Raw genomic sequence first — 57,671 nt, 5'->3', positions numbered from 1 at the left:
GCCGGCCTGGCCGGCAGCCTCGCCACCCGGGAACTCACCCTGTTCACCCTCGGCGGTGCGGTCGGGGTCGGCCTGGTGGCCGCGCTGTACGGCATCACTTCCCGGGCTCGGATTCTCGGCTGGCTGTTCGCCTCGCTGATGGCGCAACTGTTCGTGCTCACCGCCGGGTTGGTGGCCGGGTTCGCCGCGGTCTGGTCGGCGTTCGGGGTGCTGGCGGTCGGCGCGGCGTTGCAGGCCTTCGCCGCCACCCTGCCCCGGCTGCGTCGCCCGGAGGCGCAACGCGAGGCGGCCACCGTGGAATGGAGCGGGTACGCCGCCGCGCTGATCGCGTTGGCGCTGGCCTTCGACTCGCCCCGACACATCGCCGCGCTGCTCGCCGCCTGGGGCGCGGTCCTCGGTCTCGCGGCGGCCCGACCTGGGCGCCGACCGATGGAGCGGCGGATCCTGTTCTGGGCGGTGGTGGTCTGCGAGATCACCGCCTGGTGGATCCTGATGCGGGTCGCCGACGTGGCACTGCCCGAGGCGTACACGCTGCCGTTCGCCGCGCTGGCGTTGCTGGTCGGTGTGCTGGAGCTACGCCAGCGACCCGACCTGAGCAGCTGGGTGGCGTACGGGCCGGCACTGGTCGCCGCCTTCGTGCCGACCCTGGCGATCGTGCTGGCGACCGATTCGAGCACGATGCGTCAGGTGCTCCTGCTGCTCGGTGCGGTCGCCGTGCTGGTCTTCGGGTCGATGAGTCAGCAGCAGGCCCCGGTCATCGTCGGCGCGGTGGTCACCGCCATCGCGGCGGTCCACGCGCTGTTCAGTCTCGGACCGTGGCTGGCGTTGATCCCGGTCGGCTTCCTGCTGCTGATCCTCGGCGCCAGCAACGAGCGCCGGCGCCGGGCACAGGAGCGCCTCCAGACCGCGCTGCGCGGCATGCGGTAAGGCGACCGCCGACGGCGGCGGTTGCGGCGGCGGTTGCGGCGGCGCGGTTAATAGGGGGCCCCTGCTATGCACCAGGCGTTAAAAGGGGGCCCCTCCTTACAGCAGGGAGGCGCGCAGTGCGGCGTCCTTCTCGGCGACCAGTTGCTCCAGATCGGCCTGGTAGGCCGACATCCGGTCGAGCAGCGTGCGGTTACCGGCGGCCAGGATGCGGACGGCGAGCAGCCCGGCGTTGCGGGCGTTGCCGATCGACACGGTGGCCACCGGCACGCCGGCCGGCATCTGCACGATGGACAGCAGCGAGTCCATGCCGTCGAGATGCTTCAACGGCACCGGCACGCCGATCACCGGCAGCGGGGTCACCGAGGCGACCATGCCGGGTAGCGCCGCCGCGCCGCCGGCCCCCGCGATGATGACCTTGAGGCCACGGTCGGCGGCGGCCCGACCGTAGTCGATCATCTTGATCGGGGTGCGGTGCGCCGAGACCACCTCGACCTCGTACGCCACCTCGAACTCGGCGAGCACCTCGGCGGCGGCCTTCATCGTCGGCCAGTCCGAGTCGCTGCCCATGATCACACCGACCGTGCTCACGCTGCTCGCTCCTCCGCTGTTCCATCCCGCAGCCAGCGGACCGCACGAGCGGCCCGGGTGCGTACCTCGTCCAGGTCGTCACCGAGCACGGTGACGTGGCCGATCTTTCGGCCGGGGCGTACCTGCTTGCCGTAGAGGTGCACCCGGGCCGCCGGCTCGGCGGCGAAGAGGTGGTGCAGCCGCTCGTCGACCGGCATGCCGCCGGACTCCCCACCGAGCACGTTCGCCATCACCACCACCGGCGCGGTCAACGAGGTGTCACCCATCGGGTAGTCCAGCACCGCCCGCAGGTGCTGCTCGAACTGCGACGTGCGGGCACCCTCGATGGTCCAGTGCCCAGAGTTGTGCGGGCGCATCGCCAACTCGTTGACCACCAGCCGGCTGCCGTCCGGCGCGGCCGGGTCGGCCACCTCGAACAGCTCCACGGCCAGCAGGCCCACCACGCCCAGCGCGGTGGCCAGGTCGATGGCGAGCTGCTGAGCGGCGACCGCCAACTCCTCGGCCAGACCGGGGGCCGGGGCCAGCACTTCGACGCAGATCCCGTCGCGCTGCACCGTCTCCACCACCGGGTACACGGCCACCTGACCGAACGGCGAGCGGGCCACCTGCACGGCCAGCTCCCGGCGCAGCGGCACCCGCTCCTCGACGAGGAGCTTCGTGCCGCCGGCGAGCAGGGTCCGGATCAGCTCGTCGGCCTGTGCGGCGCCGGCGACCGGCCAGACTCCCCGCCCGTCGTACCCGCCACGGGCCGCCTTGAGCACGACCGGCCAACCCACCTCGTCGCCGAAGCCGACCAGGTCGGCTGGGGACGCGACCGGTCGCCACCGGGGGTTCGGCCCGCCCAGCGCACCGAGCCGCTTGCGCATCACCTGCTTGTCCTGGGCGTGTACCAGGGCGTCGGCGGGTGGGAAGAGCTTCGCCCCCTCGCCGGTCAGGGCCCGGATGTGCTCGGTCGGGACGTGCTCGTGGTCGAAGGTGATCACGTCGCAGCCCTTGGCGAAGGTGCGCAGCGCGGCAAGGTCGGTGTGGTCGCCGTACTGGACGTCGGCGGCGACCAGGGCCGCGCCGTCCTCCGGCGTGAGCGCCAGCACACGCAGCGACTGGCCGAGGGAGATGGCGGCCTGGTGGGTCATCCGGGCCAGTTGGCCGCCGCCCACCATGCCGACAACGGGCAGACCGGTACGGGAATCCATAGCGGCGCCAGCCTATCCGGGCCGGTGGCGGCGCCGGCCAGCGGATCCCGCTCAGCGCAGCTGCGCCACCAGGTCGTCGACGCCGGTCACCGGCCGTTGGCAGACAAAGCCCCGGCAGACGTACGCGGCGGCCCGCCCGTCGAGCAGCGGGCGGCCGGCCAGCAGGGGCACCCCCGGCTGGTCCGGCTGGCCGGACACGATCACCGCGCCGGGCGGGGCGTGCCGGTAGGCCGCCGCGACCAGCGGGTCACCGACCGGATCACCGGTGGCGACCGCGATCTCGTACGGTCCGGAGAGCAGCGCCTCGCCCACGGTCGCCGCGTACCCGGTGAACCGGGCGTGCCGCCCGACGATCGGCGCGATGGTGGACAGGGCCGCCTCGGCGGCCTCCCGGTAGCGGTTCTCACCGGTCAACGCCGCGTACGTGACCAGCGCGGCGGCGATGGCGGAGCGGCCGGAGGGGGTGGCGTTGTCCGTCGGGTCGGCCGGCCGGGTCACCAGCTGCTCCGCGTCGTCGGCGGTGTCGTAGAACGCCCCATCGGGTGCGGCGAAGTGCGCCAGGGCGGCGTCGAGCAGTTGGCCGGCCAGCTCCAGCCACCGCCCCTCGCCGCTGACCTGGTGCATGGCGCAGAACGCCTCGGCCACGCAGCCGTAGTCCTCCAGCACGCCGACCGGCTCACCGACCCGACCGTCACGGGACGCGCGGCGCAGCCGCCCGTCCACCACGTGCACCCGGGCGAGGTGCTCGGCGGTGTCCCGCATCGCCCCGTCGGCGACGATGGTGACCCCTTCCAGCAGGTTCGCCTCCCCCTCGGTGCCGATCCGGCCGGCGGTCTCGACGAGCCGGACGAACTCGGCGAGCGCGGTGACCGCCAGGCCGTTCCAGGCGGCCACCACCTTGTCGTCGCGCGCCGGCTGGGGCCGGGTGTCCCGGGCGGCCAGCAGCCGCCGTGCCACGTCCTGCCAGCGGCCGCGTACCTCCGGGTCGGCGTCGTCGACGTCGCGGGCCAGCCGCAGCACGCTCATGCCCTTCTCGAAGGTCCCGGCCTCGGTCACCGCGAACAGGTCGGCAGCCCACCGGCCGTCGGATTCGCCGAGCGCCTCGACGAGCTGGGCCGGGGTCCAGGCGTAGGTGAGCCCCTCGACGCCCTCGGTGTCGGCGTCAAGTGCGGAGGCGAAGCCCTGCCCGGGCCGGTGCAGCTCGTCGGCGAGGAACCGGGCGATGTCCCGGGCCACCCGCAGCGCCAGCGCGTCCCCGGTGAGCCGCCACAGCTGGGCGTAGACCCGCAGCAGCAGGGCGTTGTCGTAGAGCATCTTCTCGAAGTGCGGCACGGTCCAGTGCGCGTCCACCGAGTAGCGGGCGAACCCGCCGGCGAGCTGGTCGTAGATCCCACCGCGGGCCATTGCCTCGCAGGTGTGCCGGACGATCTCCAGGCTCCGCGTCGAGCCGGTGCGCTGGTGGTGCCGCAGCAGGAAGAGCAGGTTCATGTGCGGCGGGAACTTCGGTGCCCCACCGAACCCGCCGTTGGTCTCGTCGTACTCGCTGGCCAGTTGGTCGGCGGCGGCGTCGAGCAGCTCGGCGGTGAGCGGGGCGGTGGGGCCGCCGACGGCCTGGGCGCCGCCGATCGCCTCCACCACCGCGGCGCCCTGCCGCAGCACGGCGTCGCGCTGGTCCCGCCAGGCCGTGCCGACCGACTGGAGCAGTCGGACGAAGTTCGGTCGGGGGAAGTACGTCCCACAGAAGAACGGGGTGCCGTCCGGCGTGGCGAAGACCGTCATCGGCCAGCCACCCTGGCCGGTCATCGCCTGGGTGGCGGTCATGTAGACCGCGTCGACGTCGGGCCGCTCCTCACGGTCGACCTTGATCGAGACGAAGCCCTCGTTGAGCAGCTTGCCGACCGCCGCATCCTCGAACGATTCGTGCGCCATCACATGACACCAGTGACAAGCCGAGTAACCGACCGAGATGAGCACCGGGACGTCCCGCCGCTTCGCCTCGGCGAACGCCTCGTCACACCACGGCCACCAGTCCACCGGATTGTCCGCGTGCTGGAGCAGGTACGGGCTGGTGGCGTCCGCAAGTCGATTCACCCAACGACCCTATCCAGCCGGCCGCCCAACCGCCGGTCCCCCGCCGTCCCCACCCCACCGCCCCCCAGGCCCGCGTTGATCAAGAAGTTTGCGCGGGCTGAAAGCGCTCTCCCAGACCCAAACCTCTTGATCAACGCGGGCCTGGGCTGGGGGTGGGGGTGGGGTGGGGGCCTGGGGTGGGGGTGGTTAGGAGGCGCCGTCGGCGCGGAGGGGGCGGACGTTGGTGGGGGCCTGGCGGGCCAGGGAGCCGAGCACGGCGCCGATCTTGTCGGCGGGCATCGGCTTGAAGAAGTGGTAGCCCTGGGCGGAGGTGCAGCCCAGCTCGGCCAGGGCGGAGCGCTGCGCTGCCGTCTCCACCCCCTCGGCCACCACCCGCAGGCCCAGCTCCTGAGCCAGCCCCACGGTGCTGCGCACGACGGCCGCCGCCTCCGGCGAATCCGCCATCCGGAGCACGAAGGACCGGTCCACCTTCAGCTCGTCCACCGGAATCCGGGTGAGGAACGTCAGCGAGGAGAAGCCGGTGCCGAAGTCGTCCACCGCCAACTGCACGCCCATCGACCGTAGCGTGGTGAGCACCTGGTCGATGACCTCCAGCTCGCTCATCACCACCGTCTCGGTGATCTCCAGGACCAGCCGGTCCGCCGGCACCTGGTGCCGACGCAGCGCTTCACCGATCTCCGTCGGCAACCTCGGGTCCAGCAGGCTGCGGGCCGAGAGGTTGACCGAGATGGGGATGTCCAGACCCTCCCGGGCCCACCCGGCGGCGACCGCGAGCGCCTTGTCCAGCACGTACCTCGTGAAGGGGCCGAGCTGTTCGCTGTTCTCCACCGGCCGGACGAAGTCGCCCGGTCCGAGCCAGCCGCGCCGCGGGTGCCGCCAACGGATCAACGCCTCCACCCCGGTGGGTGCGCCGGTGGCCAGGTCCACGGCCGGCTGCAACACCAGCACCAGCTGGTCGTCGGCCTGCAACGCCTCCCGCAGCTCGGCGAGCAACGCCAGCTGGTCGGTGCTGGCCGCGTCCCGCGAGCTGTCGTACGCGGCCACGTTTCCGCCACCCGACTTGGCCTGGTACATCGCGATGTCGGCCCGGCGGAGCAGCTCGGTCAGGTCGGCGGTACCGGCCGGGGCAACCACCACCCCGACGGAGACCTCGACGGAGATCCGTACCCCGGCGACCTCGGTCGGGGCGGCCAGCCGCTCGGCGATGTCCCGGGCCTGCCGCAGCGCGTACGCCATCGGGGCGGCGAGGTCGCCGACCACCGGGACCGACGTCAACAGCAGCGCGAACTCGTCGCCGCCGAGCCGCGCCAACAGGTCACCGGGACGGGCCAGGGTGCCCAGCCGGTTCGCGGTCAACCGCAGCAGCTGATCCCCGGCGGCGTGCCCGAGCGTGTCGTTGACCTCCTTGAACTGGTCGATGTCGAGCAGCAGCAGGGCGACCGGATGGTCATGGGCCAGTTGCCGCAGCGCCTGGTCACCCTTGCCGAGCATGGCCGCCCGGTTGGCCAGGCCGGTCACCGGGTCGTGCACCGCCTCGTACGACGAGCGCGCGGTGACCAGGCGCAGCTCCCGGTGCGTCGCCGCGTCGTGCAGGGCGGCGGCCAGCGCGTCCGCGAAGGCGGCGTGGGCGTCCCGCTCCCGGCCGGTGGGCGGCGCCGTACGCGGGAACCGCACCCGCAGCCGACCAACCCGGGCATCGCCCACCGAAAGGTCGCGGACCAACTCCTCCGGCTCGGGTTCGTCGTCGCCCGGTGGCGCGATCTCCCGGTCGACCAGCTGACCGCCGGGATCGCCCCGGTAACGGCGCCATCTGCCGTCACCCCGGACGACCTCCACCTCGACGATCTCCGCCTCGAAGAGCGTGAGAGCGCCGCTGACGCCCGCCGTGGCCACCCCACGCTCGTCGAGTTGGTTGAGCGCCGCCGTCGCCTCGGCGAACGACCGCCAGGTGCGTCGCTCACGGTCGGCGTTGAGCCGCTGCCGGTAGGTCTGCTGGAACAGCCACAGTGGGGCGGGTAACAGCAGCAGCCAGCGCGGATCGATCTCGATCAGCACCACCACCAGCAGGCCGACCACCACGTTGCCGACGAACATCAGCAGCTTGCCGCGCAGCGCGGCGAGCAGTGGACGCCCGATCGGCATCCCGTGCCGCAGCGCCAGCACGACCCCACCGAGCCCGGCACCGGCCAGCAGGTACGTGACGGCACCGGCGACCACCGCGAGGGTGAGCGACGGGGTGGGAGCGGCCAGCATCGGCTGACCCAGCGCGGTGGTGACGGCCACCGCGAGCGCGGTGGCGGCGGTCTGCACGCCGGCGATCCGGATGACGTCCGAGGTGGACCGGCCCTCGTCCACCACGGAGAGCGCCGTCCAGGCCACCGTGACACCGATCAGCGCGGCGGCGGGCAGCCAACCAGGCGGCACCAGGTAGAGACAGATGATCAACGCCGCCTCGGCCCAGGTGACGCTGACCACGCTGGCCGCGGCGCGGAACCTCAGCCGGGCCAGCTGCGCGAGGGCGAACAGGGCGACGGCGATGCCGAACCGGGCCAGCCCGCCGAGCGGGCCGAGGGGATCGTCGGCCGGCAACCGCGCCGGCAGGCTCAACCCCACCACTGCGGCGACCAGCGCGGTGGCCACCACGGCGGCGGTGAGCAGGTGTACCCCGAACGACGCACCACGGCCCGCGGGCCGGTCGAGCGATTGACCGGCCCTGCCGGAGGTCACCGACCCCCTCCCGCCGACCGGGAATCGGACACGCGGCGGGCGGACACGTTTGCGGTGGTCATCGGCGCCCCCTCCCGCGCACAGCTCGAGGACTTCTGGTCCCCCGGCGGAAGGCTAAGCCAAACGGGATGGTCGCAACAGGGGGCGACCATCCGGTTCCACGTGAATCATGCCCCGATCAGCCGTCGCGGCGCTGCTGATGCCCGTTGGGGGAGTCAGCGGATGAATCCGCCGTCACGATCTCATCTGTCGGATCACCGACCGTCCGGCCCGCCGAATCCGCTTCCGACTCGGCGGCGTCCTCGGTGGGGAACCGGTCAGGCAGCCGCCGCAGCCGCGAGTTCATGTTGCGGATCAGCAGCACGGTGGCGGCGCCGAGCACCAGGATGAGGAAGAGGCCCATCGGCCCGGCCAGGCCACCGGTGCGGGTGTCACCGAAGTTGTTCTGGGCGAGCACCTGGGCGACGGTCAACATGGCATTCCTCCGGATCGCGGTATGCGGCCAGGGTAGCCCGCCGCTGGTTCAGCGGGCATCCGCCGTCTCCCGTACGCCGGCGAACAGGTCGGACTCGGGCAGTGGGCTGTCGACCAGCGAACGGACCAGCTCGAAATCCTCCGTCGGCCAGGCGCGCTGCTGCAACTCCATCGGCACCTGGAACCAGAAGCCGTCCGGGTCAACCTGGGTGGCGTGGGCACGCAGCGCGTCGTCGCGGACCGGGAAGTACTCCGCGCAGTCCACCCGGGTGGTGATCCGGGGGCCCTTGTCCGGCCGGTCGTCCCAGCGGGTCAGCCACTCCGCGTAGGGCGACTCGATGCCGGTGGCCAGGATCGCCTCGTGCAGCGCCAGGATCTTGCCCTTGGAGAAGCCGATGTCGTAGTAGAGCTTGAGCGGCTGCCAGGGCTCGCCCAACTCCGGGTACCGCTCGGCGTCGCCGGCGGCCTCGAAGGCCGCCACGCTGACCTTGTGGCACATGATGTGGTCGGGGTGGGGGTAGCCACCCTCCTCGTCGTAGGTGGTGACCACGTGCGGGCGGAACTGCCGCATCAGCCGCACCAGCGGACCGGCGGCCACCGCGACGTCCTGCAGGGCGAAGCAGCCCTCGGGCAGCGGCGGAAGCGGGTCGCCCTCGGGCAGGCCGGAGTCGACGAAACCCAGCCACGCCTGCTCGATGCCGAGGATGGCGCGTGCCGCGTCCATCTCGGCCCGACGGATCTCGGCGATGTTGGCCCACACGTCCGGCCGGTCGAGCTTGGGGTTGAGCACGCTGCCACGCTCGCCGCCGGTACAGGTCACCACCAGTACGTCGACCCCCTCGGCGACGTACTTGGCCGTCGTCGCCGCGCCCTTGCTCGACTCGTCGTCGGGGTGCGCGTGTACCGCCATGAGTCGAAGTTGCTCTGCCAAGGTTGGCGCTCCTCGTCTCTGCCCACCGGCGGCGCCCGCCGCGGGCCCAGGTGACCTGCCGGCATCCTCCCGTAGCGGTACTGGACCGCGCCGGCCTGTCATATTTGACACCAGTCATGTTCGACACCGAACCGAATTCGACCACCGGGTCGAATTCGACCGCCGGGCCGAACCAGACCGCCGAGCCGAACCAGTCGGACAGGAATGCCGGACTCTGCCATTCTTGCCGATGCCGCTGACAACAACGCCAGGGAGATACCCGCCGGTGACCGAGACGCACGCCACACTTCAACCGAACGCACCGGTCTTTCCGCCCGGCCGGTACGGCCGACGCCGGACGCCGGGCCGCCGCCGGCCGGTGTCGACGGCGCTCCTGGTGCTCGCCGTGGTCGCGATGCTCAGCGTCGTCTCGGTCCGGCTCTACCAGCAGTACGGCGATCCGGCGTACGACGCCCAGGTGATCAGCTATGGCGACATCACCGACAGCCAGGTGGTGGTCGACTTCCGGGTGAACCTGCCCGACGGTGGCTCGGCGGTCTGCGTGCTGCGTGCCCGGGACCACGCCGGTGCCGAGGTGGCCCGCGAGGAGGTGCCGGTGACCGGCACGGCGGGACAGCGCCACGTCACCGTCCAGCACCGCCTCGCCACCAGCGCGCGCCCCTTCATCGGTGAGGTCGTCCGCTGCCGGCCGACCCCCTGAGGTCACCGCACCCGGTCGGCCAGGGCGCGCAGCCACCGCCGGCGCCTGAGGTCGTCGCTCCGGCCGGGCCCGCCAGGTGCACGCGACGTGATCGCCGACACTCCTTGTCGTAGGGCACTGGTAACTTGGAGGTTCACCTGCCGGCCAGCACGCACAACCGAGGAGGACCGCCTGTGTCCAATGGCAACGAGGCGCCCGCCACCTGGCTGTCCCAGGACGCGCACGACCGCCTGAAGGCCGAGCTCGACGAGTTGATCGCCAATCGGCCGGCGATGGCCGCCGAGATCAACGCTCGGCGTGAGGAGGGCGACCTGCGCGAGAATGGCGGCTACCACGCCGCCCGCGAGGAGCAGGGCAAGGCCGAGGGGCGCATCCTCTACCTGAGGGAGCTGCTCCGCACGGCCCAGGTCGGCGAGGCACCGACCGTCGACGCCGTGGCGCCCGGGATGGTCGTGACGATCTACTTCGACGACGACGCCGACGACACAGAAACCTTCCTGCTCGGCTCCCGCGAGATCGCCGCCACCACAGACCTGACCGTCTACAGCCCCGAGTCTGCGCTCGGGCAGGCGATCCTCGGCGGCAAGGCCGGCCAGGCCTGCACCTACACCGCGCCCAGCGGCGCGGACATCAAGGTGACCGTGGTCAGCTTCGAGCCGTTCTCCGGCTGAGTCCCCCGCCGGGCGAACCGGCAACCATGCTCGACCAGAGGCGTGACACCGTGTCGTGTCACGCCTCTGGTGCGATCGTCACCTGGTAACCGCTGCCCCGCAACGCGCTGATCAGGGTGTCCGAGTGCTCCGCTCCCCGGGTCTCCACCGACAGCGCCACCTCGACCTCGCCGAGACGCAGGTGCGGGTTGGCCCGCTGGTGCACCACGTCCACCACGTTGGCCCGATGCTCGGCGATCTCGCGTAGCAGCGAGGCGAGCTGCCCAGGTCGGTCCGAGCAGCGCACGGTCACCCGCAGGTAACGGCCCGCCGCCGCCAGACCGTGCTCGATCACCCGCAGCATCAGCAGCGGGTCGATGTTGCCTCCGGAGAGCACTGCCACCACCGGTGTCTCCACCTCGACGGCACCGGCCAGCAGCGCGGCCACCCCGACCGCGCCGGCCGGCTCCACCACCTGCTTGCCCCGCTCCAGCAGCATGAGCAGCGCCCGGGAGATGTCCTCCTCGGAGACGGTGACGACCTCGTCGACGAGCTTGCGGACATGGCTGAACGTGACGTCACCCGGCCGGCCGACGGCGATGCCGTCGGCGATGGTGGCGAACGCGGGCAGCCGGACGGGCTCCCCGGCGACAAGTGACGGCGGAAAGGCAGCCGCGCCGGACGCCTGCACCCCGATCACCCGGACGTCCGGCCGCAACGCCTTGGCGACCACCGACATCCCGGAGATCAGCCCGCCCCCACCGACGCCGGTGACGATCGTCCTGACCTCCGGGCACTGCTCCAGGATCTCCAGCGCGACCGTGCCCTGCCCGGCGATCACGTCCCGATGGTCGAACGGGTGGATCAGCACCGCGCCGGTCCGTTCGGCGAAGGTCTGCGCCACCACCAGGGACTCGTCCACGGTGGCACCGGCCAACTCGACCTGGGCGCCGTACCCCTTGGTGGCCGCCACTTTCGGCAGCGGCGCGTTCACCGGCATGAAGACGGTGGCGTGCGTGCCGACCAGCCCGGCGGCCAGCGCCACCCCCTGAGCATGGTTGCCGGCACTGGCGGCGACCACCCCCCGGGCGCGTTCCGCCGCCGACAGCCGCGAGATCCGCACGTAAGCGCCGCGCACCTTGTACGACCCCGCCCGCTGGAGATTCTCGCACTTCAGCCAGGCCGGCCCGCCGAGCGCGGCGTGCAGCGGGCGGGAGGGCTCCAGCGGGGTGGTGCGGATGACCCCGGCGAGCAGTTCCCGCGCCGCGTACACATCGTCCAGGCTGACCAGTTCAGTCATGCCCCGATCGTGCCACCCGCCCCGGACGGCCCGAACGGCGCGGCCACGGTCATGCCCGGCAGGATCGGGCCGGCCGGCATTGCCCGTGCGATCCGGGTGGTCTGCGCGGTCGAGACGCGGTGGATCAACACGATCAGCGAGACCCCGGCGACCAGGCAGGCCAGCGAGGGAAGCAGGTACGCCCCGGTGGTGGAGGCGTAGTGGTCGGCGTACGCCTGGAAGTCGGCCGAGGTTTCCGGGTACGGGAGCGCCTCGAACTCCGCCGCGGCGGCACGGGCGGTGACCCGTTCCCCGAACAGGAACACCAGCCACGCCCCCCACCAGAGGTGGACCAGCCACGGGGTGCCGAGCCGCCACAGACTGTCCCGGGCGATGTTCGCCATCACCCGGTGGGGCAGCACGAAGTTGACGAACGGCACCAGCCATCCCGCGATGGCCCAACCGGCGGACAGGGTCGGCCCGGCGCCCGGGAACGCATCGAGGTTCATCCGGGCCCGCCAGGTCCAGATGATGACGAGCACGACGGCGGTCAGGATCGCCACCTGGTAGAGCAGTGCCGCCCCCAGTTCCAGCAGCCCCGCGCTCAGTAGGAAGGTCTCGCCGTCGGCGGAGTCCACGGCCCGTTCGGCGAGCAGCGCGTTGACCGGCTGGACCGCCACGGTCAACAGCAGGAACAGGACCGTCGCGGCCACGGCGACCGCAGCGGCCCGGCCGATCCCCCGGACCGGGCGGACCCGGACGCCGGGGCGCAGCGCGGGTGAACCGACCGGCGTGTGGCAGGTGTCGCAGGCCAGGGCGCGTACGTCGGTGTCGGTGTCGCAGGTGTGACAGCGCATGATCGAAGGCCCCCCGTGTTTGACCACTGGGAGCGTAGATGATCACGAACTGGCCGGCGACCCCGTTCCGACGCGCGGGTATCCGGGGGCGTGCCGAGGCCACGGGGCCTCCAACTCGAACTGGCCGGCGACACCGAGCAGCAACAGCTCCGAACCGGGCGGGCCGACCAGCTGCACGGCCAGCGGCAGCCCGTCCGGGCGGCGGCCCACCGGCACCACCAGGGCGGGCAGGCCGGCGATGTTCCACGGTGCGGCGTACGGGGCGTACCGGATGTTGGTCAACATGTTGGCCTGCCAGGACCGTGCCGACCAGCTGGTGGCCGGCGGGGGCGCGCTCGCCAGCGCCGGGGTGAGCAGCAGGTCCACCGAGTGGTCGGTGAAGAACCCGATCGACCGCTCACGCCAGGCGAGCCGGTCGGCCTCCCGCACGTACCCGCGACGCCACGCCCACTCACCGAGGGCGACGTGCCGGCGGCTGCGGCGTTGCAGGGCACGCCGGTCGACCCCGGCGGCGCGCACGTCCGCCGCGGCGGCGGCGAACCAGGTGGCGATGCCCTGCAATCCCAGGGCGGTCGGGTAGACCGGATCGGCCGGTACGGCGTCGTGCCCGGCCGCGGCGAGCAGCCGGCCCGCGGCGGCGACCGCGTCCCGGTTCGGCGCGTCGGGCGAGACACCCCGCACGGGGGACCGCAGTGAGACGCCGACCCGCAGCCGCTGCGGCGGGACGAGCTTGCCCTGGGCTCGGCCGGCGAGCACCTGGAAGCCGACCGCCGCGTCGGCGACGGTGGTGGCGAGCATGCCGTGTTCGGTCAGCCCGAACCAGTCCTCGGCGCCGAGCTGGCAGGGCACCACACCGCGTCCTGGCTTCAGGCCGACCAGGCCGCAGCAGGCCGCCGGGATCCGGATCGAGCCGAGACCGTCGTTGCCGTGGGCGATCGGTACCAGACCGGCGGCCACCGCCGCGGCGGCACCACCCGAGGAGCCGCCGGGGGTGCGCGAGGAGTCCCACGGATTGCGGGTGACGGCCGTCTCGTCGTCGGTGATGCCCCACAGGCCCAACTCGGGCATCCGGGTCACACCGAGGATCACCGCACCGGCGCCGCGCAGCCGGCGGACCACCTCGTGGTCGGCCTCGGCCACGGTGGTACGCATCGCGGCAGAGCCGTTCCAGGTGGGCATCCCGGCGACCGGGGTGTTCTCCTTGACCGCGATCGGCACCCCGGCCAGTGGCAGGTTGGCCAGGTCCTCCTGCTCGTCGACCTTCTCCGCCTCGGTGACCGCTTCCCCGCCGCGTACCGTGCGGAACGCGGCGAGGTCGGCGTCGGCCTTGGCGACGTGGTCGAGGTGGTCGGCCAGCACCTGGGTGGCGGAGACGTCACCCCGGCGTACGCCCCGGGCGATCTGTTTGGCGGTCGCCCCGACCCAGGTCGGCATGATGTCCTGCACGGCCATCCTCCCCAGCCAGCGGTCAGCCCAGCGCCTGCTCCAAATCGGCGAGCAGATCTTCGACCGTCTCGATGCCGACAGACAGTCGCACGAGATCGCCGGGAACTTCAAGCGGCGAGCCGGCAGCACTCGCGTGTGTCATCCGGCCCGGGTGCTCGATCAGGGATTCCACCCCACCGAGCGATTCGGCGAGCACGAAGAGCTCGGCCCGGTTGCAGATCTCGACGGCGTGTTCCTCACCGCCCGCGGCCCGGAACGAGATCATGCCGCCGAACCGACGCATCTGCTTGGCCGCCACCTCGTGACCGGGGTGCGACGGCAGCCCCGGGTAGAGCACCTGGCCGACCTTGGCGTGCCCGTCCAGGTACGCGGCGATCCGCTCGGCGTTGTCGCAGTGCCGGTCCATGCGTACGCCGAGGGTCTTGATGCCCCGCAGGGTGAGCCAGGCGTCGAACGGGCCGTTCACCGCACCCATCGCGTTCTGGTGGTAACGCAGCTCCTCGCCGAGGGTGGCGTCGGCCGCCACCAACGCGCCGCCGACCACGTCGGAATGCCCGCCGACGTACTTGGTGGTCGAGTGGACCACCACGTCCGCGCCGAGCGCGATCGGCTGCTGCAGGTACGGCGAGGCGAAGGTGTTGTCGACCACCAGCAGCGCCCCGGCCTCGTGCGCCACGGCGGCCAGCGCGGCGATGTCGGCGATGCCGAGCAGCGGGTTCGTCGGCGTCTCCACCCAGACCACCTTCGTGGTACCCGGGCGGATCGCGGCCCGCACCGCGTCCGGGTCGGAGACCTTCGCCGGGGTGTACGCGAGCCCCCACCGCTGCGCGACCTTCGCGAAGAGCCGGTAGGTGCCGCCGTACGCGTCATCGGGGATGACCACGTGATCGCCCGGGGCACAGACGGTACGCAGCAGCGCGTCCTCGGCGGCCAGGCCGCTGGCGAAGGCCAGCCCGACCGGACCGCCCTCCAGCGCGGCCAGGCACTCCTGGAGCGCATCGCGGGTCGGGTTGCCGGAGCGGCTGTACTCGTAGCCGAGCCGGGGCGCACCGACGGCGTCCTGCGCGTACGTGCTGGTCTGGTAGATCGGTGGGATCACCGCGCCGGTGCGGGCCTCGGGGTCCTGGCCGGCGTGGATGGCGAGTGTGTCGAAGCCGTGGTTCATTCCGCAGACGTTAGTCCTTCGCCTCGTCCCGCCATATGAAACCCACCCTGTCGGAGAGCTGTGACGCTCGACGGGAACGCTGCGGCTCTAACCTGGCCCCCATGGCGGCTTGTGTGTTCTGCGGGATCGTGGCGGGCGAGGTGCCGGCGTTCCGGGTGGCCGACGAGCCGGACGGGGTGGCGTTCCTCGACACCCGGCCGGTGTTCAAGGGGCACGTGCTGGTGGTGCCCCGCGCCCACCTGGTCACCCTCGCCGATCTGCCACCGGAGTCGCTGCCCGGCTACTTCGGGCTGGTCCGTCGGCTCGCCGTGGCAGTCGAGGGTGGTCTGGGCGCGGGCGGCACGTTCGTGGCGATGAACAACCGGGTGTCCCAGTCGGTGCCGCACCTGCACACCCACGTGGTGCCCCGGACCAAGGGTGACGGCCTGCGCGGCTTCTTCTGGCCGCGTACCCGCTACGCCGACGACGCCGAGGCCACCGCGTACGCCGGCCGAATCGCCGCCGCGCTCTGATCGGCCGTCCGGTCCGCCGGTCGGACGGGTTGGCGCCGGTCCGGTGGGTCACCCGGACCGGCGCCGTCCGAACGGGTCAGCCCGACGTGAGCTGGTGGGTCACCCGGCGACGCAGTTCCTCCCGGTCGAGGCCCAGCGCGGCGAGGAGGTGCCCGGCCGCGCCGTCCTCGGCGAGCACGGCGGCGAGGAGATGGGAGGTGCCCGCATCGGCGTGCCCGTGCTCCCGGGCGAGGTCGGTGGCCCGATCCATCACCCGGGTCGCGGCGACCCCCCAGCGCGGGTCACCGGGCTTGCCGGTACCCCAGAACCGGGCTGAGGAGTCCGCCACCGGTAGCGCCTCCCGCTCGCCGGTCCACGACTCGGCCACCGACCGCGCCGGCCCGAGCTGGAAGCCGACATCGGTGAGCGCCTTGCCGCCCTGGTTGTGCGGCTGGTAGGCCGTCACCAGCCGCTGCCCGGTGGCGGCCAGTTGGGCGTCGAGGCTGACGATCGCCAGGAGCACGGCGCTGGTCTGCACTACGTCGTGCCCGACCAGTACCGCTTGCCGCATCACCTCGCGTTCCAGGCAGGCCAGGACCGGCCCGCCCCATCTGGCCTGCCGTCCGGTCAGCCGGGCGAACAGCGCGGGTAGCCAACGCACCAGCCAGGGACTGCGGCTCCGCACGGCCCCGGCCACCCGCAGCGGGTCGACCAGCGGGGCGAACGGCGCCGGCTCGGCCGCCAGGTCGCCGGCCGCTATCCGCCGCCGGGCGGCGGCGACGTCCAGGCCAGTGCGCCGGGCCAGCTCGGCCACCGACGGATCGGCCGGGTCGAGCAGCCCGAGCACCAGATGCGGTACGTCGAGCCGGGTCACCCCGGCGGACCGGGCCGTCCGGGCGGACCGGGTCAACGCCGGGCCGACCGCCGTCGACCACAGCGGCGGATCGGCCGGTACGGCGTCGCGCTGGGCCCGCAGCACCCACCAGCGGGCCTCTCGCAGCATCCCGGCGTACCCGCTAGGGACGGGCCCGGCACCGTCGCCGGTATCAGGCCCCTCCCCTCGGGACACCGTCGCCCGTGCCTGCGCCACCGTCCGGCCGAGTACCCGGCCGGCCCGCTCGTCGTTGCGGGCCGCAGCCACCAGCAGCTGCCCTGGACCCACCACCCGGCCGCCGTCGACCAGCGCGTAGTAGTAGGCCGCCCGGAGCACGTCGGCGAACTCCTCGCCGACGTCGACTGGTTCGGTGTCGCCGATCGTCATGAGAACCTGTTCCTCGGCATGCAGCGCCATTTTGTCACCGCACCAAAGACGAACCCGGCCACCCAGCCTATCGCCCTGGCCTGGGCGCTGCGTGCGGCGTAACCCACCATGTCGGCGATGGCCCAGGCACAGGTCAGGCCACGCTGGACCCGGGTGTTCGAGGTGAAGACCTTTGCCTTGCCGACCGCCCACCAGTAGGCCCGCCAGACGTACGGCTTCGCCTTCTTGAACAGGTACTTACCGGCTCGGATGCACCAGTTCTTGGAGACCCGGCAGGCCAGGACCACCGCCCTCGCCAGGCCGATGATCGCGAGGATGATGGCCGGCAGCGCCTTGCCGTCCAGGTCGACGTTGTTGACCGGGTCGGCGCAGGCGTACTCGTACGGGTTGCAGCTGCCTCCGTAGATCGGGTCGACCTGGAGGAAACGGCCGGTGACCGGGTTGTAGAGGCGGACGCCCATCAGCATGATGCCGGACGGAGCATCGGCCGCCCGCTGATGGCCGCCGAGCCAGCCGTAGCGCTCGCCGCCGGCGGCCTCACTGTCGCGCGGAACGCCGTACTCGGTCGACTCGCCGGTCCAGGAGAGCCCCTCGTCGTCGTTGGTGACTCCGGCGACCACGGAGTCGTTCAGGCTGGTGATCTGCCACTCCCTGCTGCCGTCCGAGCTGTCGAAAATCGCTGCCAGTCCGGCCACACCGGCCACCGGGCGGGTGAACCTGTCCGCCGTCTCCTGGGTCCACGACGGGCTGTCCTCGTCCCCGCTGTAGTGGTGCACGCGCTGCTCGGCGACGCCACCGGCGGAGTCGGTCCAGGAACGGATCCGCTCCCCGCCCACGTCGAGGGTGTAGTCGGTGGTCCGTCCGTTGTGATTGATCGTGTCGACGAGATCGGTGGCGTGGTAGGTGATGGTCACGTCACCCGCGGCCGGGTTCGCCGTGTCCACCGCCGGCACGGTCCTCGTCCGGCCAAGAGCGTCGTAGCCGTACCCGGTGGCGGAGACCCGGTCCGCGGTGTCGTACGTCCAGGTCCGGGTCGACGCCGCCGTTACGCGCTGGCAGCCGCCGTCGGCGCCCGGGTCGTAGGTGGTGAGGCCGGTCCGGTTCGAGGAGGTGCTCAGGGCGTACACCCGGGTGGAGCACTGCCCGCCGACGGTGTCCTCCACCACTGTCAGACGGCCCGCCTTGTCGTAGTCGAAGTGCTGCTGCGACAGGCTCGACGTGCCGTCCCGTCGCTGGCCGTGCACCGAGTGCACCACCGACTCGCGATAGAGGACGCAGTCTCCCGCCGGGCAGTCCGGCTTGCGATAGCTCAGGCCGACCCGTTCGCCGACCTCGTTGAACTCGGTGTCGACCACCATCCCGCCCGGCCACGTCTGCCCGGTCAGGTTGCCGTCGGCGTCGTAGCTGCCGGTGAAGACCCCGGCGAAGGTGTCGTCGACGGCGGTCAGCAGGCCACGCCGCTCGCTGCCACCGTCGTAGGTGTAGGTCCGTTGCGCCTTGCCGTCGTGGCTGGTCGCCACCCGTCCTGCCAGGTCGTACGCGAAGGTCGACAGGTTGCCGTCCGTGTCCCGGTAGGAGGTGACCCGGCCCAGGGTGTCGTAACCGCGGACCACCTCTGCGACCACCGAACCGTTCAGCACCGACTGCGTCCGCAGGTGGTTGCCGGTGGCCGGGTCGTACATCTCACGCTTGACCGGCACCGCCGTGCCGAGGCCCGACTCGACGGCCACCGCGATCTCGTACACCCGCCCGGCACCGTCGTAGCTGGTGCTGGTGGTGCGCAGCGTGCCGGCGCTGGTCTTCTCGGTGACCACCCTGGGCTGACCGAGCAGGTCGTAGGTGGTAACCGTCACCGGTAGCTCCGGCCCGCTGGCCGCCTGGCCGCCCGGCTGCACCCGGCACGGCAGATCCGCCCACTCCGGTTTCGAGTCACACTCGCTGTGCCCGGATCCGGAACCGGCCCGGTAGTAGACCGTGTGCTGGGTGGCCGGAGTGGTGGTGCTGGTGCCACCGGCCGGGTTGGTGGTCGACGTGATCAGCTCGGAGGTGGAGTCGAAGGTCGACCGGGTCACCTGGCCGAGACCACCGGGGTCCACGGTCACCGCGATCGGCTGGCGCAACGTCCAGTCGTACGCGGTCCTGGTGGTCCGCACGTCGGTGTCCGACTCGACGCCGCCGCTGTCCCACATCCGCAGCGCCACCCGTTGGGTGGTCACCAGGTTGTACGGGTCCGTCGAGGCGGGTGCGCCCTCGTCGTACACGTAGCTGGTGGCCTTGCGACCACGTGCTGTGCCGCCCGCCGGCAGGACGACCTCATGCTCCGGGTCGAGCGTGACCAGCAGGCGCTGTCCGTCGGTGGAGTAGGCGTGCAGGGTGGACTGGGTGCGGGCGCGCATCGCCTCGGCCGCCGCGTCGTCCGTAGCGCTGGCGTTCAGCGCACCGGCCCGGTTGGCGGCGGTCAACTCCCGGACGGTGTTGCCCCACTGATCGAGCCAGACGGCCCGGACGTGCCCACCGGGGGTGGCCACGTTGACCAGGCGGGCGTTGGCGTCCAGATAGGTCACCGTAGCCCGCTCGTACGAGGAGGGCAGGGCACCGGTCGACGGGTTGCCGTTCGGCACCTGGGTGGGCGGGAAGACCGCGGTGGCGTCGGTCGGCGCCTCCGGTTGGGCCCAGCGGGTCGTCTGCGCGGCCGACAGGTCGTACGGTGCACCGCTGCCGGCGACCGGCACCCGGTACACCACCGTCGTCGTGGCGGTGCCGGCGGTGAGGGCCGACCGGCTCACCTGGTACAGCCGGCCGGGGGCCGGGTCACCGGGCAGCGTGGTGTAGCGCAGCTGCCAGGGCTCCTGCCCGGCCGGCGCGATGCTGGCGAGCAGGCCGTCCAGGTTGTAGGTGTAGACCTCCTGGACGTGCCGGGTGACGCCGTTGTCGGTCCAGTCCAGCCGCGGGTCCCAGGAGGCGCGCAGCCGGCCCGCGTCGTCGTAGGCGTACCGGGCCATCGGCACCGTCCGCATGCCCGGCGTGACTAGGTCCGGATCCCAGGCGGTGAACGCGATCTCCTTCACCCGTCCGGTGTGATCACCCCACGCCGCCGCGCCGCCGCCCGTCGCGGTCGTGGTGGTGGCGTAGGTGAAGGTCACCGCCCGGCAGCCGCGGACCAGGGTGGTGCAGGTGACGCCCTGCGGCGCCGGCGCCAGCACCCGCGTCGGCCGGATCACCTCCCTGCCACCGACCGTCGCCCGCTCCCAGCTCAACGTCGTCGTATTGGTGTTGCCCGGGGAACTGACCGAGGTCGGGACGTACTTCCCGGCCGCCGTCCCGGCGATCCGGCTGAAGGTGGTGCTGTTGCCCTCCTCGTCGACGAGCCGGTAGGTGTCGGTGGCCGACGCGTACATCAAGGTCAGGAACTCGGCACCGACACCGGGATCGAAGGTCGTCGCGGTCCGCTTGGTGAAGCCGAGCGTCTCGCCTTCCGGCAGTCCGACCTGCACCAGCGACCCGTACACGGTGAGTGACGTGTACGGCGCATCGGCCTCTACCAGCGCGCCGGAGATCCAGCCGGGGCCGTACATGTTCGTCGCGTCGGTGAGGTTCGCCCGGCGGGTGTTGTACGACCGGGTGACCGTCAGGTCGGTGCCCAGCGAGCCCGCCGAGACGTCCACGTCGGACAGCGAGTAGTTCCCCGTGATCAGGTTGACCGAGCCGGGCCCGATCTGCTGCGCCTCCGCCGACGCCTGGTTCCGGTCGAAGGTGAACTTCACCGTGCCGGAGGTGCTCCCGGCGCCCCCGCTGAAGCTGGCTCGCACCTGGAGCGGCCCGTCCCGGGGCACGGACTCCGCGTCGATGGCCGCCAGGGTGGCCGCGACATCCCAGTTCAGCTTGGCGAAGGCACCCGCGCCACCGGTCGCCAGCGGCCAGGTCACCGCGCCACCACCGGCGGCCAGGCTGACGTGCCCAGCCGGAATGGTCACCCAGGCGTCGGCGTTGCCTCGCCGCCACTGGTACGTCACGCCGGTCGCCGACGCTTGGCCGACACCGCCGAGCGCAACCTTCTCCGCGGTGATGTCCCCTTCCCGTGGTGACGTCACCGCACCCGAGCCGACGTTGAACGTGTACGCACGCAGCGCCGAGGTGTTCCCGGCCCGGTCCCGGGACCGCACGTAGAGCGTCTGTGGCCCGTCCGCGCTCGGCGTGATGGACACCGTGGCATTACCGCCCAGGCTCGACGCATTCACCGACTGGTCCGGCGGGTTCGCGTTCAGGCCGTACTCGTAGGCGGCGACGTCGGCCACCCCGGCCGCGCCGAAGGTGAAACTGCCGGCGGTGCCGGTCGCGCCGGACCACTGGCCCTCCGGGTACGTCGTGGAAATGACGGTCGCCGTCGCCGAAGGTGCGACGGTGTCGACGGTCATCGCGCAGTAGCCACTCCAGGGGCTGTTGACCAGACCATCGTGGCCCCGCACCCGCCAGGAGTATGTGCCATTCTCCGCGAACGCGCCGGCCGGCACCGTGGCGGTGAGCCAGGAACCCGAACTGGCGGGGCCGACGGTGGTGCCGCCGATCCGGGTACCGCCACCGGTCAACCATTCGAACTCGGCCCGCACCTGCGCACCCTCGGCGTCGCTGATCTGCGCCCGCAACTGCGGGGTTCTCGTGTTGACGTACGGGGTGTTCGGGTTCGTCGCACAGGGCAGTGATGGCACCGTCGCCCGCGTGGTCACCGTGGGCGGCGACTGGTAGGTCAAGGTCACGTACGGATCGTTCGCACCCTCCATGGAGTGGAACCTCTTCCACCCCAGGTTGTCGGTCTCGGATGCGGCGCGCAGCCCGATGTTGACCGTGCTGCAGCAGGTGACGCCGTTGGCCTGGTCGGCGAAGGCGGTCGTGACCGACGCGTTGACCCGACCGGCCGCGCAGGAGGAGTTGTAGCCCTTGGTCGCGGTGGTGTAGCCCAACCGCTTGATCCAGGTCGGCTGGTTGGTCCAACGGGCGGAGGTGGTGACGTAGGTGGTCTGCCAGGTCTCCCACTGCCGCGGGGTGCAGGACCACGAGTGGTGGTTCCACAGGTAGAGCGTCGCCGCCTGGACGTGCTTGCCCTGCAACCACTCCATGTTGTGGAAGCTCAGGAACGAACGAGCCTTCGTCGTACCACCGTCGTACGTGCCCAGCTTCAACTCCGTCGCGGCGGACTGGTCAGTGGTGTAGCCGGTCTGCACGAACGCGTCGTAGTTCGGCTTCAACGTGACGGCGGGGTCGATGGTCACCGGGAAGGTGGTGGCCGGATCCCGCAGCCATTTCTCGTCAGGCGTCAGGGTGACCGCCAGCCGGCCGCCTCTGGCCGCCGCGCCCACCTTCTTGCCCACCCTGGTCTGCCGCAGCCGCTCACCGGACTCCGGATGCACCCGCGCGTCCCACATCATCGGTTCCGGTGAGACGCCGACCGTACGGCCGGCGGCGTCCTTGATGTCGAAGCCGTTGCCGGCGTCCGGCACCGCCTTCAGGCCGTTGCCGCGCAACGGCAGGGAGATGCTGCGCACCTGGTCGACAGCGGCTCTGTTCTTCACCACGAGGTATTGCTCGAAGCCGGTCCGGGTCGACTCCACCACCAGGTCGACTCCGGGACGCACCTCCGGGTAGGTGGCCCGCGTCCCGGTCACCACCGGCTCCGGCAGCGGCCCGGACCAGCGCAGCGCCACCACTTCGTCGGCCTGCCCAAGCCGTACCAGGTCGCGCTCGCCCGACCCGCCCGAGCCGGCGAGCCACAGGTGGCCCGGATGGGCCTTCGCCCGGACCGCGCCGTCGGCCTGCTTGACCAGGTTGAAGTCCACCGGCGTCCACCCGCCGGCCTGGTTGCGCATCCGGACCGGACCTAGGTGGACCTCCGCCTCCACCCGGCCGTCCGGCAGAGCCCAGAACTCCGATGTCTCCGAGGTCATCCCGGTGATCCGCACCTTCGTCCCGGTCGTCCGGGCGGTGACCACCGCCGACGCCTCGTCCGGCCGCTCCAGGTGCTGCGCGGGCGGCGGCTGTTCGGCCACCACCGGTGGCGCCGCCTGCGCCGGCCGCGGGTTGATCAACGCCAACGTGCCGACCAGCACCGCCGACATGCCGTAAGCGACGCCCCGCCCGAGCCTGTGGGGCAGTTGCCGCCTACCGCCGCCGCCCACCAAGCCTCTTCGGTCACCCATCTTCATTCTCCTTTGTGGATGGACATTGGCTTGAAGATAGGGATGATCACAGGCAAGCACATCGATCGACCGACTGGCAGTCAGCGACCGAACGGCCACTCAGCTCAACCGGCAAACCGCCCGACCCCGCGGGTGCCTGACTGGGGGACGAGCGGGTAAGGAAGTAGGGTCCGCCGGTGTTGCACACGGGGAAGGTACGAAAGGAGCTCCACCGTGTTCCTCCGCCGCATGAAGGCCGAGATGATCTCCCCCGACCGGGCCCTGCCCGGCCGTCCGATCGCGATGCCGGTGGCCGACCGGCACGAGGTGCTCGGCACCCCGTTGCAGGGCCCGTTCCCCGAGGGCTCCCAGGTCGCCGTCTTCGGTATGGGTTGTTTCTGGGGCGCCGAGCGACTGTTCTGGACCCTGCCCGGCGTATTCACCACCTCCGTCGGGTATGCGGGTGGTTTCACCCCGAACCCGACCTACGAGGAAGTCTGCTCCGGGATGACCGGGCACACCGAGGCGGTCGAGGTGGTCTACGACCCCACGAAGATCAGCTACGAGGATCTCCTCAAGGTCTTCTGGGAGAACCACGACCCGACCCAGGGCATGCGCCAGGGCAACGACGTGGGCACCCAGTACCGGTCGACGATCTACACCACGACCGACGAGCAGCTCGCCACCGCGCAGGCATCCCGGGACGCGTTCGCGCCGATCGTGGCCCGCGCCGGGAAGGGCGAGATCACCACGGAGATCGGTCGGCTCGGTGACTACTACCTGGCCGAGGACTACCACCAGCAGTACCTGGCCCCGACCAAGAACCCGAACGGCTACTGCAACCACGGCCCGAACGGGTTGAGCTGCCCGGTCGGGGTGGCGCGCACCGCCGGCTGACCGCACCGCAGACACGGCAGGGCCCGGAGCGGGTAGCGACGGGCCCTGCGCCGTGTCCGCGTCGACGAGGCAGTTGCCGCCGCAGCGGCTTCGCCGGCACACGACCAACGACGCGTGCCGACTTTGCGGCATTCGTCACACCCGCAAAGTGGTACGCAATTGGCGCGCTGACGTTACGCCGGGCACGAAACGCCCATCGAAATCAGCCCGATGTCGCTTTACCCGTCGCGAGGGCGCGGATTCTAGCAATGCTGTTACACGACCGTCATAGTCTCAACAGGCCAATCGCAACATCCTCTGGCAGCATGGGCTCACATGTGCGGACTGGCTGGAGAGTTCCGAAGGGACGCGACGCGTGCCGATGTCGCTGCGGTGGAGCGGATGGCCGCCACGATGTGCGACCGGGGGCCCGACGGTAGCGGGGTGTGGTCCCAGGGGTCGGTCGCCCTCGGCCACCGGCGACTGAAGATCATTGACCTGTCGGCCGCCAGCGGCCAACCGATCGTCGACTCCGCCGCCGGCCTGGCCGCCGTCTTCAACGGCTGCATCTACAACTACCGCGAGTTGCGCGCCGAACTGCAGGCCAAGGGCCACCACTTCTTCTCCAGCGGAGACAGCGAGGTCGTGGTCAAGGCGTACGCGCAGTGGGGGCTCGACTTCGTCGACCACCTGGTCGGCATGTTCGCCGTGGCGATCAGCGAACGCGACACCGGTCGCCTGGTGCTGGCCCGGGACCGGCTCGGCATCAAGCCGCTCTACCTCGCCGAGTCCTCCGGCGTGGTGCGCTTCGCCAGCACCCTGCCGGCACTGCTGGCCGGCGGTGGGGTGGACACGACGATCGATTCGGTCGCGCTGGGCCACTACCTCAGCTTCCACAGCATCGTGCCGCCGCCGCGCACCATCCTGCGTGGCGTCAACAAGCTGCCCCCGGCCACCGTCCGGGTCTACGAGGCCGACGGCCGCAGCCACGAGCGGGTCTACTGGGACCCGCCGTTCCTGCGCCGGCCCGAGCACGAGGGCTGGACCGAGCGGGACTGGCAGGACGCGCTGCACGAGTCGCTGACCACCGCCGTACGCCGGCGGATGGTCGCCGACGTGCCGGTCGGCGTGCTGCTCTCCGGCGGCCTCGACTCCAGCCTGGTGGTCGCGCTGCTCGCCGGTGAGGGGCAACGTGGCCTCTCCACCTTCTCCATCGGCTTCGACGCCGTCGGCGGCCGGGAGGGCGACGAGTTCCGCTACTCCGACGTGGTCGCCAAGACCTTCGACACCGATCACCATCAGATCCGGGTCGCCGCGCAGGATCTGGTCCCGCCGTTGGAGGCCGCCGTAGCGGCGATGAGCGAGCCCATGGTCAGCCACGACTGCGTGGCGTTCTACCTGCTCAGCCAGGAGGTCTCGCGGCACGTCAAGGTGGTCCAGTCCGGCCAGGGCGCCGACGAGATCCTGGGTGGCTACCACTGGTACCCGCCGCTGGCGCAGGTCGGCCGGGAGCAGGCCCTGGACACGTACGCCCGGGCCTTCTTCGACCGGGACGGCGCCGGCCTGGCCCGGGCGCTGAACCCCGACTGGCTCGCCGACGGCGATCCGGCGCGGGAGTTCGTCGCCGCCCACCTGGCGCGGCCCGGCGCACAGACCGCGGTCGACGCCGGCCTGCGTATCGACACGCAGATCATGCTGACCGACGACCCGGTCAAGCGGGTCGACAACATGACCATGGCGCACGGGCTGGAGGCCCGGGTGCCCTTCCTGGATCACGAGTTCGTGGAGCTGGCCGCTGCCTGCCCGCCGGAGCTGAAGCTGGCGCAGGGCGGCAAGGGAGTGCTCAAGGAGATCGGCCGGCGGGTGCTTCCGCACGAGGTCATCGACCGGCCGAAGGGCTACTTCCCGGTGCCGGGCCTCACCCATCTGGAGGGCAAGCTCCTCGACCGGGTACGCGACGCGCTGTCCGCGCCCGAGGCCCGCCGCCGCGACCTGTTCCGCACCGATTACGTCAACGCCCTGCTCGACGCCCCGAACGCCGAACTGACCCCGTTGAACGGAAACAAGCTGTGGCAACTCGGACTCCTGGAAATGTGGCTCCAGAGCCACGGAATCGACTGACCGTGACCGACACTCTGGCCACCGGGGTCGCCCGGACCGACCGGAGTCGGGGCGCGGGACGGCGGTACGAGCGGGTCGGACCGGGAGGTGATCCGATCGCCACGGGCGGCCACGCCGAACCGACCGACGACGAACGCCCCGGTGCCGGCGCGGGTGTCATCCTCGACTGCGGGTGGGGGCGGCTGGTCTTCGGCCAGACCTTCACCGACCAGGCCGCGGTCGCCGACGTGCTGCGTTCCGAGGCGGCGGGCGCCCGGGACATCTGCATCTACCTGCGCGATCCGCACGTGCTGGTCTCCCGGCTCCCCGACGAGCTGTTCATCGACCCGTCGCTGACCTTCCGGCTGCCGCTGGGAGACACCCCGCGCGGCCCCCGCCCGTCCACCGGGACCACGGAGGAGGCCGGCAGCGCACACACGCCGTCGCCCATGGGTGACCGGGCGGAGCTGCCCGGGGTACGCATCCGCCGGATGCGCGACGCCGCCGACGCGGACGCGGTCAATCGGATCTACGCGGCCAACGGCATGGTCACCGCGCCGGTCGACGTGCTGGTCGACAACGCCGCCACCGACCGCTTCCTGCATCTGGTCGCGGAGGCCACCACCGGCGAGATCGTCGGCACCATCACCGGCGTCGACCACGTGGCGGTCTTCGACGACCCGGACAACGGGGCCAGCCTCTGGTGCCTGACCGTCGACTTCAACCAGGCCCCACCGGGTACCGGCCAGGCGCTGATCACCGAGCTTGCCGCCCGGCTGGTCGCCCGGGGCCGGGCGTACGTCGACCTGTCCGTGCTCGCCGAGAACGCCGGGGCGATCCGGCTCTACGAGCGGCTGGGCTTCTACCGCACCGCCACGCTCTGCGTGAAGCGGAAGAACCCGATCAACGAACGGCTCTTCCTGCCGGCCATGCCGATCGGCTACGACGGGCTCAACCCGTACGCGAGGATCGTCGCCGACGAGGCGATGCGGCGGGGCATCCGGGTGGAGGTCACCGACCCGGAGTGGGGTGAGCTGCGGCTGACCAGCGGTGGCCGGACCATCCTCACCCGGGAGTCACTCTCGGAGCTGACCTCGGCGGTGGCGATGAGCCGCTGCGACGACAAGCGGGTCACCCGCCGGATCCTGACCGAGGCGGGCCTGTCGGTGCCGCGCGGGCGCACCGCCAGCGGCGACGCGGCCGACGCGGAGTTCCTGGCCGAGGTGGGTCAGTTGGTGGTCAAGCCGGCCCGGGGCGAACAGGGCAACGGCATCACCGTGGGGGTACGCACCCCGGAGGCGTTGACCGCCGCCGTCGAGTTGGCCGCCCGGTTCTGCCCGGAGGTGCTGCTGGAGGAGCTGTGCACCGGCGAGGACCTGCGGGTGATCGTGATCGACCACGAGGTGGTGGCCGCCGCGGTTCGCCGACCTGCCTCGATCACCGGCGACGGTGTGCACGACATCGCCGATCTGATCGACCGGCAGAGCCGCCGCCGGGCCGCCGCCACCGGCGGCGAGTCCCGCATCCCGCTGGACGACATGACCCGGGACGTGGTCTCCGAGGCCGGCCACGAGCTGCACGACGTGCTGCCCGAGGGGCAGGTGCTGGCGGTCCGGCGCACCGCGAACCTGCACACCGGCGGCACCATCCACGACGTCACGGGTGAGCTGCACCCGGTGATCGCCGAGGCGTGCGTGGCCGCCAGCCGTGCCATCGACATCCCGGTCACCGGTCTCGACCTGCTGGTTCCGGCGCCGGACCGGCCCGAGCACGTCTTCATCGAGGCCAACGAGCGGCCCGGGCTGGCCAACCACGAGCCGCAGCCCACCGCCGAACGCTTCGTGGACCTACTCTTCCCCGGGACTCGGGCACCGCAGCGGCTCTGGACCCCGGCCGGTGCGGCACCATCTGGGGCATGACCGTACGCAAGACCACTCCGCTCCCCATCGACCTGGACTATCTACGCCAGGTGCTGGTCGAGCTGCTCGACATCCCGAGCCCGTCGGGACGCACCGATCACGTGCAGCAGTACGTGGGTGAGCGCCTCTCGGCGCTCGGCATCCCGTCGACGCTGACCCGCCGCGGGGCGCTCAGCGCCTGCCTGCCCGGCCCCCGGGAGACCGGCGCGGACCGGGCCATCGTGGTACACACCGACACCATCGGCGGGATGGTGAAGCGGCTGAAGGAGAACGGCCGGCTGGAGCTGAAGCCGATCGGCACGCACAGCGCCCGGTTCGCCGAGGGTGCCCACGTACGGATCTTCACCGACGACCTGGAGCGGGTGGTCACCGGCCAGGTGCTGCCGCTCAAGGCCAGCGGCCACCGCTACAACGAGGGCGTCGACCTGCAGGGCTTCGGCTGGGAGCAGGTCGAGGTCCGCGTCGACGAACCGGTGGAGGACATCGCCGGCCTGCGCGCGCTCGGCATCGACGCGGGCGACTTCGTCGCGTTCCTGCCCAACCCGACGGTCACCCCCAGCGGGTACGTCAAGTCCCGCCACCTGGACGACAAGGCCGGGGTGGCCGCGGTGCTCAGCGCCATGAAGGCAATGGTCGACGCGGGGGTGAAGCCGGCGGTCACCGCACACCTGCTGGTCACCGTGACCGAGGAGATCGGCCACGGCGCGTCCCACGGTCTCGACCCGGATGTCGCCGAGATCGTTTCGGTGGACGCGGCGGTGGTCGCGCCCGGGCAGCAGTCCCGGGAGCACTCCGCCACCCTGGCCATGGGCGACGGGGTCGGACCGTTCGACTACCACCTCACCCGGAACCTGGCGGCGATCGCCCGGGAACACGACGTGGATCTCGTCCGCGACGTCTTCGACTACTACCGCTCGGACGTGGCGGCGGCGGTGGAGGCGGGGGCGCACGCCCGGGTGGCGCTGCTCGGCTTCGGCGTCGACGCCACCCACGGCCACGAACGCACCCACCTGGACGGGCTGCGCCAGCTGGCCCAACTGCTCTGCCTCTACCTCCAGAGCGACCTGGTGTTTCCCGAATGGGACGCCGAGCCGGAGGGCGACCTGGCCGACTTCCCGTCGCTGGCGGTGCAGCCGGCCAACGCGGAGGGCCCCCGCGAAGGCCCGATAGGCATCGCCCAGCCGTCCTGAGCGGGCTGCCGCCGGCGCACCGACCGGGTCGGCACGGATGTGATCGAAATCCATTGCCGGGGCGCCGGACGCTGGATAACGTGACCGTACACGGGAAAGGAGGTGGTCCAGACTTGTATAGCAATCGGACTCGTGAGGTGGCTGTCCGCTAGCCGCTGTCCTCGACAGTGATCCGACCCTCCGGGGGCGGGCAGTAAGAAGTCGTCGAGACCGTGTGGCAGCGGTGCGGCGAAACCACAACAGCCACCCGACCCCCGGGGTGCCGACCCAGTCCAGTCGGCCCGCGTCCGCGCGGAAGCCCCGGGGGTCGCTTCATACCCACCGGAGGCCCCGTGTCGATGCGCGAGCTGGTGGTACTCGGCACTGCCAGCCAGACCCCCACCAGGACCCGCAACCACAACGGGTACGTGCTGCGGTGGGACAACGAGGTGATCCTCTTCGACCCGGGCGAGGGCAGCCAGCGGCAACTGCTGCACACCAGCGTCACCGCCAGCGACCTGACCCGGATCTGCGTCACCCACTTCCACGGCGACCACTGCCTCGGCCTGCCCGGCATCATCCAGCGCCTCTCCCTGGACCGGGTGGCACACCCGGTGACGGTGCATTTTCCGGCCGAGGGCCTCGACTACTTCGCCGGGCTGCGGCATGCCAGCTCCTTCCACGAGACCGCCGAGCTGACCGTCGAGCCGATCAGGGCGGACGGGCAGCGGATCGTGCTGCGCTGCGGCACGCTGGAGGCCCGCCGACTGCGGCACCCCATCGCCACGTACGGCTACCGGCTGGTGGAGCCGGACGGGTACCGGATGCTGCCGGAGCGGCTGGCCGCGTACGGCATCGTCGGGCCGGCGATCGGCGAACTGCAGCGCGTCGGCCACCTCGACCTCGACGGGCGTCGCGTCACCCGGGAGGAGGTGAGCGTGCCGCGCCCGGGGCAGCGGTTCGCCTTCGTGATGGACACCGGCCTCTGCGACGGGGTGTACGCGCTGGCGGAGCACGCCGACCTACTGGTGATCGAGTCGACCTTCCTGGAGTCCGAGGCCGCGCTCGCCGCCGAGGTCGGGCACCTCACCGCCGGCCAGGCCGCGCGGGTGGCGGCCGAGTCGGGGGTACGCCGGCTGGTGCTCAGCCACTTCTCCCAGCGGTACGCCGACCCGGCCCGCTTCGCCGACGAGGCCCGCGCCCACTTCGACGGCGACCTGGTGATCGCCGAGGACCTGGCCACCGTGCAGGTTCCGCCCCGGCGGGTACCCTCGGCTGAGTGACCGTCACGCTCCGTCCCGCGAACGCCGACGACCTGATGGCGGTAGGAGAGCTCCACCAGCGGTCGAGGGTCGCGGCGTACTCGTCGTTCCTGCCGGTGGAGTCGCTGGCGGACCCGACGCCGGACGCGATGGGCCGGTACTGGACCGAACGGTGGTCCTGGGAGCGGGCCGATCACCTGATGACGGTGGCCGAGCGGGACGGCGTCCTGGCCGGCTTCAGCTACGTCGGCCCGGACGACGAGGGCGACCCGGTGACCGGGCTGCTCAACGCCATCCACCTGGAACCAGCCGAACGCGGCCGGGGCGTCGGCCGGGCGTTGATGATCGACGCGCTGGCCAGCATGCGTTCGCGGGGCCGGCGGCGCGCCGTGCTCTGGGTGCTGCGGGACAACACCCCCGCCCGCCGCTTCTACGAACGCGGCGGCTGGCTGCCGACCGGCATCGAGCGGGAAGAGCGCATCGGCGCCGCCCGCACCCCCCAGCTCCGCTACACCCGCGAGCTGTGAAGGAGGGGCCCCCTGTTAACGCCTGCGGTAGAGCAGGGGCCCCCTGTTAACAGTCGATCTTCGCGATCCGCCGGCGCGCGTTAAAAGGGGCCCCCTGCTATGCACGAGGCGTTAACAGGGGGCCCCTCCTTACACCTCAGTGGGCGCCGAGGTGGGCGAGCAGGTCCTGGCGGGTGAGCACGCCCTTGGGCTTGCCGTCGATCAGCACCAGCGCGGCGTCGGACTTCGCCAGCAACTCGACCGCCTCGCTGACCGGCTGGCCACCACCGATCATCGGCAGCGGCGGCACCATGTGCCGCTCGATCGTGTCGTGCAGTTGGGCCTGCCCGGTGAAGAGCGCGTCGAGCAGGTCCTTCTCGGCGATCGAGCCGGCGACCTCGCCGGTGACCACGGGCGGCTCGGCCTTGAGGACCGGCAGCTGCGAGACGCCGTACTCGCGCATGTAGTCGACCGCGTCGCGGACCGTCTCGGTCGGGTGCACGTGCACCAACTCGGGCAGCCCGCCCGGCTTGGCCCCGAGCGCCTCCGCCACGGTCGGCTCGGAGCCGGAGTTGTCGAGGAAGCCGTACCGCGCCATCCAGGAGTCATTGAAGATCTTGGAAAGATAGCCCCGGCCGCCGTCCGGCAGCAGCACCACGACCACGTCGTCCGGCCCGGCGGATCGGGCCACCTCCAGCGCCGCCACGGCCGCCATCCCACAGGAGCCGCCGACCAGCAGCCCCTCCTCGCGAGCCAGCCGCCGGGTCATCTCGAAGGACTGCTTGTCCGACACCTCGACGATCTGGTCGGCGACGTCCCGGTCGTACGTCTCGGGCCAGAAGTCCTCGCCGACCCCCTCGACCAGGTACGGACGGCCGGTGCCGCCGGAGTAGACCGAGCCCTCCGGGTCCGCGCCGATGACCTTGACCGTCCCGCCGGACGCCTCCTTCAAGTACCGCCCGATGCCGGAGATCGTGCCACCGGTACCCACCCCGGCGACGAAGTGGGTGATCCGGCCCTCGGTCTGCTTCCACAGCTCCGGACCGGTCGTCTCGTAGTGCGAACGCGGGTTCGCCGGGTTGGCGTACTGGTTCGGCTTCCACGCGCCGGGAATCTCCCGGGCCAGCCGGTCGGAGACGTTGTAGTACGAACGGGGGTCCTCCGGGGCGACGGCGGTCGGGCAGACCACCACCTCCGCGCCGTACGCCCGCAGCACGTCCTGCTTGTCCTGGCTGACCTTGTCCGGGCAGACGAAGACACACTTGTAGCCCCTGAGCTGGGCCACCAGGGCCAGACCGACGCCCGTGTTGCCGCTGGTCGGCTCGACGATGGTGCCACCCGGTCGCAGGATGCCGGCGGCCTCCGCGTCCTCCACCATGCGCAGCGCGATCCGGTCCTTCACCGACCCACCGGGGTTGAGGTACTCCACCTTCGCCAGCACGGTCGCCTGAATACCCTCGGCGACGTTGCGTAGCCGTACCAGCGGGGTGTTGCCGATCATCTCGACGACGTTGTCGTAGTACTGCACCTCGTTGTGCCCTTCTGCTCCGGCGCCGGCGCCGGTGGCCGGGCGGGTTACTCAGGTGAATTCCCGCGCCCAGGGTACGTGGGTCAGGGCACCACCTGGCCGGGGACCACGGAGCTGCGACGCGTCTCCCACTCCAGGAACCGCTCGGTCTCGGCGAGCACCGCCCCGGCCAGCCAGGTGACCATCACCGCGTCGTCCAGCAGACCGAACACCGTGAGGAACAGCTCCGGAACCGCGTCGATCGGCGAGACGATGTACGCCGTCGCCGCCGTCATCATGGCCAGCCGTAGGCCACCGTCGTACTCGCCCCGTGCGGTGGCCGCGATCATCCGGGGCAGCGCCCCGATTCGAGCACCGAGCGACGGCCCGCCCCGGGCACCAGCGGTCAGCGCCCGCCCCAGAGCCACGAAAGCCGCACCCCGCTTCAACGTCTTAGCCATCGTCGTACTCCTCTCCACCGTGCAGCGTGACGACCCGTCGCAACTCCCTCCATCCAAGTACCCCGCACGGTCGAATTCCAGGCACCCGGGTGCCGTCCCGACGACAGCGGCCCGTCAGACCGGCGCGCTAGTGTCACGGTATGGGGGTCGCTGGTTCCGTCGTACCGGATCGTCCGCGCTGGCAGCGCGCCCGGCGGGTGGCCCGTCTGGCAGCACTCGGCACGGGTGCCGCGGTGACGGCTGCGGCGGCGACCACCGGCGTGCTCTTCGGTCAGGCGCGGCAGGCGCGGCGCACCATCCCGATGGCCGAGGCACCGCCGCCGCGTTGCGACGGCGTCTACGGCGCGAAGTTCCCCGGTCCCGCGATCACCATGGTCGTTCTCGGTGACTCCTCGGCCGCCGGCTACGGCGTGCACCGACGCCGGGAGACACCCGGCGCGCTGCTGGCCACCGGATTGTCCCGGCGGCTCCAGCGGCCGGTCCGGTTGCACCGCTTCGCGGTGGTGGGCGCCATCTCGGCCGGGCTGCGTTTCCAGGTGGAGGCGGCGCTGGAGTGCGACCCCGACGTGGCGGTCATCCTCATCGGCGGCAACGACGTCACCAACCGCACGCCGGCCGCGCTGGCCGTGCGCTACCTCGTCGAGGGGGTGCGTGCGCTGCGCGCGTCCGGTGCCGAGGTGGTCGTGGGCACCTGCCCTGACCTCGGTGCGATTCGCCCCATCCAGCCACCGCTGCGGTGGCTGGCCCGCCGGTGGAGCCGCCAGCTCGCGGCCGCGCAGACGGTCGCCGTGGTGTCCGCCGGCGGTTGGACGGTTTCCCTCGGTGACCTGCTGGGCCCCAGGTTCACCGCCGAACCGGGACGGATGTTCGCCTGGGACCGGTTCCACCCTTCCGGCGACGGATACGCCGTGGTCGCCGCCGCACTGCTGCCCACGGTGCTCTCCGCATTGGGGTACGGCACCGAACACAGGCCTTCGCAGGCACGCCCCGAGGGCGTACGGTCGTTGCCGAAGGCCGCTCAGGAGGCGGCCCGGCACCCGGGAACGGAGGTCAGCGGTACGCAGGTCCGAGGCAGCGAGAGCGGTCCGGCCGGCCGCTGGGCGCAGCTGCGCCGGCGGGGATTCTTCGGTGTCGCCGCGACGCCGCAGTCTGCTCCCACCGCCGACACACCCGCAGTGGAGGGACTCACATGACCGAGCGGATCAAGCGCCCGTCCGGGTGGCGGGGCGGCTCCGACCAACAGGTGGGGGCAGCGACATGACCGTCCCGTCAACCGGTGCCCGGCTCACCGCGCTGGTGGCCCGTACCGCCGCGGTTTCCCTGGTTGCTGGCACGGTCGGCGCTGCGGCGGTGCTCGCCGGCCAGGCCGTCGCGGCCCGCAACCGTCGCTACGCCCAGCCGGAGCTCGGGCTCGCGCTGCGCGCGACCGTCGGCCGGTCCGGCGCACCGCCGCTGCGCCTGGTGCTGCTCGGCGACTCCGCCGCCCTCGGTGTCGGAGTGGACCGCCTCGGCGACACCATCGGCGGGCAACTGGCCGAGCTGCTCGCCACCGGGTCGGCCGGGCGACGTGTGCACCTGTCCAGCGTCGGTGTCTCCGGTTCCCGCTCCACCGACCTGGCCACCCAGGTGGCCCGGGCGTTGCTCGGCGAACGACCCGACGTGGCGGTCATCCTGGTCGGCGCGAACGACGTCACCGACATGCGCCGCCCCGCCGAAGCCGCCGCCTATCTGGGCGCGGCGGTGCACCGCCTGCGCCAGGCCGGTGTCGAGGTCGTGGTCGGTACCTGCCCGGATCTCGGCGCTGTTCGGGCGATCGCACCACCGCTGCGGCAGGTGGTCGGCTGGGTGGGGCGCCAGGTGGCCCGGGCCCAGACCGGTGCGGTGCTCGACGCCGGCGGGACGGTGGTCGACCTGGCCACCGAGACGGGGCCGGTGTTCCGGGCCGACGCCGGCACCTTCTGCCACGACGGCTACCACCCCTCCGCCGACGGATACCGGGTCTGGGCCCATGCTCTGCTGCCTGCGGTGGCGGCTGCGGCGGCCGTCACTCCCCGCCGCTGACCAGTCCTCGCCCCGTGGTGTCGAGGCCAACGGCGGAGGGTGACATTTCCCGGCGGCCAGAAAACTTCCGCTGCAAGTTACCAGCAAGTTAACGTGGGCGCATGCCGATTGAGTCGTCCCGCGACGCCGTGATCGTCGCCACCGCCCGTTCCCCCATCGGCCGGGCCCACAAGGGGTCCCTGCGCGATCTCCGCCCGGACGACCTCGCCGCGACCATCGTGCGGGCCGCCCTGGACAAGCTCCCCCAGCTCGATCCGCAGCAGATCGACGACCTCTACCTCGGATGCGGCCTGCCCGGCGGCGAGCAGGGCTTCAACATGGCCCGAGTGGTCGCCGTGCTGATGGGCCTCGACGGCCTGCCGGGGGCCACGCTCACCCGCTACTGCGCCTCCTCGTTGCAGACCACCCGGATGGCGATGCACGCGATCCGGGCCGGCGAGGGCGATGTCTTCATCTCCGCCGGTGTCGAGGCCGTCTCCCGCTACGCCCGGGGCAGCTCCGACGGCCTGCCCCCGGAGGCGCAGGCCCTGCTCGGCCGATGGGAGAACCCGCGTTTCGCGGAGGCTCGCGAGAGGTCCAAGTCGCGCACCGAGGCCGACGCGCCGGTCTGGACCGACCCGCGCGAGAAGAACGCACTGCCGGACGTCTACCTGGCGATGGGGCAGACCGCCGAGAATCTCGCCCAGATCCACGACGTCAGCCGTGCGGACATGGACGCCTTCGGAGTACGCAGCCAGAACCTGACCGAGAAGGCGATCAACGACGGCTTCTGGGCCCGCGAGATCACCCCGGTCACCACACCCGACGGCACCGTGGTCAGCGCCGACGACGGCCCCCGTGCCGGGGTCACCCTGGAGGCCGTCTCCGCCCTCAAGCCGGTCTTCCGCCCCGACGGTCGGATCACCGCCGGCAACTGCTGCCCGCTGAACGACGGTGCCGCCGCTGTGGTGGTGATGAGCGCTCAGCGCGCCGACGAACTGGGCATCACCCCGCTTGCCAGGATCGTCTCCACGGGAGTGACCGCGCTGTCGCCGGAGATCATGGGCCTCGGCCCGGTCGAGGCCAGCCGACAGGCGCTGGCGCGGGCCGGCATGACCATCGACGACGTCGACCTGGTCGAGATCAACGAGGCGTTCGCCGCGCAGGTGATCCCGTCGTACCGCCAGCTCGGCATCCCCGAGGAGAAGCTGAACGTGATGGGCGGCGCAATCGCCGTCGGCCACCCCTTCGGCATGACCGGCGCCCGGATCACCGGCACGCTGCTCAACGCCCTGCAGTGGCACGACAAGACCATCGGCCTGGAGACGATGTGCGTCGGCGGCGGCCAGGGCATGGCGATGGTCGTCGAGCGCCTCAGCTGAGACCAGCTACAGCACGGTCCGGGTCGCGGCCACCTCTGCGGCGGCCCGGACCAGCACCCCGTCGTCCGGTCCGGCGGCGAGCAGGTCGGCCGCGACCACCCGCAACTGGTCGGGCAGGGCGAGGTCGTTGTCGAGCCGGGGTACGGTGCGCCGGGGCTCCCCCTCCGCGTCGGCGGCAAGGTTGGCGATCTCCTGCACCAGCCGGTGCACCAGATCCGCCCGGGAGACGTTGCCGCCCGACGTGACGGCCGCCCAGCGCGGCTGCTGCCAGTGCGCGACCTGCCGCACCAGCAACTCCACCGCCCGCGCAACCTCCACCCCACCCGACACCCCCCGCACTCTACGCACCCACCCCCACCCCCCGCCCCGCCCCGCAGCACCGCCAACCTTCCTGGACACCACACTGGCGCCGACCCAGGAGTGTTGATCAAGAGGTTTTGGTCCAGCCCGGAGATCGAACTGGACCAAAACCTCTTGATCAACACCACCCCGCCGCCCGCGTTGGTGTTGGCGTTGGCGCCGATCATGCAGTTGTGGTCGGGTGCATATCGGCGCAATCGGGTTATTTCGGGGACCATAAGTGCATGATCGGCGGGGCTGGGTGGGTGGCAGCCGGTGGGTGGGGTGGTGGCGGGTGGGTGGGTGGGTGGAAGACGACGGCGCCCGCCCCGGGGTGGGGGCGGGCGCCGTCGGGTGCTGGGCGGCGAGGTCAGTCGTCGCCTTGGAAGTAGCTCAGCAGACGCAGCATCTCGATGTAGAGCCAGATCAGGCTGACCAGGATGCCGAAGGCGGCCACCCAGGAGTAGCGCTGCGGCAGGCCCATCCGGACGCCGTCCTCAACCTCTTTGAAGCTGAGGATGAAGCTCAGCGAGGCGACCACGATGCAGACGATGCTGAACCCGATGGCCAGCGGACTGCCGTCGCGCAGACCGGTGTTGACCCCGAACATCGCCAGCACCAGGTTGATCAGCATGACGGCGAACAGCCCTGCCATCACCGCGATCATGCCCTTGACGAACTTCGGCGTCGCCCGGATGACCCGCGCCCGGTAGAGCATGGCCATCACGAAGAAGACACCGAAGGTGGCGGTCACCGCCTGGATCACGATGCCGTCGTACAGCGACTCGAAGAACTTGCTGAGCGCGCCGACGAGAACACCCTCGACAACGGCGTACGCGACGACCAGCGCCGGGTTCGCCATCCGGGAGAACGAGATGATCAGACCGAGCACCAGACCGACGACAGCCGCGCCGATCCAGGCGACGCCGAGCATCGAGTCGGGCACCAGCACCCAGGCAGCCGCGGCGGAGACGCCGAGGATGGCCAGGAGCGTGACCGTCTTGACCACCACGTCGTCGATCGACATGGGGGTGACCGCCGGCGGGGCGGACGGGAAACCCGGTGCACCGGGGTAACCGGCCTGCGGGGACTGCTGCGGATAGCCGGGCTGTCCGTACGGCCCGGTCGGAGCGTACCCAGCGGCACGCTCCCGCTCGGCCGCCTGGCCGAGCCGGGCGAGCACCGGGTTCGAAGTCTTCACTGTCTGGCCTCCCTAAGGGGGTCGTGGCACGTCAACGCGCGCTATCAAGAGTAAACGCACGGGCCAGCCCGGTGTTCCTCGGCTTGCTGAGGGAACGCTGAGAGTGCCCGGGGCGGGGGTCGAACCCGCATGCCTTGCGGCAGCCGCTTTTAAGGCGGCCGTGTCTACCGTTCCACCACCCGGGCGGGTGACCCCGACGCGCCGGTACGCGCGGTGCAGTGCCACGGTAGCGGGTTCGTGGCCACTGCGGCGTCCCCCACCGATCACCGCCACTATGGTCGAGCCCGTGAGCAGCCCCGCATCCACCGCTCCCGACGACGTGGCCGAGCGGACCGGCCACGCCGTCGGACGGAAACACCTGCGCCGGCTGACCGGCGCCGCCACCCGGCACCGGATCGACCTGCTCGTGGGGTTGTTGTTCGTGGCGTTGGCCGGCTGGCTCACCCACGGGCTCTGGCCCGATCCGACCGGGCGGGTGCTCTCCCTCAACCCGGAGGACCAGGTCCTCTACGAGTGGTTCCTGGCGGTCGATGCGCGGGCGGTGTTTGGCGACGTCGGCCTGTCCACCGACCGCCTCAACGCCCCTACCGGAGTGAACCTGATGGCCAACACCTCGGTCATCGCGCTCGGCGTGCTGTTCGCGCCGGTCACTCTGCTGTTCGGTGCACCGGTCACCTTCGCCCTGCTCGTGGCGGGCAACCTCGCCGGGACCGCGACCGCCTGGTACCTCCTCTTCAGCCGTACCCTGCGGGCCCACCGGGCGGCGGCCCTCCTGGGCGGCGCACTGTGCGGCTTCGGCCCGGGGATGCTGTCACAGAGCAACAGCCACCTGCACATGACCGCGCAGTGGCTGCTCCCCGTCATCGTCTGGCTGGTCGTACGCCTGCTGCGGGCCGCCGACCCCGCCGCCGGGCGACCCGACCCAGGTCCCGGCCGTGGCCCGACCGGCCGTGGCCCGACCAGCCATAGCCCGACCAGCCATAGCCCGACCAGCCATAGCCCGACCAGCCATAGCCCGACCACCGTGGCCGGGTTGGCGGTAGGCAGGCCAGCCCTGGGCCGGACCGCCGACGTCTGGTCACCTCGGCGGTGGGGCTCGCCGCCGCCGTCTCGGCCCAGGTGTTCATCGGTGAAGAGGTGCTGTTCCTCGGTGCCCTCACCCTGTCGGTGATGGCGGTGACGGTGATCGTCGTGGACCGCGACCTGGCCCGCCGCGCGCTGCCCGCCTTCGTCGGTGGGATGGCGCTCGCCGCCGGCCTGGCCCTGCTGGTGCTCGCCCGCCCGCTGTGGTTCCAGTTCGCCGGCCCGCTGGGGGTCGCGGACGGCATGTTCAGCCCGCACTACTTCTCGGCCGACCTGCGCAGTTGGTGGGCGATCTCACCGCTGAGCCTCGTCGGGAGCGACAGTTCGGCCGGGCTGAGCACCGGCCCGGCCGAGTACAACACCTTCCTCGGCTGGCCGCTGCTGCTGGTCACCGCCGGCTGCGTGCTCTGGCTGGGCCGCCGCCCACTCGTGCTGGCCTGCGCCGTCGGCATCCTGGTGATGGCCACGCTCTCGCTCGGTCCCGAGGTGGTCTTCGACCGGGAGGGCACCGGCATACCCGGGCCGTACGCGCTGCTGTCCGGGCTGCCCGTGGTGGACGGCGCGCTGCCGATGCGATTCGCCCTGGCCGTGCCGCCGTTGGTGGCGACGATCCTGGTGCTGGCAGTGGACCGGGCGCTACGGGCCGGCGGCCGTCCGCGGCGGCTGGCACTGGTGGCCGTCGCCGTGGCCCTGCTGCCGCTGGTACCGGCGCCGCTGCCCACCGCACACCGCCCGCCGGTGCCGGAGTTCATCACGGCCGGCCACTGGCGGACCTGCGTCGAGCCGGGCGGCGTACTGGTGCCGGTGCCCCTGGCGACACCGAAGGAGCCCTGGCCGATGCGTTGGGCGACCGCCGCGGGCACCCGGTTCGGTTTGCCGGAAGGCTTCTTCATCGGCCCGCACGGCCGGGGCGGCAGCGCCGCGATGGGTGCCGCCCCACGACCGACCTCCAGGCTGCTGGCCGAAGTGGCCAAGACCGGTCTACGGCCGGCTGTCGGCGAGGAACAGCGCCGACGCGCCGCAGCCGACATCGCGCACTGGAACGCCTCGTGCGTGGTGTTGGCGGTCGCCACGCCACACGCCGACAGCCTTCGCCTGACGCTCGAGTCGCTCTACGGGCCGTCGACGCGGATCGCCGACGCCTGGATCTGGCGCGTCTGAGGTCCTAGACCTTGGCCGGAGGCTGGGACGCCTCGGCGAACTCCTCGCGCGGGTCGTGCAGCTGACCGAGGGCGACCACCTCACGCTTGAGGAAGAACGCCAGCGTCCAGTCGACCACCACCCGGACCTTGCGGTTGAGCGAGGGGATCCGGCTCATGTGGTACGTCCGGTGCATGAACCACGCCGGCCACCCGGTCATCTTGATGCCGTACACCTGGGCCACGCCCTTGTGCAGGCCGAGGCTGGCCACGCTGCCGGCATGCTTGTGCTTGTAGTCGACCGGCTCCCGGCCACGGATCACGGCCACGATGTTGTCGGCCATCCGCTGGGCCTGGCGCACCGCGTGCTGGGCGCTCGGCGAGCAGTAGTTGCCCGGCGGCTTGGTCAGGTCCGGCACGGCAGCGCAGTCACCCGCGCTCCAGGCGCCCTCGACCACGCGGTCACCGTCGACCACCTGGAGGGTCGGCAGGCAGGTGACCCGGCGCCGCTCCTCGCGGGGGAAGTCGGTCGCGTCCAGCATCGGCGACGGCTTCACCCCCGCCGTCCAGACGATGGTGTCGGAGCTGAAGCTGTCGCCGTCAGAGAGCTTGACGACCCCGTCGACGCAGGACTCCAGCCGAGTGTCCAGCCGGATGTCCATGTCCCGCTTCAGCAACTGCTGCACCGTGTAGGCACCCATGTCCCGGTCGACCTCGGGCAGCACCCGCTGGGTGGCCTCGACCAGCACCCACCGCATGTCCGACGTGTTCAGCTCCGGGTAGTACTTCAGGGCGTGCCGGGCCATGTCCTCCATCTCGGCGAGCGCCTCGATCCCGGCGTACCCGCCGCCGACGAAGACGAAGGTCAGCGCCCGACGGCGCACCTCGGGGTCGGTCGTCGCGGCGGCCACGTCCAGCTGTTCGAGTACGTGGTTACGCAGGTAGATGGCCTCACCGATGGTCTTGAAGCCGATGCCGTGCTCGTGCAGGCCGGGGATGGGCAGGGTCCGGGAGACCGAACCGGGGGCGATCACGACGTGGTCGTACGCGATGTCCCGGGGCGGGCCGATGATCGGCTGCACGGTGGCGGTCCGGCTCGCGTGGTCGATCCGGGTCACCGCACCAGCCACCACCGTGCACCGGCGCAACTCGCGACGCAGCGGCACCACCGAGTGTCGTGGGGAGATGTTTCCCGCCGCGGCCTCGGGCAGGAACGGCTGGTACGTCATGTGCGGCTGGGGGTCGACGACGATGACCTCGGCCTCACGGGAACTCAGCTTCTTAGACAGGCGCAGCGCCGCGTAGAGACCGACGTGCCCGGCACCCACCACAAGGATCCGCTTCGGAGTCACGCTTCCATCATTCCCCCAGCGGCTGCGGTAATCCCGTTCGCAGCCCTCTTCTGTGACCGAGCACAATCCCGCTGTGACCCGCGCAACCCACGCCGCGCAGACCACTGCGGACACCGCGGCACAGGTAGTCACCCAGGTGCTCTCCCGGCCCGCGAGTCACCTACGTCGCAGCAGCCCGGCCAGCAACGCGGTCACCCCAACGGAGAGCAGCAGACCGGCGATGGTGACCGCCTGCCAGCCGCTGCCGCCGGCACCGACGCCGGAGAGTTCGAGCAGCAGCACCCCGAGCACCGACGTGGCGAGCAACACGCCGGCAGCCCGGGTGAGCCAACGCACCATCACGTCCGGGTCAACCACCGCGTCGTACGGCAGCACCGCGACCAGCGCGCAGAGCGTGTGCGTGAGGTAGAGCGCCACCGCCACCGCCATCAGCCGCCACAGCGCGATCGGCCGACCGTACCCGTCGGTGGCCAGCAACCAACCGGCGACCGTGACCAGCGCCGCGAAGGTCGGCCAGAACCGGCGTGGCGCCACTGCGGGCAGCACCGCGACCGCGACCAGGGGACCCAACGCCTCCCCCGCGACGACCTCGGCGGGAAACGCCAGCAACAACCCCACCAACGTGCTGAGGAGGATCGCCACCCGGACCAGGACGGGAGCCAGGGAGATGCGCCCGGCGACCGTCCGCAACGCCCGTGCCCGCCCGGTGACCGCGTCGATCATCGCGCTCACCGAGCCAACCCTTCGTTCGCGACTGCGGGACTCCGCTGCGCTGCATTCCTCGCGCTCACCGGCCACCGACCCTGGGGGCGGTGGCCAGCCTGGCCACGTCGCGCAGCACCTGGTCGAGGCTGCCCGCACCGGCCCACGGCACCACTGGCACGCCGTGTTCGCGCAACTGCGCGATCATGGTGTCCCGGTCCAGCCGCCACAGCCGGTACGCCACCTCGGCCCAGCCCCGATCCTTCGGCGGTGACAGGTCGACCGGGAGGGTGTCCACGGCCACCACGAACCGTCCCGAGCGGGCCAACCGGGCCAACATCTGTGCCGACCGCTCCTCCAACAGTGGCGTGAGCACCACCACCAGCGCGTCGGCGGAGAGCAACTGCGGCCCGAACACCTGGTCGTACGGCTCGTGCGGGGAGGACTGTGCCTTGACCTCGAGCAGCCACTCCAGGACGGTCAGGTACTGCCGGCGTCCGGTCGCCGGTCGCAGCCGCCGGGCGCTCGGACCGTACTCCAGCAACGCCACCCGGTCGCCGCGGTGCAGGTAGTGCTCGGCGATGGCGGCGGCTGCCCGGACCGTGGTGTCCAGCACCGACGCCGTACCGGTGATCCCACCGGAGCGGCCCGCCTCGGCCAGCACGTCGAGCAGCACCACCACCTCGGCGTCCCGGTCGGAGAGGGTGGCTGCCACGTGCAGTTGGCGAGCCCGCAGCGACACCCGCCAGTCGATGCGACGCAGCCGGTCACCGGGGGCGAAGACCCGTACCCCGGCCAGCTCGCCGCCCTCGCCGGGACGCCGCGAGTGGTGCGCGCCGACCAGCCCGGCGGCCCGGGGCATCGCCTCGACCGCCTCGAACGGCTCGGTCTTCGGGTACACCTTGGCACGGATCGGCTCGGCGATCACCGCGCGCGAGACCAGCAGGCCGTGCGCCGCCGCGACCCGGGCGCCCGCCGGGCCGAACGGATGCCGCCCCCAGCGCAGCGCGGTGCCGGCCAGCTCCAGATCGACGGCGGTCTCCGCAGCCACCGAGGTCACGAATGGCCGGTCCGCCACCGCCGGTCGGCCGGCGGCGCGGCCGTCACCGGCGGATCGGTCATCACCGGCGGCGCGACCGATGCCGGCCACGGTGCCGCCGGCGAGAGTCGCCCGCTCGATGCGCAGCCAGGGTGAGACCCGGGCGCGCAGCACCGCCACGTCGTAACTGACCGCACCGGGGTTACCGACGCTGACCGTGCCCGCCACGTCGCCGCCCTCCACCAGGTGCCCGTCGTCCCCGCTGATCCAGACCCGGGGCGGCTCAGTCGGGCGGCGGCGCAACGCGTACGCGGTGCCGAGCGCGAACGGGGTCGCCAGCACGACCAGGTCCACCCGCCCCAACACCACCGCGGCGACCAGGAGCAGGCCGGTGAGCAGCACCGCTCGGCCGAACGCCCAGGTGGGCGTCCAGATGGTCGGTGCCGGCCGGTCCGGGTTGCTCACGACGGGTCAGTTTCCCTGCCGACCGGCGGCGTAGCTGGGCAGGGCACCGCTGGCCGGCGCCGGGGTGCCGTCGAGGACCTCACCGACCACGAAGGACGGATCCACCCGACGCAGCCACATCTCCGGCCGCAGCGTGATCCGGTGCGACAGGGCCGGCGCCGCCACGTCCTTCACGTCCTCGGGCACCACGTAGTCCCGCCCGGAGAACACGGCGCGTACCCGGGCCAGCAGCAGCAACGCCAACGAGCCGCGCGGTGAGGCACCCACCAGCACCGACGGATGCTCCCGGGTGGCCGCGGTGAGTGCCACGATGTAGCGGCCGACCGAGTCCTCGACCACCACGTCCTCCAGCGCCGCCTGCATGGCGCGCAGCGTGCCGGCGTCGACGACCGGCTTGATGTCGGCCTCCTCGCGGCGGCGCGCCATCCGCCGGCGCAGCACCTCCCACTCCTCTTCCTGATCCGGGTAGCCGAACGACACCCGCAGCAGGAACCGGTCCAACTGCGCCTCCGGCAGCGGGTAGGTGCCCTCGTACTCGATCGGGTTGGCGGTGGCGAGCACATGGAACGGCTCGTCCAGCCGGTAGGTCACGCCCTCCACCGAGACCTGCTTCTCCTGCATCGCCTCCAGCAGCGCCGACTGGGTCTTCGGCGGGGTCCGGTTGATCTCGTCGGCGAGCAGCAGGTTGGTGAAGACCGGCCCGGCCCGGAACGTGAAGTCACCGGTGCGCTGGTCGTAGAGGAACGAACCGGTGACGTCGGCGGGCAGCAGGTCGGGGGTGAACTGGAGGCGCCGGAAGTCCAGCCCGAGCGCCTGGGCGAAGGACCGCGCCGTGAGCGTCTTGCCCAGGCCGGGCAGGTCCTCCAGCAGGACGTGCCCGCCGGCGAGGATGCCGGCGAGGACCAGTTCCAGCGAGTCCCGCTTGCCGACCACGACCTGACCCACCGCGTCGAGTACCGCCTTGGCGAGGCGGCCGACCTCGGTGGGGGGCATGGTCCGGCCGACGTCGTTCATCAGATTTTCTCCAGTTCGGCGACGATCGCCGCGAGATCGCGCGGCGAAGGGGTACGGCGGGGCGGGGTCTCCAGGAACGTCCACAGTCGGTCGCCCAGCAGGACCCGCGCCCGAGCCGGATCCGACTCGCGGGTCACACCATGCTTCAGGCGCATCCGCTCGTCGGCAAGTTCGGCGAGGCGGGGCAGGATCACGCTGGTGAACCGTTCGGGCCGCGTCCTGGACCAGTCCAGGGGCACTTCCCAGCCGTTGATCGCGGTACGCAGCGCGTCCCGGGCGTCCCAGTTGTACATACCGTCCTCCTCCCCGCGGCGGGAACGCGACGCGGCGAGCGTGGACCTCGGCGGCGGGGCGAGCGAGGTGACGATACGGCGTATCACCAGCAGCGTGAGCACCGCGGCGACCAGCACCAGCAGCGACACCCGCAGCCCGACCACCCGCAGCCCGACGACCGCCACGGCGGTCACCGCCGCGGTGACACCGAGAACACCGGCCACGGTACGCAGCCGCCCGCCCCGGGCCTGCTCCGGCTGGACCGGTCTTTCCTCCTCGAAGGTGAGCAGGTCGTCGATGCTGGTGCTGCTCATCGCGTCGCTCGCTGCTGCTCGCTCACGGCGTCACCGCTGTGGTGAGTTCGCCACGCAGCCGGCGCAGGGCAGCGCGCGCCTGGTCACGGGTCTGCTCCTCGACTGGGCGGGTGGCGTACCGGGCCTCACGGTAGACGTGGGCCAACTCGGCCAGCACGTCGGCGCTGGCGATCGCCGGCACCCCGGTGGACGGGTCACCGCGCAGCAGCCGGGTGACCAGGTCGGTGGGTGTGTCACCGGTCAGCCGGGGCACACCGGCAGCGGCGGCGGCCTCTTCGAGGCGTACCCAGCAGGCGATCACGGCGGTACGCGGGTCGGTGGCGCGGTCGTCCAACCCGACCAGACCGGCGTCGACGGCCGCCACCACCTCTGCGGCGGTGCCCTCGGCGCTGCGCCGCGCCGGCTGCGACGGCAGTGCCCGGGTGACCCGGCGGGCCGCTCCCCGGATCAGCGTCCAGGCCAGGTACCCGAGAACGACGAGCAGCACCAGCCCGAGCAGCACCAGAGTCACCGTGCCGAGCCAGGACGGGATCTCGGTGCGGGTCTGCTCGGCGGCCTCCCGTGGCTCGGCCGGAATGGACGGCCGGGGGTCCTCGGTCGGGTACTCGAGCACGAAGGGTGCGTCCTTCGCGGCGGGTGGGATCTGGCTGGCGCCGATCGACGAGTGCGCGGCGGCCAGAGCGACGGCGGCCAGCAGGACAATCATCACCGTTACCGGCCACCACCTGCGCAGGAGATCCATCCGGCTACCTCCGGGCCATCGGGGCGTGCGGCCGGCTGCCACGCGTACCGTCCGCCATCGTCACCGCCCCGCAGCCTCAGTCCAACCCGGCCAACCGCTTCGCCCGGGCGAACACATCGTCCAGCATCCCTGGTGTCAGCCGCCCGGTGAAGGTGTTCTGCTGGCTGACGTGGTAACAGCCGAGCAGTTCCGGTACGGCCGTGCCGGACCAGTGTGCCCCATGACCGAACGAGGGGCGCGGGCTGGGCGGACGGAGGCCGTACGCGGAGCGTAACGCAGGCCACCAGGCAGCCCAGGCGAAGGCACCCAGCGCCACCACCACCCGCAGCGTCGGCCGGAGCAGTTCGACTTCCCGGTGCAGCCACGGTGCGCAGGTGTCCCGCTCGGCCGGGGTGGGCTTGTTGTCCGGTGGGGCGCAGCGTACGGCCGCGAAGATCCGCGTCCGCCACAACGCCAGCCCGTCGTCGGCGGCCACACTGGTCGGTTGGTTGGCCAGGCCGGCGCGGTGCAGCGCGGCGAAGAGCACGTCGCCGGAGCGGTCACCGGTGAAGATCCGGCCGGTGCGGTTGCCGCCGTGCGCGGCCGGAGCGAGGCCGAGGATCGCGATCCGGGCGGCCGGGTCGCCGAAGCCGGGCACCGGGCGGCCCCAGTACTCCTGGTCACGGAAGGACGCCCGCTTGGTGCGGGCGACCTCGCTGCGCCAGTCGACCAACCGGGGGCAGGCAGAGCAGTACGTGACGGCCGCGTCGAGGTCGGTCAGGTCGGCCGCCCGCGCGGCGTGAGTGACCACATCCGGGACGGTGTGCGACTCAGCCAAGCTTGGCCCGGAACAGTTCGAGGGTACGAGCCCAGGCGCTGGCGGCGGCCCGCTGGTCGAACTTCTCCGGCCGGTCCTCGTTGAAGAAGGCGTGCGCGGTGCCCGGATAGTCGTGCAGCTGGCAGGTGCCGCCAGCACCTTCGATGGCTCGGCGGACCGATTGGACGCCGGGGTCGGCGGAGGTGCCGTCCGCCTCCGAGCAGTGCACGAGCGCGTCCTTGCCCGCGTAGTCGGTCCACTCGGCGCGCATTCCCTCCCACGGCAGCCGCGGGTAGAAGGCGGCGGTGGCGACGATCCGCTCGGAGAAGTTGGCCGACCACAACGCGAGGCTGGCGCCGGCACAGAAACCGGCGCAGCCGACCTTGCCGGTGACCTCGATACGGCCGGCGAGGTAGTCGGCGGCGGTGGCGATCTCCCGCGCCGTCTCGTCCATCTGCGGCCCGTTCAGCAGCCGCCGGGGCTCGCTCGGCCTACCGGCCGGCTCCCCGTGCCGGAAGTCCGGCGCGAGAGCCACGAAGCCCGCCTCGGCGAAGCGGTCCACCACCGACCGGATGTGGGGTACCAGGCCCCACCAGTCCTGAATCACGATCACCGCGGGGCTGGCCGTGCCGGTGGCGGGTATCGCGAGATATCCCTCACCCGTACCGCCATCGCCACGGTAGGTCACCATCTCGCCCATCGGCCCGTCCTCCTAGCGGTCAGTCATCGTTGGCTGGTCGCCCAGTGGTCTTACGTGCCGGTAGCCTGCCACGCGGTGACCGCCGCCGGGAAGATGCCGGAACAGTGGCATTCACCTCCCGTTCGCGTGGCGGTCGCGCCGGACACGCCGACGGCGGCGCGGACCTGCCGCGCCGCCGTCCGGTGGTGGTGGAAATGGTGCCGGATCGAGCCTCAGACCTTCTTGGTGAGGCAGAGCAGGTAGCCGGTGCCGCCGGGCTTGATGTTGTAGAAGATGAAGTACTCACCCTCCTGGACGTACTGCTCGCAGGCCTCTCCGGACTTGGCCTGCTCCTCGGTCTGACCGTCGACCCGACCGGCCACGTTGTACACGGCGGCCGAGTCGGTGCAGGAAACAACCTTCGCGCCGTCGACCTCGGTCTCCTCGTCTCCGATGGTCTCGGACAACTCGGCGATGCAGTCACCTGCCTTCGCCTCCGCCGCCTCGTCCGAGCCGAAGAAGCCAGCGAGGCCGAACTTCAGGCCGGCCACCACGGCGAAGGCGACGATCACGCCCACGATGCCGAGTAGCTTCTTCCTACCGCCGGACTTCTTCTCCGGCTCGGCCGACGACGCCGGCGGTGCGACTTGCTCTGACACGGATTGTCCTTCCAAGGGGCAGCTGAGCAGACGACACCGTAAGCGATCATCGACGCCGCCCGTTGCCCCGCGAACCTCATCCGTTCAGCTATTTCCACCGATCGCGGCCGTCCGGTCAGGTCAGCCCGGCGAAGCTCCAGGCGATGCCGTCGAGGATGTCGTGCTCGGAGGCGACCACCGCGTCCAGGCCCGCCCGTTCCATGATCACGCGAAGCACCAGGGCGCCCGCGCCGATCACGTCAGCCCGGCCGGGATGCATCACCGGGATCGCCAGCCGCTGTTCCCGGCTCATCGCCAGCAGGTCTGCGGTGACCTCCGCGACCCGCTCGTACGACACCCGGGCGTGATGGATGCGGGCCGGGTCGTACCCGGTGAGGCCCTGGGCGATCGCGACCACGGTGGTGACCGAGCCGGCGAGCCCGACCAGGGTGGCCGCCTCCCGCCCCCGCACGGCGGCCAGCGCCCGGTCCACCGCGACCGCGATGTCGGCCTGCGCAGCAGCGATCTCGTCCAGGCCGGGCGGGTCGCCGTGCAGGTGGCGCTCGGTCATCCGGACGCAGCCGATGTCCACCGAGATCGCCGCGTCGACACCGGCGTCCCGTCGGCCGACGACGAACTCGGTCGAACCGCCGCCGATGTCGACCACCAGGTACGGCGAAGGCGCGTCGGCCGGCAGCCCGCGCACCGCACCGGTGAACGAGAGTCGGGCCTCCTCGTCGCCGCTGACCACCTCCGGCGCGACGCCGAGGGTCTGCTCCACCATGGCCCGGAAATCGGCCGCGTTCTCGGCGTCCCGGGTGGCCGACGTGGCGCACATCCGCACCCGCTCGGCGTGCAGCTTCTCGATCTCGGTGACGTAGTCGGCCAGCGCGACCCGGGTCCGCTCGATCGCCTCCGGAGCGAGGCGACCCGTGGCGTCGACGCCCTGACCCAGCCGGACGATCTCCATCCGGCGGCACAGATCGACCAGCGGCACCGACGGCCCCGCCGACGGGTCGGGCAGGTCGGCGATCAGCAACCGGATCGAGTTGGTGCCGCAGTCGATGGCGGCCACGCGCGTCGTCACGCCGAGAACCCTACAGCGGGGCCCGGACCACCCGACCGGGTCAGAGGCGCAGCAGCATCCGGGTGTTGCCCAGGGTGTTCGGCTTGACCCGCTCCAGGTCGAGGAACTCGGCGACGCCCTCGTCGTAGGAGCGCAGCAGCTGCTCGTAGACCGGGTGCGGCACGGGTGCGCCGTCGATCTCGGTGAAGCCGAACGAGGCGAAGAACCGGGTCTCGAAGGTCAGCACGAAGATCCGTGACACGCCCAGTCCCCGCGCCGCGTCGATCAGCTCGGCGACGATCCGGTGCCCGATCCGCTGCCCCCGGCAGGTCGGGTCGACCGCCACCGTACGGATCTCGGCCAGGTCCTCCCACATCACGTGCAGCGCGCCGCAGCCCACCACCGCGCCGTCGGAGACCCGGCTGGCCACCCGGAACTCCTGCACGTCCTCGTAGAGCGTGACGGTCGCCTTGCTGAGCAGGCGTCGATCGTCGGTGTAGGTGTCCACCAGCCGCCGGATCGCCCGCACGTCGGCGGTTCGGGCCCGCCGGATCACCACCGCATCGGGTGCGATCGTGGCCGGTGCCGGCTCGGCGCTCACTCGGCGTCCGGCACGTCGACGCAGCGGCCCGCCGTCCACCAGGGCTCGACGAGGTCCAGGGTCTCGTCGCCGAACGGGTTGACCCCGGGACCGGCGCCGAGCGCGTGGCCGAGCTGCACGTGCAGGCACTTCACCCGGCCGGGCATGCCACCGGCCGAGATGCCGGCGATCTCGGGCACCTCGGCGACGGCCGCCCGACGGGTCAGGTAGTCCTCGTGCGCGGCGCGGTACCGGGCGGCCAGCTCCGGATCGGTGGCCAGCCGGTCCGCCATCTCCCGCATCACCCCGGCCGACTCGAGTCGGCTGCACGCCGCGGTGGCCCGGGGACAGGTCAGATAGAACAGCGTCGGGAACGGGGTGCCGTCGGCCAGTCGGGGCGTCGTCTCCACCACGTCGGGCAGGCCACACGGGCATCGGTGGGCCACCGCGCGGGTACCGCGTGGCGGGCGGCCGAGCTGCGCGGCCACCGCGGCCAGGTCGGCGTCGGTGGCCACCTCCCGCGCCGGTGGGGGTACGGAGGCCGCCGCCGGCTCCTGCGGTGGTACGCCAGTCACGGTGCCATCTCTCGTTCGGTGCTCAGTTGGTGCTCACTCGTCGGTCTGGTTGGCATCGGCGGCGCGCACGCTCGACCAGAGGGTGTCGTACCAGGTGCCCGGGGTGACCGGTGCCGTCGGGTCGGTGACGCCCGCGTCCCGGGCCGCGCCGGACGGGTCGTCGAGCAGCAGCACCATCTTCTCGCCGCGCCGGGTCATGAAGAACCGCTCCCGCGCCATTGCCTCGATGTACGCGTCGTCCTGCCACTTCTCCGCCTCGGTGGTCAGCTCGGCGATCAGCTTCCGCTGGGCGGCCTGCGAAGCCTCCATCCGCTCGATGTCGGCCTGCTGGTCGAGGTAGACCCGGACGGGATAGGTGTAGGCGAGGGCGAGCGCGATCAACACCGCGAACAGCACGGTGGCCCGCCCGGTGAGACCTCGGGATCGGGGTGCGGCCAGCCGGGTGACCGCGCCGCCGGCCGCCGCCCGGCGGGCGGCGGCGGGCCGCTTCGCGGAGCGTACGCCCTCGGAGCCGCGGCCGGCCGACGGCGCCCGACCGGCCGCGGCGCGCGACTCGGCACGGACACCGCCGTCGCGGGCCGTACCGGGCCGCCCGGCGCGACCCGGCTGGCGGGCCGGACGCTGACCACCCGGCGTGCGGCGCTGCTGCATCACACCCCTCCCCCGAGGTCCGGCACTCTCAGGCGGAACGGTAGCGCGGGAACGCGCCCGCTCCGGCGTACCGCGCCGCGTCGGCCAGCTCCTCCTCGATACGCAGGAGCTGGTTGTACTTGGCGACGCGGTCCGACCGGGCCGGGGCACCGGTCTTGATCTGGCCGCAGCCGGTGGCCACCGCCAGGTCGGCGATGGTGGTGTCCTCGGTCTCGCCGGAGCGGTGGCTCATCATGCACTTGAAGCCGGCCCGGTGGGCCAGGTCCACCGCGTCCAGCGTCTCGGTCAGCGAACCGATCTGGTTGACCTTGACCAGCACCGCGTTCGCCGCCTTCTCCGCGATGCCCCGGGCGATGCGCTGCGGGTTGGTGACGAACAGGTCGTCGCCGACGATCTGCACCCGGTCGCCGATCGCGGCGGTCAGCGTCTGCCAGCCGGTCCAGTCGTCCTCCGCCAGCGGGTCCTCGATGGAGACGATCGGGTACGCGTCGGCGAGCTTGGTGTAGTACTCGCTCATCTCCTCGGCGCTCTTGGCCACACCCTCGAAGGTGTAGCTGCCGTCGGCGAAGAACTCGGTGGCGGCCACGTCGAGGGCGAAGACGATGTCGGTGCCGAGCCGGTAGCCGGCCTTCTCCACCGCCTCGGCGATCAGGTCCAGCGCGGCGGCGTTGGTCGGCAGGTTCGGCGCGAAGCCGCCCTCGTCACCGAGACCGGTCGACAGGTCCTTCTTCTTCAGCACCGACTTGAGCGCGTGGTAGACCTCGGCACCGGAGCGCAGCGCCTCGCGGAAGCTGGGCGCGCCGATCGGCGCGATCATGAATTCCTGGATGTCGACGTTGCTGTCGGCGTGCGCCCCGCCGTTGAGGATGTTCATCATCGGCACCGGCAGCAGGTGGGCGTTCGGCCCACCCAGGTAACGGAACAGGCTCAGGTCGGCGCTGCCGGCCGCGGCCTTGGCCACCGCCAGGGAGACCCCGAGGATGGCGTTGGCGCCCAACTCGGCCTTGTTGTCGGTGCCGTCGATGTCGAGCATCCGCTGGTCGATCGCCCGCTGCTCGCTGGCCTCGTAGCCGATCAGCTGGTCGACGATCCGGTCCTCGATGTTGGCGACCGCCTTCTCCACTCCCTTGCCCAGGTAGCGGCCCTTGTCACCGTCGCGCAGCTCGATCGCCTCGAAGGCGCCGGTGGAGGCGCCGGAGGGCACCGCCGCCCGCGAGATCGTCCCGTCGTCGAGCCCGACCTCGACCTCGACCGTCGGGTTACCCCGCGAGTCCAGGATCTCCCGAGCCTCGATTACCTCGATGGTTGCCACTGAGTTGCTCCTCGTTCGTGTGGTCTCGTCCGGTATCGGCCGCGACGGTGCGGCTGAGGCAGGTGTTGAACGCAGCGTATCGGTCCTCGCCCCAGCGCACCGCGACCGGGCGGCCCAACCACTACGCTCCGCCTTCTGGCAGGTCGGACATTCCCGGATTCTCGGGCGTCAACCGGCAACGGGTTTGCACGAGTGGGACCTCATCGATCAGGCTGGTCGCCATGCCCGCCGCCTCGACCACTCTCCGTACGCTCGCTGTGTCGGTCATCACGTTGCTCACCGTCACCGGCTGTCAGGCTTTCAATGACGCCGGGCGGACCATGGGGCGGGCTGACATCGTCAACGACCTCGCCGCCCGGATGGATCGGGCACTGGAGCTGACCTACTCGGCGGAGTACCAGCTCCGCGGCGGGCAGAGCGCGTCGTTCGCCCAGTCCCAGGACCCGGCCCGGTCCAGCTACACGTGGCCGGGCGGCAAGTTGACGGTCACCGACGACGCAACCACCCGGTGCGACGTCGACGGCGGGCGAACGGTCTGCACCCTTGAGGAGCCGCCCGCCCCGAACAGCAAACCCTCGGTGGTGGTCTTCGCCGAGGCCGAGCTGCAAGGAGTGGTCACGCCACCGATGGTGATGGGCCTGTTGACCAGTGCCGCGCTGGATCCGGGCGCGGTCATCACCGAGCGCAGCAGCACCGTCGCCGGCCACCACGCCACCTGCGTCGACGTGCGCCAGGACGCCGAGAGCTTCACCGCCTGCGTGACCGGGGAGGGTGCGCTGGGCAGCTTCACCGGCCAACTCGACGGCCAGCCGGTCGAGCTGGCGTTGAGCCGCTACGACGACCAGGTCGACGGTGGTGCGTTCGACCTGCCGGCGGGCGCCGGGGTGGTGGACCGGCGGACGGCCGGCCCCTGATCCCCGCGCCGGCCCTCACCGGCCGAGCAGGGTGCGCAGATGACGCGGTGGCGGGCTGCCGTGGGCGAGCATCTCGTCGTGCCAGTCGCGCAGCGGCACGTCCTGCGGACGCTCGGCGGCGACCTCGGCCAGCTCGCTGTAGCCGACGAAGTACGTGGACAACTGGGTCGAGGTGAGCAGCGCGCGGCGCCACTTGCCCGCCGCCTCGCCCTCCTCCTGGAAACCGCGCTCGGTCAGCAGCGCCATCGCCTCGGCCTCGGGCAGCTCCTCGGCGTGCACCAACTGGTCGAGCAGCGCGTTGAGGGTCATCCGCAGCTGCATCTTCAGCTGCTGCAGCCGCACCGGCAGGCCACCGAAGCCGTACCCGACCATCAGCTCCTCGGCGTAGACCGCCCAGCCCTCGACGAACGGGTCGGAGCGGGTCAGCGCCCGCACCCGGGTGGAGCCGGCGTACCGGCGGGCGTGGGCGAGCTGGAGGAAGTGACCGGGCATCGCCTCGTGCACCGTCAGGTTGCGGATCATGTGGTCGTTGTACTCGCGGTAGAACGACTCGGCCCGGCGTGCCGGCCAGTCCGCCGGGGTGGGAGCGATGCAGTAGAACGTCGGCACGTCGGCGGTCTCCAACCCGCCGGGCGCGTCGCAGTAGGCCACCGCGACACCCCGGGCGAACTGCGGCATCACCTGGATGACGCACGGGTCGTCCGGCACGGTCACCAGGTCGTGGGCCCGAACGAAGTCGCTCGCCTCGTCCAGCGTGATCGAGGCCAGGTCGACGATGGTGTGGTCGTCGGGGTGTTCGGCGGCGAGCAGGTCGAGTGCCCGGCGTACCGTCTCGTCGTCGGCCGGGCCACCGACCAGCTCGACCGCCGCCGCGCGGATCTCCTCGGTGACCCGGTCGAGGTTGGCCCAGGCCCGGCGTTGGATCTCGGCGGCGCCCAGCTCGGTGTCGAGTGCGTGCCACAGCCGCGCCTCCCAGCGCCGTCGGCCCAGCCGGGGATCGCGGCCCGGACCGGCGTCGGCGGCCAGGTCCGTGCGCAGCCAGGCGACGAACTCGTCCAGCGCGGCGAGGGCCGCGGTGGCGGCTGGTTCGATCCGGTTGGACAGTGCGGGCGCCTGCGCCAGCAGCGCCGGTACCTCGTCCCGGACCAGCATCGCCGCGCCGGTGAACTGCCCGACCGCGGTCTCGGCGTGGATGTGGGGCACATCGCGCAGCGTCGCGCGCGCGGTGGCCAGCGCGTCCGGTACGGCGGCGAGCCGACCGGCCAGCGCGGTCAGCCGGATGTCGACCGGCGCGTACGGGCGGGCGACAATGGCGTGCAGCAGTGGGCCGGGGTTGTACGCGAGCGGATTCCACTCGTGCGCCCGGATCTCGGTCAGCTCGAACAGTTCGCGGTCGACGAGGCCGGCGAGCAGGGCGTGATCCACCTGCTCCTCGAGTTCGAGGGCGTCGACGTCGACCTCACACAACACGCTCGCCGCGTCGGCCAGCATCGCCCGGTCGGCCGCGACCGCGTCGGCCGAGAAATCCGGCAACCGATCGTCGAACCGATGGTCCCCCGCCGCCCTGGCCACCCCGGGCCGACTGGCCAACAACGCCTCGACAACCCGCTCCCCCACCACCTGGAACCGTTCCACCCGACCGACCCTACCCACCACCGCCCCGCTCGATCACCCCGTTGATCAAGAAGTTTGCGTCGGCCGGAGCGGCCATTCCCGACCCAAACTTCTTGATCAACTCAGCTCGGTGGTGCGGATGGAGTGGGCGTGGGTGAGGGTGGTGCGGCGGAGGGCGGCTTCCGGGTCCAGGGCGGCCTCGCGGGCCTGGGCGACCAGGGCGAGCAGGGTGGCGCCCAGGGCGGCCTCGGCGTCCGGCTGTGCCTGCGGCACCGGCAGCGGGACGCCGAGCCGATGGGCCCGCTCCAGGATCTTCGCCGCCAGGGCGAGCGCGGGCTGGCTCAGCGCGATGCCGTCGAGCACCGACTCGCGCGCCTTCTCGGCCTGTTTGATCCGCTCCCAGTTGGCGGTGATCTCCTCCAGCGTGCCCGCCTCGGCACCGGCGAAGACGTGCGGGTTGCGCCGGATCATCTTGTCGACCAGGCCACCGGCCACATCGTCCACGGTCCACCGCTCGTCCTCGGGCAGCTCCTCGGCCAGCCGGGCGTGCAGCACCACCTGGAGCAGCACGTCACCCAACTCCTCGCGCAACGCGTCGGTGTCACCGGCGCTGATCGCGTCGTACGCCTCGTAGCACTCCTCCAGCAGGAACCTGGCCAGGCTCTGATGGGTCTGCGCCCGCTTCCACGGGTCACCGCCCGGCGAAAGCATCCGGTCCAGCACCGCCACCGCGTCGAGCAACCGGGCCCCCGGCGGATCCCACGAGCCGTACATCAGCTCCAGCTCCGCCAGCCCCGGTTCCCGGGCCAGCCGCAGGCCGAGCTCCCGGGCCAGCGACTCGTCGCCGGCCGGGCCGGCCAGCCAGACCACCGTGTCGTGCGCCGCCGCCGCGTCGAGCAGCGCGGGCACCGCCGGCCCGTCGAGCACCTTCACCTGCGCGCCCGCCACCCGCAGGGCCGTGGTCAGCTCACTCTCCGCCCCGGCCAGCACCGGAGCGGCGCGTACGACATCCCACGCGGTCGCCGTCAGCAGACCGGCCGGCAACCGGGGCGAGGTCACCAGCAACACGATCCGGCGCATGCTCAGCCGTCGGTCGGCTCGGTCGGCTCGGTCGGCTCGGTCGGCGTCAACTGCGGCTTCGGGGTGGAGATGTCGGTGACCGTGTCGGAGGCCGGCTCGCCCAGCGGAACACCCACCGCGATGTTCTGCCCGGTGAAGCTCAGCACCGGGAACACCAGCGGCCGGTACCGGGGGTTGACCGTCACGTCGTACGCCTCGACCGCTCCGCTGAGCGAGTCGCGGCTGGCCAGGGCCTGGCGCAGCTGATCGCCGTCGAGCTGGGAGGCGGCCTGCTCGACGGTCACGTCGGCGGGCACCGCACCGGCCCGCTTGCCGGCCGCCACCAGGTCGATGAGCTCCTGCTCGGTCGGTGCCACCGGAGCGCCGACCGGGATGCCGGACAGGCAGGTGTACAGCTCGGCCACCTGCCGCACGTACTCGGTCTCGGGGTTCAGGCCGACGCCCTGGGCGACCTGCGCCGGCTCGACCTGACCCTGCGACTGGTAGCCCTCGGCGGCGGAGATCCGCTCACAGACCTCGGTGAGCACCAGGGTGCTCACCACCTGGCTGCGCCCCGGCAGCTGCGGCTCCTGCCCGGGCAGCTGTGGCTCCTGCCCCGGCAGCGTCTCGGCCACCTCGGTAGGGGTCGGGTTCTTCGACCGCGCGTCCTCGATCACCGCGGTGACCGCGTCCTCGGTGATCCGGTGGTCACCGACATAAGCGGCGACGCCAGGCTCGGAACGGCAACCGGCGAGGGCGACGAGGCCGACCGCCACGCTGGCGACGGCGACTAGACGGCGAGCACGCATGCCCGTCACTCTCTCATGCCCCCTACCCACCGGTGACACCGGCGGGTACGCCGAGGACGTCGGAGAGCAACTGGGCACACCACTCCAGCAGGGCCTGGTCGCGCAGCGGCTCGCCGCCGACCCGGCGGGTCGTCGGACGGGGCACGCTGACCTGGTCGAGGGCCACCTTGTAGACCGAGTCGGGGTGGTAGCGCTTGAGCCGTAGCTGCTTCGAGTCCGGCAGCGGCAACGGGCCGAACCGGAGGTGCTTGCCCTGCATGCTGACGTCGGTGAGGCCGTAACGGCGGGCCAGCAGCCGGAACCGGGCCACCGCGATCAGGTTCTGCACCGGGGCCGGCGGCTCGCCGTACCGGTCGGTCATCTCGGCGGCCACCTCGCGCAGCCGCTCGTCGTCGCGGGCCTCGGCCAGCTTGCGGTACATCTCCAGGCGTAGCCGTTCCACCCCGACATAGTCGTGCGGCAGGTGCGCGTCCACCGGGAGGTCGATCTTGACATCGCTCTCCTCCTCCGGCCGCTCGCCCTTGAACGCCTGCACCGCCTCGCCGACCATCCGCACGTAGAGGTCGAACCCGACGCCCTCGATGTGCCCGGACTGCTCGCCGCCGAGCAGGTTGCCGGCACCCCGGATCTCCAGGTCCTTCATCGCCACGTACATGCCGGCGCCCAGCTCGGTGTGCTGGGCGATGGTGGCCAGCCGCTCGTGTGCGTGCTCGGTGAGCGGCTTGTCCGGTGGGTAGAGGAAGTACGCGTACGCCCGCTCCCGACCTCGACCGACCCGACCCCGGATCTGGTGCAACTGCGCCAGACCGAGCAGGTCGGCCCGCTCGACGATCAGCGTGTTGGCGTTCGGGATGTCGATGCCGGACTCCACGATCGTGGTGCAGACCAGGACGTCGAACTCCTTCTCCCAGAAGCCGACCATGACCTTCTCCAGGGCGTCCTCGCCCATCTGGCCGTGCGCCACCGCCACCCGGGCCTCGGGCACCAGCTCCCGCAGCCGTCGCGCCGTCCGGTCGATCGACTCGACCCGGTTGTGCAGGTAGAAGACCTGGCCGTCGCGGAGCAGTTCCCGGTGGATCGCGGCGGCCACCTGGCGGTCGTCGTGCGCCCCGACCGCGGTGAGCACCGGGTGCCGCTCCTCCG

General features: G+C 71.8%; 50 protein-coding genes and 1 tRNA gene (2 of these 51 running past the window's edge). 16 read left to right on the top strand and 35 right to left on the bottom strand.

Annotation, left to right across the window (positions count from 1 at the left end; translation table 11 throughout):
• Positions 1 to 927, top strand: the end of a protein-coding gene (locus tag BMY89_RS15805; RefSeq protein WP_092380725.1) for an SCO7613 C-terminal domain-containing membrane protein. It extends 4,008 nt beyond the left edge of the window; only the last 927 of its 4,935 coding nucleotides appear in the window; the start codon falls outside the window, past its left edge; the stop codon is at positions 925 to 927.
• 96 nt (positions 928 to 1,023) lie between these two features.
• On the opposite strand, the gene purE is transcribed toward BMY89_RS15805, so the two are convergent.
• From purE to mca, 6 genes are all read right to left on the bottom strand, one after another.
• Positions 1,024 to 1,515 carry a 5-(carboxyamino)imidazole ribonucleotide mutase gene (gene purE, locus BMY89_RS15800; protein ID WP_092380724.1) on the bottom strand — a complete coding sequence of 164 codons (492 nt, stop codon included), beginning with the start codon at positions 1,513 to 1,515 and terminating at the stop codon, positions 1,024 to 1,026.
• Positions 1,512 to 2,708, bottom strand: coding sequence for a 5-(carboxyamino)imidazole ribonucleotide synthase (locus tag BMY89_RS15795; protein WP_092380723.1), 1,197 nt, complete (start codon positions 2,706 to 2,708; stop codon positions 1,512 to 1,514). Before BMY89_RS15795 ends, purE begins: the two co-directional genes overlap by 4 nt.
• Before the next feature lie 51 nt (positions 2,709 to 2,759).
• Entirely contained in the window at positions 2,760 to 4,799 is a 2,040-nt protein-coding gene (locus BMY89_RS15790; RefSeq protein WP_092380722.1) for a thioredoxin domain-containing protein, read from the bottom strand.
• 186 nt (positions 4,800 to 4,985) lie between these two features.
• The gene (locus BMY89_RS15785; protein WP_092380721.1) at positions 4,986 to 7,526 is read right to left on the bottom strand and encodes a putative bifunctional diguanylate cyclase/phosphodiesterase; all 2,541 of its coding nucleotides are present in this window, start codon (positions 7,524 to 7,526) and stop codon (positions 4,986 to 4,988) included.
• Positions 7,527 to 7,704: 178 nt separating this feature from the next.
• Positions 7,705 to 8,001 carry a hypothetical protein gene (locus BMY89_RS15780; RefSeq protein WP_092380720.1) on the bottom strand — a complete coding sequence of 99 codons (297 nt, stop codon included), beginning with the start codon at positions 7,999 to 8,001 and terminating at the stop codon, positions 7,705 to 7,707.
• A gap of 48 nt (positions 8,002 to 8,049) precedes the next feature.
• Positions 8,050 to 8,931 carry a mycothiol conjugate amidase Mca gene (mca, locus tag BMY89_RS15775; RefSeq protein ID WP_092380719.1) on the bottom strand — a complete coding sequence of 294 codons (882 nt, stop codon included), beginning with the start codon at positions 8,929 to 8,931 and terminating at the stop codon, positions 8,050 to 8,052.
• Between the two features lie 265 nt (positions 8,932 to 9,196).
• On the opposite strand from mca, the gene BMY89_RS15770 reads away from it, so the two are divergent.
• Both BMY89_RS15770 and greA read left to right on the top strand, forming a co-directional pair.
• A complete protein-coding gene (locus BMY89_RS15770) occupies positions 9,197 to 9,631 on the top strand; it encodes a DUF4307 domain-containing protein (protein WP_092380718.1) in 435 nt (144 codons plus the stop codon).
• A gap of 173 nt (positions 9,632 to 9,804) precedes the next feature.
• The gene (gene greA / locus BMY89_RS15765) at positions 9,805 to 10,302 is read left to right on the top strand and encodes a transcription elongation factor GreA (RefSeq protein ID WP_092380717.1); all 498 of its coding nucleotides are present in this window, start codon (positions 9,805 to 9,807) and stop codon (positions 10,300 to 10,302) included.
• Positions 10,303 to 10,360: 58 nt separating this feature from the next.
• On the opposite strand, the gene ilvA is transcribed toward greA, so the two are convergent.
• The 4 genes from ilvA to BMY89_RS15745 are packed head-to-tail and all read right to left on the bottom strand — an operon-like array spanning position 10,361 to position 15,028.
• The gene (gene ilvA / locus BMY89_RS15760; protein ID WP_092380716.1) at positions 10,361 to 11,581 is read right to left on the bottom strand and encodes a threonine ammonia-lyase; all 1,221 of its coding nucleotides are present in this window, start codon (positions 11,579 to 11,581) and stop codon (positions 10,361 to 10,363) included.
• Positions 11,578 to 12,417 carry a DUF4328 domain-containing protein gene (locus BMY89_RS15755; RefSeq protein ID WP_092380715.1) on the bottom strand — a complete coding sequence of 280 codons (840 nt, stop codon included), beginning with the start codon at positions 12,415 to 12,417 and terminating at the stop codon, positions 11,578 to 11,580. The genes ilvA and BMY89_RS15755 overlap by 4 nt, the downstream gene beginning before the upstream one ends.
• 42 nt (positions 12,418 to 12,459) lie before the next feature.
• On the bottom strand, positions 12,460 to 13,869 hold the full coding sequence (locus tag BMY89_RS15750) for an amidase (RefSeq protein ID WP_092380714.1): 1,410 nt from the start codon (positions 13,867 to 13,869) through the stop codon (positions 12,460 to 12,462).
• 16 nt (positions 13,870 to 13,885) lie between these two features.
• Positions 13,886 to 15,028, bottom strand: coding sequence for a cystathionine gamma-synthase (locus BMY89_RS15745; protein ID WP_092380713.1), 1,143 nt, complete (start codon positions 15,026 to 15,028; stop codon positions 13,886 to 13,888).
• A gap of 101 nt (positions 15,029 to 15,129) precedes the next feature.
• Between BMY89_RS15745 and BMY89_RS15740 the strand changes: the two genes are divergently transcribed.
• On the top strand, positions 15,130 to 15,540 hold the full coding sequence (locus BMY89_RS15740; protein WP_092380712.1) for an HIT family protein: 411 nt from the start codon (positions 15,130 to 15,132) through the stop codon (positions 15,538 to 15,540).
• Between the two features lie 76 nt (positions 15,541 to 15,616).
• Here the strand turns inward: BMY89_RS15740 and BMY89_RS15735 are convergent, their stop codons facing one another.
• A complete protein-coding gene (locus BMY89_RS15735; protein ID WP_092380711.1) occupies positions 15,617 to 16,810 on the bottom strand; it encodes a Clp protease N-terminal domain-containing protein in 1,194 nt (397 codons plus the stop codon).
• Positions 16,777 to 22,971 carry a DNRLRE domain-containing protein gene (locus tag BMY89_RS15730; RefSeq protein ID WP_092380849.1) on the bottom strand — a complete coding sequence of 2,065 codons (6,195 nt, stop codon included), beginning with the start codon at positions 22,969 to 22,971 and terminating at the stop codon, positions 16,777 to 16,779. Before BMY89_RS15730 ends, BMY89_RS15735 begins: the two co-directional genes overlap by 34 nt.
• A gap of 213 nt (positions 22,972 to 23,184) precedes the next feature.
• Between BMY89_RS15730 and msrA the strand changes: the two genes are divergently transcribed.
• The 6 genes from msrA (at position 23,185) to BMY89_RS15700 (ending at position 30,803) form a co-directional block, all read left to right on the top strand.
• Positions 23,185 to 23,847 carry a peptide-methionine (S)-S-oxide reductase MsrA gene (gene msrA / locus BMY89_RS15725; RefSeq protein ID WP_092380710.1) on the top strand — a complete coding sequence of 221 codons (663 nt, stop codon included), beginning with the start codon at positions 23,185 to 23,187 and terminating at the stop codon, positions 23,845 to 23,847.
• A gap of 315 nt (positions 23,848 to 24,162) precedes the next feature.
• On the top strand, positions 24,163 to 25,947 hold the full coding sequence (locus BMY89_RS15720) for an N-acetylglutaminylglutamine amidotransferase (RefSeq protein WP_092380709.1): 1,785 nt from the start codon (positions 24,163 to 24,165) through the stop codon (positions 25,945 to 25,947).
• Between the two features lie 2 nt (positions 25,948 to 25,949).
• Positions 25,950 to 27,845: an N-acetylglutaminylglutamine synthetase gene (gene ngg / locus BMY89_RS15715; protein ID WP_092380708.1), complete on the top strand. Its 1,896-nt coding sequence runs from the start codon at positions 25,950 to 25,952 to the stop codon at positions 27,843 to 27,845.
• Positions 27,842 to 29,035: an osmoprotectant NAGGN system M42 family peptidase gene (locus BMY89_RS15710; protein WP_092380707.1), complete on the top strand. Its 1,194-nt coding sequence runs from the start codon at positions 27,842 to 27,844 to the stop codon at positions 29,033 to 29,035. Before ngg ends, BMY89_RS15710 begins: the two co-directional genes overlap by 4 nt.
• A 332-nt stretch (positions 29,036 to 29,367) precedes the next feature.
• The gene (locus BMY89_RS15705; RefSeq protein WP_092380706.1) at positions 29,368 to 30,297 is read left to right on the top strand and encodes a ribonuclease Z; all 930 of its coding nucleotides are present in this window, start codon (positions 29,368 to 29,370) and stop codon (positions 30,295 to 30,297) included.
• Positions 30,294 to 30,803, top strand: coding sequence for a GNAT family N-acetyltransferase (locus tag BMY89_RS15700; RefSeq protein ID WP_092380705.1), 510 nt, complete (start codon positions 30,294 to 30,296; stop codon positions 30,801 to 30,803). The genes BMY89_RS15705 and BMY89_RS15700 overlap by 4 nt, the downstream gene beginning before the upstream one ends.
• 136 nt (positions 30,804 to 30,939) lie before the next feature.
• Here BMY89_RS15700 and BMY89_RS15695 read toward each other — a convergent pair whose 3' ends face one another.
• On the bottom strand, positions 30,940 to 32,310 hold the full coding sequence (locus BMY89_RS15695; RefSeq protein WP_092380704.1) for a cystathionine beta-synthase: 1,371 nt from the start codon (positions 32,308 to 32,310) through the stop codon (positions 30,940 to 30,942).
• An 83-nt stretch (positions 32,311 to 32,393) separates the two neighbouring features.
• Positions 32,394 to 32,750 (bottom strand): YkvA family protein, encoded by a 357-nt coding sequence (locus tag BMY89_RS15690; RefSeq protein WP_092380703.1) that lies wholly within the window; start codon positions 32,748 to 32,750, stop codon positions 32,394 to 32,396.
• Between the two features lie 140 nt (positions 32,751 to 32,890).
• Between BMY89_RS15690 and BMY89_RS15685 the strand changes: the two genes are divergently transcribed.
• From BMY89_RS15685 to BMY89_RS15675, 3 genes are all read left to right on the top strand, one after another.
• Entirely contained in the window at positions 32,891 to 33,943 is a 1,053-nt protein-coding gene (locus tag BMY89_RS15685) for an SGNH/GDSL hydrolase family protein (protein ID WP_092380702.1), read from the top strand.
• Between the two features lie 64 nt (positions 33,944 to 34,007).
• Positions 34,008 to 34,811: an SGNH/GDSL hydrolase family protein gene (locus tag BMY89_RS15680; protein WP_092380701.1), complete on the top strand. Its 804-nt coding sequence runs from the start codon at positions 34,008 to 34,010 to the stop codon at positions 34,809 to 34,811.
• Positions 34,812 to 34,912: 101 nt separating this feature from the next.
• Positions 34,913 to 36,172: an acetyl-CoA C-acetyltransferase gene (locus BMY89_RS15675; protein ID WP_092380700.1), complete on the top strand. Its 1,260-nt coding sequence runs from the start codon at positions 34,913 to 34,915 to the stop codon at positions 36,170 to 36,172.
• Positions 36,173 to 36,178: 6 nt separating this feature from the next.
• Here BMY89_RS15675 and BMY89_RS15670 read toward each other — a convergent pair whose 3' ends face one another.
• The 3 genes from BMY89_RS15670 to BMY89_RS15660 all read right to left on the bottom strand — a co-directional run bounded on the left by BMY89_RS15670 (position 36,179) and on the right by BMY89_RS15660 (position 37,897).
• Positions 36,179 to 36,520 carry a hypothetical protein gene (locus BMY89_RS15670; RefSeq protein ID WP_372433298.1) on the bottom strand — a complete coding sequence of 114 codons (342 nt, stop codon included), beginning with the start codon at positions 36,518 to 36,520 and terminating at the stop codon, positions 36,179 to 36,181.
• 361 nt (positions 36,521 to 36,881) lie between these two features.
• Positions 36,882 to 37,712 (bottom strand): Bax inhibitor-1/YccA family protein, encoded by an 831-nt coding sequence (locus BMY89_RS15665; RefSeq protein WP_092380699.1) that lies wholly within the window; start codon positions 37,710 to 37,712, stop codon positions 36,882 to 36,884.
• Positions 37,713 to 37,816: 104 nt separating this feature from the next.
• Positions 37,817 to 37,897 (bottom strand) — tRNA-Leu (locus tag BMY89_RS15660).
• A gap of 101 nt (positions 37,898 to 37,998) precedes the next feature.
• Between BMY89_RS15660 and BMY89_RS15655 the strand changes: the two genes are divergently transcribed.
• Positions 37,999 to 38,883 carry a YfhO family protein gene (locus BMY89_RS15655; RefSeq protein ID WP_232521360.1) on the top strand — a complete coding sequence of 295 codons (885 nt, stop codon included), beginning with the start codon at positions 37,999 to 38,001 and terminating at the stop codon, positions 38,881 to 38,883.
• Positions 38,802 to 39,956 (top strand): hypothetical protein, encoded by a 1,155-nt coding sequence (locus BMY89_RS15650; RefSeq protein ID WP_092380698.1) that lies wholly within the window; start codon positions 38,802 to 38,804, stop codon positions 39,954 to 39,956. Before BMY89_RS15655 ends, BMY89_RS15650 begins: the two co-directional genes overlap by 82 nt.
• Positions 39,957 to 39,960: 4 nt before the next feature.
• On the opposite strand, the gene BMY89_RS15645 is transcribed toward BMY89_RS15650, so the two are convergent.
• The 14 genes from BMY89_RS15645 to eno all read right to left on the bottom strand — a co-directional run bounded on the left by BMY89_RS15645 (position 39,961) and on the right by eno (position 52,132).
• A complete protein-coding gene (locus tag BMY89_RS15645) occupies positions 39,961 to 41,286 on the bottom strand; it encodes an NAD(P)/FAD-dependent oxidoreductase (protein WP_092380697.1) in 1,326 nt (441 codons plus the stop codon).
• A gap of 156 nt (positions 41,287 to 41,442) precedes the next feature.
• On the bottom strand, positions 41,443 to 42,006 hold the full coding sequence (locus BMY89_RS15640) for a hypothetical protein (RefSeq protein WP_372433299.1): 564 nt from the start codon (positions 42,004 to 42,006) through the stop codon (positions 41,443 to 41,445).
• 67 nt (positions 42,007 to 42,073) lie between these two features.
• On the bottom strand, positions 42,074 to 43,492 hold the full coding sequence (locus tag BMY89_RS15635; protein ID WP_092380695.1) for a DUF58 domain-containing protein: 1,419 nt from the start codon (positions 43,490 to 43,492) through the stop codon (positions 42,074 to 42,076).
• A gap of 6 nt (positions 43,493 to 43,498) precedes the next feature.
• Positions 43,499 to 44,506 (bottom strand): AAA family ATPase, encoded by a 1,008-nt coding sequence (locus BMY89_RS15630; RefSeq protein ID WP_092380694.1) that lies wholly within the window; start codon positions 44,504 to 44,506, stop codon positions 43,499 to 43,501.
• Entirely contained in the window at positions 44,506 to 45,093 is a 588-nt protein-coding gene (locus tag BMY89_RS15625; protein WP_092380693.1) for a hypothetical protein, read from the bottom strand. Before BMY89_RS15625 ends, BMY89_RS15630 begins: the two co-directional genes overlap by 1 nt.
• 22 nt (positions 45,094 to 45,115) lie before the next feature.
• Complete coding sequence (locus BMY89_RS15620) at positions 45,116 to 45,835, bottom strand: DUF4129 domain-containing protein (RefSeq protein ID WP_092380692.1); 720 nt, start codon at positions 45,833 to 45,835, stop codon at positions 45,116 to 45,118.
• 76 nt (positions 45,836 to 45,911) lie between these two features.
• The gene (locus tag BMY89_RS15615) at positions 45,912 to 46,625 is read right to left on the bottom strand and encodes a uracil-DNA glycosylase (protein WP_092380691.1); all 714 of its coding nucleotides are present in this window, start codon (positions 46,623 to 46,625) and stop codon (positions 45,912 to 45,914) included.
• A 19-nt stretch (positions 46,626 to 46,644) separates the two neighbouring features.
• Positions 46,645 to 47,331 (bottom strand): dienelactone hydrolase family protein, encoded by a 687-nt coding sequence (locus BMY89_RS15610; RefSeq protein WP_092380690.1) that lies wholly within the window; start codon positions 47,329 to 47,331, stop codon positions 46,645 to 46,647.
• 212 nt (positions 47,332 to 47,543) lie between these two features.
• Positions 47,544 to 47,969: an LppU/SCO3897 family protein gene (locus BMY89_RS15605; RefSeq protein WP_092380689.1), complete on the bottom strand. Its 426-nt coding sequence runs from the start codon at positions 47,967 to 47,969 to the stop codon at positions 47,544 to 47,546.
• A gap of 115 nt (positions 47,970 to 48,084) precedes the next feature.
• Positions 48,085 to 49,023, bottom strand: a complete 939-nt coding sequence (locus tag BMY89_RS15600) for a Ppx/GppA phosphatase family protein (RefSeq protein WP_092380688.1) — start codon at positions 49,021 to 49,023, stop codon at positions 48,085 to 48,087.
• 52 nt (positions 49,024 to 49,075) lie between these two features.
• The gene (locus BMY89_RS15595) at positions 49,076 to 49,588 is read right to left on the bottom strand and encodes an amino-acid N-acetyltransferase (RefSeq protein ID WP_092380847.1); all 513 of its coding nucleotides are present in this window, start codon (positions 49,586 to 49,588) and stop codon (positions 49,076 to 49,078) included.
• Positions 49,589 to 49,611: 23 nt separating this feature from the next.
• A complete protein-coding gene (locus BMY89_RS15590; protein ID WP_092380687.1) occupies positions 49,612 to 50,169 on the bottom strand; it encodes a DUF501 domain-containing protein in 558 nt (185 codons plus the stop codon).
• 33 nt (positions 50,170 to 50,202) lie between these two features.
• Entirely contained in the window at positions 50,203 to 50,820 is a 618-nt protein-coding gene (locus BMY89_RS15585; RefSeq protein WP_092380846.1) for an FtsB family cell division protein, read from the bottom strand.
• Between the two features lie 28 nt (positions 50,821 to 50,848).
• Complete coding sequence (eno, locus tag BMY89_RS15580; protein WP_092380686.1) at positions 50,849 to 52,132, bottom strand: phosphopyruvate hydratase; 1,284 nt, start codon at positions 52,130 to 52,132, stop codon at positions 50,849 to 50,851.
• Positions 52,133 to 52,353: 221 nt separating this feature from the next.
• Here eno and BMY89_RS15575 point away from each other — a divergent pair, with 221 nt between their 5' ends.
• The gene (locus BMY89_RS15575) at positions 52,354 to 53,046 is read left to right on the top strand and encodes a hypothetical protein (protein ID WP_092380685.1); all 693 of its coding nucleotides are present in this window, start codon (positions 52,354 to 52,356) and stop codon (positions 53,044 to 53,046) included.
• A 15-nt stretch (positions 53,047 to 53,061) separates the two neighbouring features.
• Here the strand turns inward: BMY89_RS15575 and BMY89_RS15570 are convergent, their stop codons facing one another.
• The 4 genes from BMY89_RS15570 to mfd all read right to left on the bottom strand — a co-directional run.
• On the bottom strand, positions 53,062 to 54,681 hold the full coding sequence (locus BMY89_RS15570) for a DUF885 domain-containing protein (protein WP_092380684.1): 1,620 nt from the start codon (positions 54,679 to 54,681) through the stop codon (positions 53,062 to 53,064).
• Between the two features lie 96 nt (positions 54,682 to 54,777).
• Positions 54,778 to 55,740 (bottom strand): nucleoside triphosphate pyrophosphohydrolase, encoded by a 963-nt coding sequence (locus BMY89_RS15565; protein WP_092380683.1) that lies wholly within the window; start codon positions 55,738 to 55,740, stop codon positions 54,778 to 54,780.
• A gap of 2 nt (positions 55,741 to 55,742) precedes the next feature.
• The gene (locus tag BMY89_RS15560; RefSeq protein ID WP_092380682.1) at positions 55,743 to 56,528 is read right to left on the bottom strand and encodes a hypothetical protein; all 786 of its coding nucleotides are present in this window, start codon (positions 56,526 to 56,528) and stop codon (positions 55,743 to 55,745) included.
• 22 nt (positions 56,529 to 56,550) lie between these two features.
• Positions 56,551 to 57,671, bottom strand: the final stretch of a protein-coding gene (gene mfd / locus BMY89_RS15555; RefSeq protein ID WP_092380845.1) for a transcription-repair coupling factor. It continues 2,527 nt past the right edge of the window; 1,121 of the gene's 3,648 nt are visible here — the last part of the coding sequence; the start codon falls outside the window, past its right edge; the stop codon is at positions 56,551 to 56,553.

Source organism: Micromonospora phaseoli, from assembly GCF_900109115.1.
Lineage (GTDB): Bacteria > Actinomycetota > Actinomycetes > Mycobacteriales > Micromonosporaceae > Micromonospora > Micromonospora phaseoli.
The sequence above is the reverse complement of the archived record's forward strand: the minus strand, read 5'-3'. Positions and strand labels throughout refer to the sequence as shown.

Excerpts from the sequence above, each read along its gene's own strand:
- BMY89_RS15575 (WP_092380685.1), top strand. The coding sequence starts at position 52,354 with ATGCCCGCCGCCTCGACCACTCTCCGTACGCTCGCTGTGTCGGTCATC.
- BMY89_RS15585 (WP_092380846.1), bottom strand. The coding sequence starts at position 50,820 with ATGCAGCAGCGCCGCACGCCGGGTGGTCAGCGTCCGGCCCGCCAGCCG.
- BMY89_RS15630 (WP_092380694.1), bottom strand. The coding sequence starts at position 44,506 with ATGAACGACGTCGGCCGGACCATGCCCCCCACCGAGGTCGGCCGCCTC.
- BMY89_RS15780 (WP_092380720.1), bottom strand. The coding sequence starts at position 8,001 with ATGTTGACCGTCGCCCAGGTGCTCGCCCAGAACAACTTCGGTGACACC.
- BMY89_RS15565 (WP_092380683.1), bottom strand. The coding sequence starts at position 55,740 with ATGCGCCGGATCGTGTTGCTGGTGACCTCGCCCCGGTTGCCGGCCGGT.
- BMY89_RS15740 (WP_092380712.1), top strand. The coding sequence starts at position 15,130 with ATGGCGGCTTGTGTGTTCTGCGGGATCGTGGCGGGCGAGGTGCCGGCG.
- BMY89_RS15735 (WP_092380711.1), bottom strand. The coding sequence starts at position 16,810 with ATGGCGCTGCATGCCGAGGAACAGGTTCTCATGACGATCGGCGACACC.
- BMY89_RS15675 (WP_092380700.1), top strand. The coding sequence starts at position 34,913 with ATGCCGATTGAGTCGTCCCGCGACGCCGTGATCGTCGCCACCGCCCGT.
- BMY89_RS15755 (WP_092380715.1), bottom strand. The coding sequence starts at position 12,417 with ATGCGCTGTCACACCTGCGACACCGACACCGACGTACGCGCCCTGGCC.
- BMY89_RS15745 (WP_092380713.1), bottom strand. The coding sequence starts at position 15,028 with ATGAACCACGGCTTCGACACACTCGCCATCCACGCCGGCCAGGACCCC.
- BMY89_RS15795 (WP_092380723.1), bottom strand. The coding sequence starts at position 2,708 with ATGGATTCCCGTACCGGTCTGCCCGTTGTCGGCATGGTGGGCGGCGGC.
- BMY89_RS15730 (WP_092380849.1), bottom strand. The coding sequence starts at position 22,971 with ATGGGTGACCGAAGAGGCTTGGTGGGCGGCGGCGGTAGGCGGCAACTG.
- BMY89_RS15750 (WP_092380714.1), bottom strand. The coding sequence starts at position 13,869 with ATGGCCGTGCAGGACATCATGCCGACCTGGGTCGGGGCGACCGCCAAA.
- BMY89_RS15620 (WP_092380692.1), bottom strand. The coding sequence starts at position 45,835 with ATGGATCTCCTGCGCAGGTGGTGGCCGGTAACGGTGATGATTGTCCTG.
- BMY89_RS15690 (WP_092380703.1), bottom strand. The coding sequence starts at position 32,750 with ATGGCTAAGACGTTGAAGCGGGGTGCGGCTTTCGTGGCTCTGGGGCGG.
- BMY89_RS15680 (WP_092380701.1), top strand. The coding sequence starts at position 34,008 with ATGACCGTCCCGTCAACCGGTGCCCGGCTCACCGCGCTGGTGGCCCGT.
- BMY89_RS15625 (WP_092380693.1), bottom strand. The coding sequence starts at position 45,093 with ATGAGCAGCACCAGCATCGACGACCTGCTCACCTTCGAGGAGGAAAGA.
- BMY89_RS15720 (WP_092380709.1), top strand. The coding sequence starts at position 24,163 with ATGTGCGGACTGGCTGGAGAGTTCCGAAGGGACGCGACGCGTGCCGAT.
- BMY89_RS15685 (WP_092380702.1), top strand. The coding sequence starts at position 32,891 with ATGGGGGTCGCTGGTTCCGTCGTACCGGATCGTCCGCGCTGGCAGCGC.
- ilvA (WP_092380716.1), bottom strand. The coding sequence starts at position 11,581 with ATGACTGAACTGGTCAGCCTGGACGATGTGTACGCGGCGCGGGAACTG.
- BMY89_RS15560 (WP_092380682.1), bottom strand. The coding sequence starts at position 56,528 with ATGCGTGCTCGCCGTCTAGTCGCCGTCGCCAGCGTGGCGGTCGGCCTC.
- BMY89_RS15710 (WP_092380707.1), top strand. The coding sequence starts at position 27,842 with ATGACCGTACGCAAGACCACTCCGCTCCCCATCGACCTGGACTATCTA.
- BMY89_RS15610 (WP_092380690.1), bottom strand. The coding sequence starts at position 47,331 with ATGGGCGAGATGGTGACCTACCGTGGCGATGGCGGTACGGGTGAGGGA.